Genomic DNA, 57,671 nt, shown 5'->3' on the forward strand with positions numbered 1-57,671 from the left:
TGTAGCCGAGATTCTGCTGAACCAGCTGCGGTAGGTATTGCGTCGTGGCGAGCAGCAGCGCGCCCGTTGCCATCATCACCAGAAAGCAGGTGCCGAACTGGCGGCTGACCAGCATTCTGATGTCGACCGCGGGATTCTTGTGCTTCAGTTCCCAGGGGATCATCAGCAGGAAAGCCAGCGCACAGATCACGGCCGCCGCGACGATGAAGCTGGAGCCGAACCAATCGTCTTCCAGACCTCGGTCGAGCATCAGCTCCAGCATTCCGAGAAAGGTGGCGACGAGCCCGAATCCGATCCAATCGAAGCCGGGTTCCTGGCTACGCTTCTGGGCACGCTCCTGGGCGGCGTCTGCCGGTTCCTTGATCAGCATGGCAACGGCGGCAAGCGTCAGAATGCCGACGGGACCGTTGATCAGGAAGCACCAGTGCCAGGAGAAATTATCCGAAAGCCAGCCGCCCAATGTCGGTCCCACGACAGGGGCAACGACGACCGCCACGCCGAACAGGGCAAAGCCCTGCCCGCGCTTTTCAGGCGGAAAGCTGTCGGCGAGAATGGATTGCGCCACCGGCACCATGCCGCCGCCGCCGATGCCCTGCAGGATCCGGGCAAGCAGCAGGAATTGCAGATTGGGCGCAAAGCCGCACATGACGGAGCTGATGGTAAAAAGCGCGAGGCAGCTGAGAAAGAAAGTCCTGCGTCCGAGAATACGCACGAGATAGCTCGTGGCCGTCACAATCACGGCGTTGGAAACGAGGTAGGTGGTGACGACCCAGGACGCTTCGTCCTGGCTGACACCAAGGCCGCCGGAAATATAGTTCAAGGCGACGTTGGCGATGGTTGTGTCGAGCACTTCCATGAAGCTGGCAAGCGCGACGACGATCGCAATGATCCAGGGGTTTGCCACCGATCTGGCGGCAGCGTTCGTGCTCACAACACGTTCCTCAAGCTTTCCCACAGGGAGGGGCTGGCATCGGTCCGCACTGTCGGGACGACGGACATGCCCGGCCCCAACGCGACATCGCTTGGCACATCATCAAGCTCGATCTTCACCGGCACACGCTGGACGATCTTCACATAGTTGCCAGTCGCGTTTTCTGCCGGCAGCAGCGAAAACGCCGTTCCCGATCCCGGCTGCACGCTTGCGACATGGCCATAGATCGCGCGGCCGCCATAGGCGTCGATGGTCAGTGTTACCGGCTGGCCCGGACGCATGTGATCGAGCTGGGTTTCTTTGAAGTTGGCGGTTACCCAGAGCTTGTCCGGCACGAACATGGCCAGATTCGTGCCCGCCTGCACATATTCGCCGTCGCCGGCCGACAGTTGCACTACCCGACCCGGCTGCGCCGCCGTCATCGTCGTGTAGGAGAAATTGAGCTTGGCCTGGTCGAGCTGTGCCTGATCTTGCTTGAGAGTGGCCTGAACGTTGGCGATCTGGAAGTCATAGGCGTCAAGCTGACGCTGCGCAGCGGTCAGCGAGGCTTGATCGGTGTTCAGGGCAGCCTGTTGCTGGTGCAATTGCGAGGTATATTGCTGCGCCTCCTGAAGAGTGCCGGAGCCGCTTTTCACCAGTCCCTGATAGCGGTCGTTTTGCTGCTGGGCGAAGACGAGATTGGCTTGGGCCTGCGCGACCTGGGCCTTGGTTTCTTCCACATTCGCTTCCTGAACCCGCTTCTGCGCCTCGGTGTTCTGGATATTGGCATTTGCGGCAGTGACCTGGGCCTGCGTCTGCTCCAGAGCTGTTTGATAGTCGCGATCGTCGATACGGGCGATCACCTCGCCGCCCATGATGTGCTGGTTGTCGGTGACGGGGACGGAAGAAATGTAACCGGCTACTCGCGAGGTGATGGCATATTGCCGCGCAGCGATGAAGGCATCATCGGTGCTTTCATAATGCGAAGCGTTGTCCCAGTAGATAAAGGTTACCACCGCTGCTGCAGCGAGCGCGCTTCCGCCGATCAGGAGCATCCGCAGGCGTCCGGAGGGGCCGCCCGCCACATCCTTCTGGCCAGCATCGTCCAGCGCTTCGGCGCTTTCTTCGAGGATTCGCGTTTGATCGCCGGGTTGTGGCGCTTCTGCTCTTTCCTGTGGGGCCGAGAGGCCACTTTGCTCATGATTTATCTTGGCGCCGGCCATCTTCGGCTCCAGCACAATCAATTTTCCGAGAGTCTCATCCTGAGGCGTGCTCATCTTCTACCTCTTCTGTCACAAGGATTTAAATTGAAACGAAACGTTCAATTTAAATATTGACGTAGAACTGATCAGGGTGTTAGTCAAGGGCTGCAGAGGGTGCTAAACCGCGTCCAAGCCAATCAAAAAGCAGTGAGGTCCGTCATGCCGCGAGAAATGGCAAAACCCCAAATTACACCGGCAAAGACAAATGCAACGCGACGTGGTCGTCCGCCGCGGGAGAGAGCAGGCGAGGTCGAGGACAGAATTCTGCAGGCTGCCCTTCAGGTCTTCATCACGCGCGGCTATGAGGGCGCAAGCATTGACGAGATTGCCGAAGTCGCGAGAGCCGGCAAGCCGAGCATCTATGCGCGCTTCACCAACAAGGAGACCCTGTTCAGAGAAGTCGTCATCCGCTGGGCGCAGAGATCAGGCGAGATGGTGGCTTCCGCGACATCCGGCAGCATTCTTGAACGCTTCCAATCCGCAGGTGTCTTAATCGTCCAGCGCGCCATCAGGACGGAGACTATCGGGCTTATACGCAGCGTGATCGGCGAGGCGACACGTCATCCGGATCTCGCAACGACGATCCACTATGCCATGCGGGCGCATGGAACGGCTACCGCGATGAAGCTTGTGGCAGAATTGGCGGAGGCCGAAGAGCTCAGGTCACTGGCTGCCTTCGCGCCGGCTAACCTTGAAGCCACGACTCGATACTTCATCGATCTGGTGCTGCTGCCGATGATGATATCTTCATTGTTTCACGCCGATCTGACACCGGTAAAGGAGCAGATGGAGAACCATGCGCGCGAGGCAGCTGCTTTTTTCCTGCGCGGCTGCGGCTATAGCACCGTCTGACTGTCGCGATCTTCGCGGACATGGTCACAGCGACCCGAATCCTCAGTATGCGGCGAGCAGGTTCGACCCGAAATCCGGTTCGACGCCCAGCAGCGGCGCGGCGCGGCCGATGATATCGTGGACCATGGGTGCTGCCGTTTCGGCAGCAAGATTGAGGTTGTGCACGCCCGTCAGCGGCTGGTCGATGAAGGCCAGCACCACGTATTTCGGGTTATTCATTGGGAACGCCGCCAGGAACGAATTGAAACTGAGCTTGTGCGAATAAACGCCGTGAATGACCTTGTTTGCGGTGCCGGTCTTCCCGCCGACATGATAGCCGGGGACGTCGGCGGCTCTGCCGGTACCCTGCTCGCCATTGAGACGGAAGAGGTAGCGGATCGTGTCGCTGGTGCTCTTCTTGACGATCATCGTTTCGGTCTTTTCCGCCTCTTCCTGTGTGCGCGGAAGGAAGGAAGGCTCGATCAGCTTGCCGCCGTCAATGAGAGCTGCGCCGGCGACGGCGGTCTGCATCGGCGTAGTGGCGACGCCGTGGCCGAAGGCTATGGTTATGGAGTTGAGCTTCTTCCAGACTTTTGGCTGGCTGGGCGCTTTCACCTCGGGCAGTTCCGTCTGCATCTTCGTCAATAGCCCGAAGCGGGTCAGATAGGACTTCTGGATAGTCATGCCCACCTTGTCCATCATCTTGGCTGTGCCGATGTTGGACGAATAGCGGAAGATTTCCGGGATAGACAGAACACGCCGCGGCACGTCGCGGTCATCATGGATGGTGAAGCCGCCATAATGCAGGGGAGCGCTGGCGTCGAAAGTGTCCGTCAGCTTGACCATGCCCGTGTCGATGGCCATCGCGATCGAGAAGGTCTTGAACACCGAGCCCATTTCGTCGGTGCCGTTCGACATGCGATTCAGCCAGCCTTTGACATCCCCCTGCGGATCGTTCGGGTCGAAATCCGGGGCCGAGGCCATGGCCAGCACTTCGCCGGTGTGGATGTCGAGGATGACGGCGCCGGCCGCCTGACTCTGGTAGCGGCCGATCGCGTCCGACACCACGTCGTGAACGACGCTCTGTACACGCAGGTCGATCGACAGTCGCACCGGCTCCAGCTGGTCGCGGCTCGTCAGGCCCGTGGAAGCGAGATCCGACAGGCCCTGCATGTCGAGATATTTCTCCATCCCGGCGACGCCGTGATTGTCGATATCGACATAGCCGAGAATATGCGCGGCGGTGCGCCCTCCCGGATAGAAGCGCTTGACCTCAGGCCGAAACCCGATCGCCGGGATGCCGAGCGCCAGGATCTCGCTCTGTTCCTTCGGCGTCAGCTGCCGACGCAGCCAGGCAAAATGCGAGCGGCGGTCGGAAAGCTTTTTATAGAGTGACTTGCGGTCGATATCGGGAAAGATCGAGGCGATTTTCTCCACAGCCTCGTCCGGATCGACCACGCGGTTGGGCTCGGCAAACATCGAGACGGTACGGATATCGGTCGCAAGCAATTCGCCGTTTCTGTCGACGATATCCGGCCGCGCGGCGCTGATATGATCCGGCGGAATCGCCGACGTGTCGGTCCTCGGCTCCATATCGAAATAGGTAAGCCTAGCGAAGATCGCCACATAGCAGACCACCAGCCCACCTGCGAGCATCATGATGCGGGCTTTGGCGAGCTTGGCTTTACCGGTGGCACGCACCGGCGGTCGCTCGCGTCCCCCTGGACCGAAGGTGATTCTGATGAGGCGACCGCTATTTGCGCTGAGGGCGTGGATGATCGACATGAACGATTATTCGCAAAAACTGGGAAGGCGGATTTGCCTCTCGATTAACAATCTTTAAACGCAAGATGGTTAACAGGAGTCTAATTATAAGTTCTTCTTACTAACGTTGTGCTTGAAGGCGCGCCTCGCGCTTTGCGCGCATAGCAGCTGCAGGCGAGGTGGCCTTGCCGGAATATGCCTGCGTCAGGATTCCTTGGATGCGGCTCGGAGCGTGAGCTGCTCGGCACCCTGAGATCGAGCCAGAGCCTCAAGCTCCTCATAAAGCGATTCCGCAAAGCTGCGCAGCACGGTCAGCTCGAAATCGTTCATACCGATGCGCGTGAGCTGCACAGAGATATGACCGAAAAGCGTCATGGCACTGCCTCCTTCCGGGAAGCTCGATGGATGCAGGTCGACCGCCGTGCCTTTGTTGAGCATCCGGGCAGCGTTCAGGCCGGAAACGAGGATACGGATACGGCCGTGGCTTTGGTCGCAGATGAAGGCGCGGCCTGTCAGGGCGTCGGCAAGCGCCTGTCTTTGGGATTCAGCGAGCTGCTCATTGCCGGCGATGAACCATTGCCGGTATCCCGCTGGGCGTACGGAACTTTGCCTAAGGCCGGCCGCCAGAAGATGGGTGACAATCTCTTCGCTCGTGGTCGCGCCCATCACATGCAGAAGGTGACCTTCGGGCTGGGCCTCCAGCCGGATGGTTCCGCCCTGCAAAACGGCCTTGCCGGCAAGCACCGGCTTCGATGTCGGCAAATCAGGCATGGAGTTTCTCGTTCTGAGGGTCGATGAAGACGGGACTGCAGATCACCGCATCCGTGAATTCGTTTCTAAGGCCGTTCCAGACGATGATCTTCTCACCGATGCGCTCCGGGCCGCTCTTGATGAGGGCGAGCCCGATCGTATGGCCAAGGCTCGGCGAAAAGGCGCTCGATGTCACGTAGCCCTGGTCGTTTTCGAGCGTCGCGGCCGCGCCTTCCGCCAGGATATGGGCGCCGGTGCGGAAACTGGTTGCCGGGTTGACCGGTTTGACGCCGACGAGGCGAGGCCGGTCAGCTGCCTGCAGGCCTTCGCGTTGAAGCATCGCTTTGCCGATGAAATCGGGCTTCGTTGCCGAAACCATGCGGGCAAAGCCAAGATCATCAGGCGTTACCGTGCCGTTGATCTCGGCATGGGTGACGTGGCCCTTCTCGATGCGGAGCACGCCAAGCGCCTCGGCTCCATAGGCACAGATCTCGTGGCTTTGGCCCGTCAGCATGATGGCGTCGGCAACCGATTCGCCGTAGGCTGCGGGCACGCCGAGCTCATAGGCGAGTTCGCCGGAGAAGGATATGCGGAAGAGGCGACCCTGGAGCTTACCGCCGAACAGGGAGACCGCGCGTGCGCTCATGAACGGGAAAGCCGCGTCGGAAATGTCGTCATCGACAATTTCGGAGAGGATCGCCCGGGATTTCGGGCCGGCCACCGCCATCTGTGCCCATTGATCGGTCGACGATGCAAAATAGACGTCCAGCTCGGGCCACAGCGTCTGGGCGCAGAATTCTAGATGCGTCAGCACGCCGGCCGCGAGCGCCGTCGTCGTGGTCATGAAGAAATGGTCTTCGCTCAAGCGGCTGGTCGTGCCGTCGTCATAGATCATGCCGTCTTCGCGCAGCATGATGCCGTAGCGCGCCTTGCCGACGGAAAGCTTGGCAAAGCCGTTGCAATAGATGCGGTCGAGGAAGGTTGACGCATCCTTGCCGAAGATCTCGATCTTGCCGAGCGTCGAGACGTCGCAGATCCCGGCATTCCTGCGGATGTTCAAAACTTCGCGATCCACGCTTTCGCGCCAGGTCTTTTCGCCGTCCCGCGGAAACCAGGAGGAGCGGTACCAGAGGCCGGTCTCGACGAAGACCGCGCCGTTTTTCTTCGCCCATGCATGCAAGGGGGATTTGCGTGCCGGCTGGAAATGCTTAGCCCGCGAAGTACCTGTCAGCGCGCCGAAGGAAACAGGCGTATAGAAGGGCCGGAACGTCGTGGTCCCGACCTCGGCCGGCGAGACGCCGCGAGCCTCGGCGAGAATGCCGATGGCGTTGATATTGGAAAGCTTGCCCTGGTCCGTCGCCATGCCGTTCGTCGTATAGCGCTTGGCAAGCTCGACATCGCCATAGCCCTCACGCACGGCGAGACCAAGGTCTTTCAAGTGAACGTCATTCTGATAGTCGACGAAAGCCTTGCCCTTGCCGCCTTTGACGTACCATAGCGGCGTGGCAGTGGGTGATGTTTCCTCTGCTGAAACAAAGGCGGGGTCAACCTTGCCAAAGCCGATTGCCTCCAATGCCTCGGCGGCCTTGCGTGCTCCGTCGCTAAGGCAAATCTCGGTGGAGGCAAGGCCTGCCGCGGAGCCGGCAATCAGCAAGCCATCCTGTCTTTCCGGCACGAGGAAGGCTCCGTGTTTTTCCGACCAGACCGGCCTTGCGCCGCGATGGCAGGCGAGATGGATGATCGGGCTCCAGCCGCCGGACATGGCCAGAGCATCGGCATCAATCTCCTGCGTACCCGATCCGCTCGCAATGCTGACCCCACGCACCTGCTTTCTGCCAAGCGCGTCGATGATGCATGCGCCGGTCAGCACCCGAGCCTTGCCGTTCCAATCTTCGCCGCCATTACCGCGCGTATCGACGACGGCGGCCACCTCCATACCTGCCGCCTCAAGATCAGCAGCGGTCCGGTAGCCGGAACTGTTGGTCGTGAAGATAACGGTACGCTTGCCGGGAGCGACCGCTTGCCTGTTCAGATAGCTGCGCATGGCGCCAGCCATCATCACGCCTGGAATATCGTTGCCGCCGAAGACGAGCGGCCGCTCCTCGGCACCGGTCGCAAGGATCGCCTGCTTGGCGATGATGCGCCAGAGGCGTTCGACCGGCTGACGCGGGTCGGGCGTTGCCACATGCTTCTGGACACGCTCGACCGCGCCGAAGACATTGTCGTCGTACCAGCCGATAACCGTCGTGCGCGGCAGGCATTGCACGTTGGGCAGGCCGTTAAGTTCGACCAGCATCTCCTTGAGCGATGAGCTGGGTTCCGAAAGTAAACTGCCGCCGAGCTCGAAGCCTTCATCTGCGAGGATGACGCGCGCACCGGCGCGCCCCGCTGTCAGTGCTGCGGCAAGACCCGTAGGTCCGGCGCCGATGATGAGCAGATCGCAATGCGCCCAACACTTTTCATAGGAATCGGGGTCGGCCTCATAGGACGCCTTGCCGAGACCGGCGGCCTTGCGGATCAACGGCTCGTAGATCTTCTCCCAGAAGGCGGCGGGCCACATGAAGGTCTTGTAGTAGAAGCCGGCGCTGAGGAAGGGGGAGAGCAGGCCGTTGACGGCGCCGACATCGAAGCCGAGCGAGGGCCAGCGGTTCTGGCTGCGGGCGATCAGCCGGTCGTGAAGCTCGATCATCGTGGCGCGGGTATTGGCTTCCGTTCGACCGCCTGTGCCGGTCGTCACGAGTGCGTTGGGTTCGGCGGCTCCCGCCGTCAGGATGCCGCGCGGCCTATGGTATTTAAAGCTGCGCCCGACGAGCTGGATGCCGTTGGCAAGCAAAGCAGATGCAAGCGTGTCGCCGGGATGGCCAGTGAGGTCCTTGCCGTCGAAGCTGAAGGCAATGGTTTTGGCGCGATCGATCCGGCCGCCGGAGGAAAGACGATAGCTGCTCATGCGCCACCTCCAAGCTTGGCAAGCGCCGCGTCGCTGACGCCATGGACCTTGTGGGTAACCGTGTCGCGCTCGACAATCAGCCAGCGGCGGCAGCCGGAGGAATGATGCCAATATTCCTTATGCAGTCCTTTCGGATTGCCGCGAAGATAGACGTAGTCGAACCAGTCTTCCGAACTGGCATCGGCTGCCGGGCGGGTGAGGTTCGCATCCCCTTTGATGGTGAACTCTTCCTTGGGACGAGTTCCGCAATGAGGGCAGGAAATTAGGCTTGCCATCGTATCATGTCCTCAATGCAGGTTCGGTTGGGCGCCGACGCCCTTTTCATCGATCTGGTAGCCGCGCCGAAAGCGATCGAGGCGCAGCTGCGTCGCTGTTTCATGCGGCTCGTTGCGGGCGATCAGATGGGCATAGCAGTAGCCTGATGCCGGCGTTGCCTTGAAGCCGCCGTAGCACCAGCCGGCGTTCAGATAGAGATTGTCGAGATGGGTGCGGTCGATGATCGGCGAGCCGTCCATGCTCATGTCCATGACGCCGCCCCATGTGCGCAGGTAGCGCACCCGCGTCAGCGCCGGGATCATCGCCACGCCGGCTTCGGCGACATGTTCGACGGTCGCGAGATTGCCGCGCTGGGCATAGGAATTGTAGCCGTCGATATCGCCGCCGAAGACGAGGCCGCCCTTGTCGGATTGCGAGACATAGAAATGGCCGGCGCCGAAGGTGACGACGCAGTCGATGAACGGCTTCAGGCCCTCGGAGACGAAAGCCTGCAGTACATGACTTTCGATCGGCAGGCGCAGCCCCGCCATGTCGGCGACCACGGTGGAATTGCCGGCTGCAGCCAGCGCCAGCTTGCCGCAGCCGATGAAGCCCTTGGTGGTTTCGACACCGGTCACGCGGCCGTTTTCGGTGCGGATACCGGTGACTTCGCAGCCGGTGATGATATCGACGCCGCGGCTGTCGGCGCCGCGGGCATAGCCCCAGGCAACCGCATCGTGGCGCACCGTGCCGCCGCGCGCCTGCAGCAGGCCACCCATGATCGGGAAACGGGCGTTTTCAAAGTCGAGGAAGGGCAGCTTCTTGCGGACAGCCTCGCGGTCGAGCAGCTCGGCATCGACGCCGTGCAGGCGCATGGCATTGCCGCGCCGAGTGTAGGCGTCGCGCTGTGCATCCGAGTGGAAGAGGTTGAGCACGCCGCGCTGCGAGACCATGGCGTTGAAATTGAAGTCCTGCTCCAGCCCTTCCCAGAGCTTCATCGACAGCTCGTAAAAGGGATTGTTGCCGGGCAGCAGGTAGTTGGAACGGATGATCGTCGTGTTGCGGCCGATATTGCCAGAGCCTAGGTAGCCCTTTTCCAGAACAGCGACATTGGTGATGCCGAAGGTCTTGGAGAGATAATAGGCTGTTGCCAGCCCATGGCCGCCGCCACCGACGATGATGACATCATAATGTGGCTTCGGTTGCGGCTGCCGCCAGGCTGGCGCCCAGCCGGTATTGCCGCGTAGGCCGTTGAGGAAGACAGAGAAAGCCGAATAGCGCATGGTCAGGTCCGCTTTGAACTGCGCTCATGATGACAGAGTGAAAAATGTCGACTTGCCTGATTGGGACCTATTTCGATAGAAAAGGGACATGGCTCAAGTCGACATCAGAAATACCCAAAACATCGGTTTCATCCTGATCCCGGGATTCGCCCTGATGTCTTTTGCATCCGCGAGTGAACCATTGCGCGCCGCCAATCTTCTGGCCGGGCGCGAAATCTACCGATTATCGACTTTCTCGCCGGACGGTGCGCCGGCGGTATCATCGGGTGGCGTTCCGGTGCCGGCCGAACCTCTCCCCGGTCGTGGGTCTGATCTCGGCACGGTCTTCGTTTGCGCCGGCGGCTCGCCCCGGGACTGGCACTACCCTTCGGTTCTTGCCTGCCTGCGTCAGCTCGCACGCGAAGGCGTTCGTATCGGCGGCATTTCCGGCGGTCCCTATCTGCTGGCGGCCGCCGGGCTTCTGGCCGAGCGCGATTTCACCATTCATTGGGAGCATGCGCCGGCACTGCTTGAAGCTTTCCCCACGCTTACGCCACGCCAGGCGCGCTTCGTCATCGACGGCAACCGCATCACCTGCGGCGGTGGCATTGCGCCGCTCGATATGATGCATGTGCTGATATCCGAACGCATGGGCGCTGATTTTGCCCGGCGCGTCAGTGACTGGTATCTGCACACCGAAGTTGGCGAGCCCGCAGCGCCGCAGCGCGGTTCGCTTGCCGAGCGTTACGGCGTTCATCATCCGGGCTTGCTGAGCGTGCTCGAAAAGATGGAAGAGACGATCGAAATGCCGCTCGACCGTGCTGCCATGGCCCGGATTGCCGGGGTCACGCCGCGTCATCTCGACCGGCTGTTTGCCGCTCATCTCGGATCGACATTCCTTGAGCAATATCGGCGGATAAGGCTGCAGCATGCCAGACGGCTCCTGGAACAGAGCCCGCTTTCGATTTCCGAAATCGCCGTCGCCACCGGCTTTTCCAGCGGCGCGCATTTCTCGCGGGCCTATCGCTCTCTCTATGGGATCGCGCCCGGCGATACGCGCCGCACCTGATTTTCGTCGCAGTTGAGAAAATTTCACTGGGAGGATAGACTTCTTCCCAGCAAGCCCTGCCGGCAAAAAGGATATAGAATGAAAACCAAGGCAGATAAAATAGCGGCCGACGACCCATCCCATGGCGGACGCTCGGCTTTCCTGCAGAATCCGCATGCGGTGCGCGAGCCCAAGGAAAACAATCTCGAAATGGCGATCGGCCACGAGGTTCGCGCCTATCGCAAGAAGCTCGGCATCACCGTGACGGATCTTGCCGCCGCGACCGGTATCTCGCTCGGGATGCTGTCGAAGATCGAGAACGGCAATATCTCGCCGTCGCTGACGACGCTGCAATCGCTGTCGCGCGCGCTCGGGGTGCCGCTGACCGCCTTCTTCCGCCGCTATGAAGAGCCGCGCAACGCCGTCTTCGTCAAGGCTGGCCAGGGCGTCGAACTCGAGCGGCGTGGCACGCGGGCGGGACATCAATATAATCTGCTCGGCCATATCGACAACAATTCGAGCGGCGTCATCGTCGAGCCCTATCTCATCACGTTGACTGCCGATTCCGACGTCTTCCCGACGTTCCAGCATGAGGGGATGGAGTTCCTCTACATGCTGGAAGGCGAGGTGATGTACCGCCACGGCGACCAGCTTTATCCCATGCAGCCCGGCGACAGTCTCTTCTTCGATGCCGACGCGCCGCATGGCCCGGAGGTGCTGGTAAAACTGCCGGCAAAATACCTGTCGATCATCAGTTACCCACAGCGGGGCAAGACCGACTGACTTGCCTTAAAAGAAAAATTTATTCTTTTGAGTTGAAAAACCGCAAGGGACCTGATAGCCATTTTTGCAGATGCGAAAACGGAGGCTTTGGGCATGTGCGGAATTGTCGGTCTTTTCTTGAAGGATAAGGCGCTGGAGCCGAAACTCGGCGCGCTTCTATCTTCCATGCTGATCACGATGACCGATCGCGGACCTGATAGCGCGGGCATTGCGATCTACGGCAACGATAATGGCGCCACGGCGAAGATAACCGTTCAGTCGGCCGATCCGATAAAGGATTTCGACGGGCTGGAATATGAGCTGAGGCGCGCCCTCGACGTGCCCGTTTCGGTGACGGTCAAGAGCACGCATGCGGTCATCACGCTTGCCAAGGACAAGCTCGACGAAGGCAGGGCGGCCCTGACGGCATCGCGTCCGAACATCCGCGTCATGAGCAGCGGCGATACCGTCGAAATCTACAAGGAAGTCGGCCTGCCGAAGGACGTGGTCTCGCGCTTCGGTGTCACCGCCATGTCCGGCACGCACGGCATCGGCCATACCCGCATGGCGACCGAGTCGGCCGTCACCACGCTTGGTGCCCATCCCTTCTCGACAGGGTCGGACCAGTGCCTGGTTCACAATGGTTCGCTGTCGAACCACAACAACCTGCGACGCGAGCTGAAGCGCGAGGGCATGACGTTCGAGACGGAAAACGACACGGAAGTCGCCGCCGCCTACCTCACCGCCGAAATGGCGAAAGGCAAAGATCTCGGCGCGGCACTGGAAAGCGCGGTCGACGATCTCGACGGCTTCTTCACCTTCGTCGTCGGCACAAAGTCGGGTTTCGGCGTCGTTCGCGATCCCATCGCCTGCAAGCCGGCGGTCATGGCCGAAACCGATCAATATGTCGCCTTCGGCTCCGAATATCGCGCGCTGGTCAATCTGCCGGGCATTGAGAATGCCCGCATCTGGGAGCCGGAGCCGGCGACCGTCTATTTCTGGGATCACGAAAAGGCCGCCTGATCAGAAGCGCCGCAATCGAGAGAGATCTATATGCCAGTTTTCGACCTATCCGTCACGCCGCTGCGCGAACTCAATAGCGCCCTCCATGGCCTTCCCGAGGGCACCAACGACCTGGCCTTCGAAGTCGTCAATCCGCGCGGCCATCATGCCGTGGCCGCCGGTATCGATGCGCCCGTCACCGTCGATATCAAAGGGTCTGTCGGCTATTACTGCGCCGGCATGAACGATGGCGGCAACGTCACCGTACACGGTTCGGCAGGTCCGGGCGTTGCCGAAAACATGATGTCCGGCAGCGTCGTCATCGAAGGCGATGCCAGCCAGTATGCCGGCGCCACCGGCCGCGGCGGGCTGCTCGTCATCAAGGGCAATGCCGCCTCGCGTTGCGGCATCTCGATGAAGGGCATCGACATCGTCGTCTACGGCAATATCGGCCATATGTCGGCCTTCATGGGCCAGTCCGGTCATCTGGTCGTGCTGGGTGACGCCGGCGATGCACTGGGCGACAGCCTCTACGAGGCCAAGCTTTTCGTGCGTGGTTCGGTCCAAAGCCTCGGTTCGGACTGCATCGAAAAGGAAATGCGCCCGGAGCATCTGGAAAAGCTCTCCGAACTTCTTGAGAAGGCCGGCGTGCGCGGCGTCAAGCCTGAGGAGTTCAAGCGCTACGGATCGGCCCGCAAACTCTATAATTTCAACATCGACAATGCCGACGCCTATTGAGACGAAGGGGACCTCATGAGCTATCACAACCCACCTACGCCACCCCGCAAGTCGGCGACCTTCGACGATCATACGCTGGCGGAAATCCGCCGCGCTGCGGCGACAGGCATCTACGATATCCGTGGCGCCGGCACGAAGCGCAAGGTGCCGCATTTCGACGATCTGCTCTTTCTCGGCGCTTCGATCTCGCGCTATCCACTCGAAGGCTATCGCGAAAAGTGTGATACGACCGTCGTTCTCGGCAGCCGTTTCGCCAAGAAGCCCATCACGCTGAAGACCCCGATCACCATTGCCGGCATGAGCTTCGGTGCGCTTTCGGGCAATGCCAAGGAGGCGCTCGGGCGGGGCGCGACGATTGCCGGCACGTCGACCACGACCGGTGACGGCGGCATGACGGACGAAGAACGCGGCCACTCGCAGACGCTGGTCTACCAATATCTCCCGTCGCGTTACGGCATGAACCCGAAAGACTTGCGTCGCGCTGATGCGATCGAAGTCGTCGTCGGGCAGGGTGCGAAGCCAGGTGGCGGCGGTATGCTGCTTGGCCAGAAGATTTCCGATCGCGTCGCCAACATGCGCAATCTTCCCAAGGGCATCGACCAGCGCTCGGCCTGCCGCCATCCGGACTGGACCGGTCCGGACGATCTCGAAATCAAGATCATGGAGTTGCGCGAGATCACTGATTGGGAAAAGCCGATCTACGTCAAGGTCGGTGGCGCGCGCCCCTATTATGACACGGCGCTCGCCGTCAAAGCCGGTGCCGACGTCGTCGTGCTTGACGGCATGCAGGGCGGCACGGCCGCGACCCAGGACGTCTTCATCGAGAATGTCGGTATGCCGACGCTTGCCTGTATCCGCCCTGCCGTCCAGGCGCTGCAGGATCTCGGCATGCATCGCAAGGTGCAGTTGATCATCTCCGGCGGTATCCGGTCCGGTGCCGATGTGGCGAAGGCTTTGGCGCTCGGCGCGGATGCGGTTGCTATCGGTACGGCGGCGCTGGTCGCGCTCGGCGACAACGATCCGAAATGGGAAGAGGAATACCAGAAGCTCGGCACGACGGCCGGCGCCTATGACGACTGGCATGAGGGCAAGGACCCGGCCGGTATCACGACGCAGGACCCGGAGCTTGCAAGCCGGCTCGACCCGATTGCGGCTGGCCGGCGCCTTGCCAATTATCTGAAAGTCATGACGCTGGAAGCGCAGACGATCGCACGCGCTTGTGGCAAGAATCACCTGCACAACCTGGAACCGGAAGATCTCTGTGCTCTGACGATGGAAGCTGCCGCCATGGCGCAGATCCCGCTCGCCGGCACCAACTGGTATCCGGGCAAGGGAGGCTTTTGACATTCCGGCCGGGCCGAAAGGCCCGGCCGTACCACGCATCATCGAAGTGTCTCGAAGAAATCCAAAGGGGAACGAGAATGACACTGGATCTTGCTGCCTTTGCCAAAGACAAAGGCATCAAATATTTCATGATCAGCTACACGGATCTTTTTTCCGGCCAGCGTGCCAAGCTGGTGCCTGCTCAGGCGATTGCCGGCATGCAGGAAGACGGTGCCGGCTTTGCCGGTTTCGCCACATGGCTCGACATGACGCCTGCCCATCCCGACCTTTTTGCCGTACCCGATGCCTCCTCCGTCATCCAGCTCCCATGGAAGAAGGATGTTGCCTGGGTCGCGGCCGATTGCATGATGGAGGGCGAACTGGTCGCCCAGGCGCCGCGAAACGTGCTGAAGAAGCTTGTGAAAGAAGCAGAAGCAGCCGGCAAGCGCGTCAAAACCGGCGTCGAGGCCGAATTCTTCCTGATCACGGCCGATGGCGCCAAGATTTCCGACGAATATGATACGGCGGAAAAGCCCTGCTACGACCAGCAGGCCGTCATGCGGCGCTATGACGTCATTTCCGAGATCTGCGATTATATGCTGGAACTCGGCTGGGGCGCCTATCAGAACGATCACGAGGACGCCAACGGCCAGTTCGAGATGAACTGGGAATTCGACGATGCCCTGAAGACGGCAGACAAGCATTCCTTCTTCAAATTCATGGTCAAGTCGATTGCCGAGAAGCACGGGCTTCGCGCCACCTTCATGCCTAAGCCCTTCAAGGGGCTCACCGGCAATGGCTGCCATTGCCATATCTCCGTGTGGAGCAATGACGGCAGGACCAACGTCTTTGCCGACAGGGAGGCTGAATTCGGCCTGTCGGCCGAGGGCAAGCATTTCCTTGGCGGCATCATGAAGCACGCTTCGTCGCTGGCGGCGATCACCAACCCGACGGTCAATTCCTACAAGCGCATCAATGCCCCGCGCACGACATCGGGCGCCACCTGGTCTCCTAATACCGTGACATGGACCGGCAACAACCGCACCCATATGGTGCGCGTGCCTGGCCCCGGCCGCTTCGAACTGCGCCTGCCCGATGGCGCCGTCAATCCCTATCTGCTGCAGGCGGTCATCATCGCTGCCGGCCTCGATGGCCTTCGCAACAGGGCCGATCCGGGACCGCATCACAACATCGACATGTATGCGGAGGGTCACCTGGTGAAGAATGCGCCGCGCCTGCCGCTCAATCTGCTCGATGCTTTGCGGGCCTATGACGAGGACGAGGGGCTGAAGCAGGCGATCGGTTCGGAATTTTCCGAAGCCTATCTGAAGCTCAAGCACCAGGAATGGAACGCCTACTGCTCGCATTTCACGCAGTGGGAGCGCGATAGTACGCTCGATATCTGAGTGCGTAGCAAAAAGACGCCTGAATGGGCTGCTGTGCCGGGGCGCAATCCCTCGACACAGCAGCGGAATTTCAGCCGTGGACGGCGGAGGAAGATCAGCATGACGAGCTATGTATTAACAGTGGCGTGCAAGTCGACGCGGGGGATTGTCGCGGCGATCTCGAACTATCTGGCGGGTGAGGGCTGCAATATCGTCGATTCCAGCCAGTTCGACGATCTCGATACCGGCATGTTCTTCATGCGCGTCTCCTTCATCTCCGAGGAAGGCGTCGGCGAGGCAGCGCTCGCCGAAGGCTTCAAGCCGATCGCCGAGAAGTTCGCCATGGTGTCAGAAATCCACGATGCCAGGAAGCGCATGAAGGTGCTGCTCATGGTCTCGCGCTTCGGCCATTGCCTCAACGACCTGCTCTATCGCTGGAAGATCGGCGCCCTGCCGATCGACATCGTCGGCGTCGTCTCCAACCATTTCGATTATCAGAAGGTGGTGGTCAACCACGACATCCCCTTCCACCATATTCCGGTGACCAAGGCTAACAAGCCGGAGGCGGAAGCCAGGATCATGGATGTGGTCGAGCAGACCGGCACGGAGCTGATCGTGCTCGCCCGCTACATGCAGATCCTGTCGGATTCGATGTGCCAGAAGATGTCGGGCCGCATCATCAACATCCACCATTCCTTCCTGCCGTCCTTCAAGGGGGCGAACCCCTACAAGCAGGCCTATGAGCGCGGGGTGAAGCTGATCGGGGCGACGGCGCATTATGTGACGGCCGATCTCGACGAGGGTCCGATCATCGAGCAGGACACGGCGCGCATCACGCATGCGCAGTCGGCCGAGGACTATGTCTCAATCGGCCGCGATGTGGAGAGCCAGGTTCTCGCCCGCGCCATCCATGCGCATATCCACTTCCGCACCTTCCTCAACGGCAACCGCACCGTCGTCTTCCCGGCAAGTCCGGGGTCCTATGCCTCCGAGCGCATGGGGTGAGTGATGACGCTCGCAACAGTGATCGACGGGAAACAAGCGGCGGCATCGGTGATCGAGGCCGTGAAGGCTGCAGCGGTTGGGCTTGAAGACGAGGCCGGCGTGAAGACCGGACTTGCGGTCGTCATCGTCGGCGACGATCCGGCCAGCCACACCTATGTCGGCGCCAAGGGCCGCATGGCCAGGGAATGCGGCTTCAACTCCATCCAGCACACGCTGCCGGCCGAGACGACGCAGGAAGAATTGGCAAAGCTCGTGGCTTCGCTAAATGACGATCCGTCCATCCACGGCATTCTCGTGCAGCTGCCGTTGCCGAAGCATCTTAATTCCGATGCGATCATCCAGTCGATCAAGCCGGAGAAGGATGTCGACGGGTTGCATGTCGTCAATGCCGGCAAGCTGGCAACCGGCGATCTCGAAACCGGGCTGATCTCGTGCACGCCGGCCGGCGCCATGCTTTTGGTGCGCTCCATCCATGGCGACGACCTGTCGGGTCTGAACGCCGTGGTCATCGGCCGCTCCAATCTGTTCGGCAAGCCGATGGCGCAATTGCTGCTTTCTGCCAATGCGACGGTCACGACGGCGCATTCGCGCACGAAGGATCTCGCCGCGGTGGCAAGGGGTGCCGATATTCTGGTGGCGGCCGTCGGCCGGCCTGAGATGGTCAAGGCGGATTGGGTGAAGCCGGGTGCGACCGTCATCGATGTCGGCATCAACCGCATCGACGCACCGGAGCGGGGCGAGGGCAAGAGCCGGCTGGTGGGCGATGTCGCCTATGGCGAAGTCTCCGAAGTCGCCGCCGCCATCACGCCGGTTCCGGGCGGTGTCGGTCCGATGACGATCGCCATGCTGATGGCCAATACCGTCATCGCTGCCCATCGCTCAGCCGGCAAAAGGCCACCGAGGTTTTGAACGAAATGCCGCCTGAAGAGTCAAGAAAAACACCTCGGATCGGCTTGCCAAGGCGTGAAAGACGATTATAGTCAGGAAATAAATATTCCATAGAAGAAAAAGAGGGAACGAAATGGCATTATCATGGCGTTTCTCCGCCTTGGCGGACCGGCACCGTGCTCTCGGATCGAAACTCGAGGACTGGAGCGGCATGGGAACCGCCTGGACCTACGAGAAGGACATGTCGCAGGAGCATGTCGCGATCCGCACCAAGGCCGGGCTGATGGACGTTTCCGGCCTCAAGAAGGTGCATCTGGTCGGGCCGCACGCCATTGCCGTCCTCGACTATATCACCACCCGCGACATGTCGAAGATCTATCCCGGCCGCTCGGTCTATGCTGCGATGCTCAACGAGCGCGGCTACTTCACCGACGACTGCATCGTCTACCGAACCGGTCCGAACTCATGGATGCTGGTGCATGGCTCGGGCTCCGGCCACGAGGAGGTGCTCAAGCAGGCGGCCGGCCGCAACTGCGCTGTTCTCTTTGACGACGACCTGCACGATCTGTCGCTGCAAGGTCCGGTCGCTGTCGATTATCTTGCCAAATACGTGCCTGGCATCCGCGATCTCAAATATTTTCATCACATGCAGACGACGCTGTTCGGCGCACCTGTCATGATCTCGCGCACCGGCTATACCGGCGAGCGCGGCTATGAGATCTTCGTACGTGGCCAGGATGCGCCGATGGTCTGGGACCGCATCGTCGCAGAGGGCGAGGAGATGGGGATCATTCCCTGCTGCTTCAGCGTTCTCGACATGCTGCGCGTCGAAAGCTACCTGCTGTTTTATCCCTACGATAACTCGCAGATGTATCCTTTCGCCGACCAGCCGCCCGGCGACAGCCTGTGGGAGCTTGGCCTCGATTTCACCGTCAGCCCCGGCAAGACCGGTTTCCGCGGAGCCGAGGAACATGCACGCCTCAAGGGCAAGGAACGCTTCAAGATCTTCGGCATGCTGATCGATGCCGATAGTCCGGCCGATCTCGGCGACGAGGTCTATGCCGACGGCAAAAAGGTCGGCGTCATCACCTGCCCTTGCTATTCGTCCTTGACGAAAAAATCGATGGCGATCGCCCGTCTCGACGTTGACAAGGCCGTTCAAGGCGCGAAGCTGGAGGTCCGCGGCAAGAGCCTCAAGGCGAGCGCGATTGCCCATACGCTGCCGTTCGACGATCCGGAAAAGAAGAAGAGGACGGCCATCGGCTAAGGAGGCGCTCATGCTTGTCGAAGGCATCAAGAGCCGACCGGTCTACAGGGGTCTCTCCATTCAGCCGCACGCCCGGCGGCATCTGTTTGCGCTGGAAGGCGAGGGGGCCAATGCCCTCCTCAACCAGAAGCCGGCGCTCGATGATGCGGTCCTGTCGCGCAGCGAAATCCTTTATGTCGCGCGTGGCTCGCAGGGCAAGGGTCACGACGAGAGCCTGCGCAGGCTCGGCGCCGACATGTTCTTCACGGCGCCGACGATTGCGACATTGCTTTTCCGCCTGAAAGGCTCGCTTGCAACGGCGCATATGGGCACGCGGCTTTATATCGCCGGCACGGAAGGCTTCATCGGCCAGGCAATGATGGTGGCGCTCGACTACGGCATGGATCATGCCTCGATTATCACGGAACATCGCGGATCGCTGTCCCGTCGCGTGCAATGCGTCCACTGCAAGGGCATCACCGACGATGTCACGCATAGTCCTTTCGCCTGCGGCCATTGCGGGCTTCCGCTATTGGTGCGCGACCACTACTCGCGCCGTCTTGGCGCCTTCCAGGGCGTCAACATCGATGCGGAAGAGCCGGGTACTGCGCCCGATCCAGAGGAGTTGTTCCTGTGAGCGGTGGTACGCAAATTCCGGTCCGCGTTGCGAAGGTGACTCCCATTGCTGAGCGCATCAAGCGTTTTCGCTTCGAGCGTCTCGACGGCAAGCCGATGCCGTATTTCTCCGGTGGCGCACATGTGATCGTCTCGATGAACGACGAAGGGCATATGAGGCGCAATGCCTATTCCTTGATGTCGCCGCCGCATGATTGTTCGGCTTATGAGATCAGCGTACTGCGCGTCGAGGATTCACGCGGCGGCTCCGCCTTCATGCATGAGAAGGTGAGGGAGGGCGACGAGCTCAAGGTCAGCTATCCCGTCAATCTCTTCCAGCCGGACTGGCGCGGGCGCAAGCATCTCCTGATTGCCGGCGGCATCGGCATCACCCCTTTCATCGCGATGATGCAGCAGTTCTCGCGCGAGGGCGCGAATTTCGAGTTGCATTATGCCGTGCGTTCGCTTGATCGCGGCGCCTATTGCCGCGAGCTTGTCGAGCAATATGGCCAGCAGCGGGTGAAGATCTATTGCGATGCCGATCGTAATTTCATGCCCGTCGCCCGCCTGCTTGAAAGCCAGCCGCTCGGCACGCATCTCTATGTCTGCGGCCCGGCCGGCATGATCGATGGCGTATTGAAAACGGGCATCGAGGCCGGCTGGCCGGAACAGAACCTGCATTCCGAGCGCTTTCTGTCGTCGCAGCCCGGCAAACCCTTCTCCGTCACGCTGACGCGGTCGGGCAAGACCGTTCATGTCGGCCATCACGAAAGCATGCTGGAGGCGATCGAGGCTGCCGGCATCGATGCGCCCTTCCTCTGTCGCGGCGGCGCCTGCGGGCAGTGCGAGACGGGTGTCGCGGCCTGCGATGGCAAGCTTCTGCACAACGACGTCTATCTGACCGACGAAGAAAAGGCTTCCGGCCGAAAGGTCATGATCTGCGTTTCCCGTTTCGAAGGAAGCGCATTGCATCTCGATCTTTAGGCTTCAGGCCGATACTCAGGAGAACGGACATGGCAATCGCCTTCAAGAATGAAACATTCCGGGACGATTTCAGCTATCGCAACAGTCCGGAAAATATCCGGCGCTTTCCGTTCCCCTTCGATCGCGACGAATACATGTATTCCGTCAACATGGAACCGCATGTGAAGGGGCAGCCGAATACGGTCTTCGAAAGTCTCATCGACGTCGATGAGCACTATGTCGCCGAGATGCACGACCGGGCTCTGGTGCTGAAGGAGGATCCCTTACGCTATCAGGCGCTGCCGCACATGATGACGGCGCAATGGGATACGCTGGAACTCTTGATGGAGGAGCAGGCAGCCGGCTATCCCGAGCATTTCACGCTCACCAAGAACGGTGACCAGTGGCGCTGGATCAACCGTCCCCTTGGCATCGACGACACCTTCACCTTCGGTGATGCGTCGACGCTGCCCTACGAACCCTTCGAATACATCACCCGCCAGGCACAGGGCGATTTCTGCATCGTCGACCAGCGCGACAGCAATCTCTGGATGGATGCCGGCATGGTCACGACCCAGGCCGACTGGTCGCTCGATTTCGACATCGGTATGAACTTCATGGAATGGCACGGGCCGGTGCCGCTCGCCCACCAGATCGGCGTCTTCGACCGTGCCTTGAAATTCCTCCTGAACCTGCAGCTGGGCAAGCCGACACGCCGGTTCAACTGGACGATGACGATCAATCCGCGCCTCGATACCAGCCCCGAAAACTATCCGAAATGGGGTCCGGATCGCGCTACGGTGACGCCTGAGAATGTCGGCGAAAAGGTGCATCTTCGCGTCGAGTTGCAGAGCCTGTGGCGCCTGCCGCGTTCCAACGCCATCCTGTTTGTCATCCGCTGCTACCTGATGAACATGGATGAACTCGTCACCGTACCGAAATGGGCGCGCCGCTTCCCGCGTGTGCTGAAAACCCTGCCGCCGGAACTCATCGACTACAAGGGCCTGACACGGTTCCGACAGACCACGATCGACTGGCTTTCGAAATATGACGACGGCGCCCCGACCAGTCCCGGCATTTTCCCGGATTGATGCCGGGCACCACGCCAAACGACCGCATGCCATAAGAATATCGATACAATCGAGAAGGGGAATGCCACATGACACGAGTTGCCGTTATCGGTGCCGGCCCTTCGGGCCTTGCCCAGTTGAGGGCCTTTCAATCGGCCGCAAAGAAGGGTGCTGATATCCCGGAAGTCGTCTGCTTCGAAAAGCAGGCGGATTGGGGCGGCCTTTGGAACTATACCTGGCGCACGGGCCTTGATGAATATGGCGAACCCGTCCATGGCAGCATGTATCGCTATCTCTGGTCGAACGGCCCGAAGGAATGCCTGGAATTCGCCGACTATTCCTTCGAGGAGCATTTCGGCAAGCCGATCGCCTCCTATCCGCCGCGCGCCGTGCTCTGGGACTATATCAAGGGCCGCGTCGAAAAGGCCGATGTGCGCAAATGGGTACGCTTCAGCACGCCGGTGCGCATGGTGCGCTTCGATGAAGGGACGAAGAAGTTCACGGTGACGGCGCATGATCGCACCCAGGACCGGATGTATGACGAGGTGTTCGATTATGTCGTCGTTGCCTCGGGTCACTTCTCGACGCCGAACGTGCCCTATTTCGAGGGGGTGAAGACCTTCAACGGCCGCGTGCTGCATGCGCATGATTTCCGCGATGCGCTGGAGTTCAAGGGCAAGGACGTGCTGCTCGTCGGCCGCAGCTATTCGGCCGAGGATATCGGCTCGCAATGCTGGAAATACGGGGCGAAATCCGTAACGACGAGCTATCGCTCGAAGCCGATGGGTTTCAAATGGCCTGCCAATTTCGAGGAGCGGCCGCTGCTGACGCGGCTTGAAAACAAGACGGCATATTTTGCTGACGGGTCGTCGAAGGAGGTCGACGCACTGATCCTGTGCACCGGTTATCAGCATCACTTTCCGTTCATGCCGGATGATCTGCGCCTGAAGACGGCCAATCGCCTCTGGGCCGACCACCTCTACAAGGGCGTGATTTTCGACGGGAACCCACAGCTCTTCTATATCGGCATGCAGGATCAGTTCTACACCTTCAACATGTTCGACGTGCAGGCCTGGTGGGCGCGCGATGTCATCATGGGCCGCATCAAGCTGCCGTCGGAAGCAGAGCTGCAGGCGAACTTCGACAAGTGGCGCGCCCGCGAGGAGACACTCGAGGATGCCGAGCAGATGATCTGGTATCAGGGCGACTATGTGAAGGAGCTGCTCGCCGAGACGGACTATCCAAGCTTCGATATTGAAGGCACCAACCAGACCTTTATGGAATGGGAGCATCACAAGGCGGAAAACATCATGGGCTTCCGCGACCATGCCTACCGTTCGCTGATGACCGGCACCATGTCGCCGACACATCACACACCCTGGGTCGACGCGCTTGACGATTCGATGGAGGAATATCTGCGCAATTGATCTGCGGTCATTTCCCCACCTAACCGGCAAGGGAGGCGAAGCGCAGCCCTTGCCGGCTCTTTTGTGCGTTGAGACGAAACGAGTTCATCCGCAACCTTCTCTTCGGGCATGGCATCCATGGATTTCCAGACAAGCGTTCTCGGCCGCATGGCCGGTTTCCTTTATCGCTGCCGGGCAGACGAAAACTATACGATGCTCGAAATGACCGATGGCATTGAGCGCATCTTCGGCTATCCCGCCGACGAGATTATCGGTAACAGCACGCGAACCTTTACCTCGATCATGCACGAGGACGACATTCCGCTCATGGATGAGCTCGTCGGCAAGGCGCTGGAAGCCCGCACGGACTGGACGATGGAATATCGAATTCGCCACCGCGACGGACACCTTATCTGGGTGACGGAGACCGGCGGCGGTGTCTGGGACGAGGCCGGCGAGCTGCTCTATCTCGAGGGCAGCATCCTGAACGTCGAATCCCTTTATCAGCGCCTTGACGAACAGACCGCGGGCATGCGGGTCACGGCATCCAAGACGAACGAGATCCTGCAGTCGCTGCGCTATTTGAAGCTACTTGCCGTCAATGCCGGCATCGAGGCGGCGAGAGCCGGAACGGCCGGATCGGGCTTTGCCGTATTGGCGGCGGAGATGCGCACGCTCGCGAACTCCTCGGAAGAGGCCGCACGCGCGATTTCGAGCGCGCAGCGAAAAGCGGATTAGGAACGCGGCCGCGTCTTCTGCGGATCGTAGTGGGAAAGCGGTACGATGACGGCCGGAAGTCGCTTCTGCTGACCGTCGAGCTTGCCGATCTCGACCCTGGTGCCAACAGCGGCATGCGTGACGTCGACGCGGGCAAGCGCGATGGTCTTGCCGAGTATCGGCGACCGTGTGGCGCTGGTAATCACGCCGATCTGCGCGCGGCCGATATGGATGCAGTCGCCATGCCCAACGGTTTCGTTCGCCTCGATATCGAGGCCAACCATCAGGTGTCGCGGATTTTCCTTGCGCCGCACCAAGGCGTCACGGCCGATGAAGTCATCCTGCTTGGACTTCAATGGCACAGTGAAGCCGATGCCGGCCTCGAAAGGATCGGTCTGATCGTCGAATTCATGATGGGCAAAGACCAGGCCTGCCTCGATGCGGACCATGTCCAGCGCCTCCAGGCCCATCGGCTTCAGCCCATAGGGCTCGCCGGCTTTCCAGACGGCGTCGAAGACGGTCGCCGCATCCTTCGGATGGCAGAAGATTTCATAACCGAGCTCGCCCGTATAGCCAGTGCGAGAGACGACGACCGGCGCCCCCTCGAAGTGGCCGATACGGCCGACGGCGAAGCGGAACCATTCGAGCTCGCCGATCGTGGGCTGGCGCGGCGCCGTCCAGATGATCTCCTTGAGGATATCGCGGCTCTTCGGGCCTTGCAGGGCAATATTGTGCATCTGGTCGGTGGAAGAGCGGACCCAGGCCTTGAAGCCCTTCTTCTCGGCCTGCTCGCGCAGCCAGATGCCGCTATAGTCGTCACCGCCGATCCAGCGGAAGTTCTTGTCGCCGAGACGAAACAGCGTGCCGTCGTCGATCATGCCGCCATGTTCGTAGCACATGGCGGAATAGACGACCTGGCCGGTCGATAGCTTGCGCACGTCGCGCGTCAGGCAATATTGCAGCAATTCCTCCGCATCCGGCCCCGTCACCTCGAACTTGCGCAGCGGCGAAAGGTCGATGACCACGGCGCGTTCGCGACAGGCCCAATATTCCTCGACCGGTCCTTCCGAGGAGAAGCGGTTCGGCAGCCAGAAGCCGCGATATTCGGTGTAATCGCGCGTTAGGGCGGAGAGGTGTGGGTGGAACGCGGTTTCCCGCGTCAATTCGGGGTCGGCGTCAGGGGTCATGCGATAAGCCACCGCTCGTGTAAATTTCTCTTTGCCGGAAAAGGTGCGCACATGGATATCGGTCGGGTCCCAGCCATTGGCCGCATCGATGTCATCGGGGCAAGAGGAGGAAACGCAGACCAGATCCGTCAGCGCGCGCATCAGGACGTAATCGCCGGGCCTGGACCAGGGCTCGTCGAGATAAAGCTGGTTATTGTGATCGACATTGGTGTTGTAGAAGTAGTTGAGCGCTTCCCAGCCCTTGCGGCCGGCAATACCATAAGGTGCGAGCGCCGCGTTGAAATTGTCGGTGCAGTTGACGTGGCCGGGATAGCCCATGTCGTCGTAATAGCGCGAATTGCAGGCCGTTGCGAAGGCGTCGTGGCGGCCAACCGTGTCCTGCACGATTTCCACCAGCGGCTCGAAATCGCGGTCGAACGCCTTGGACGGCAGGCCGGGAGCGGGATAGCTGCGGCCGAGCAGGGTGCGGGTCACCGTGGAATCGAGCGCAAGATCGAGGCCCTTGTCGACCTTACGGGCGGAAAAGGCCTGAAAATCGGTGCATTGCCGGCCATAGACATCGATAATCTGAATATATTCGCCGGCGCGAACGAAATAGGCTGAAGCGGTTGCCGCCTTGATGCGAATGTCCTCGATCGGATCTGCGAGCGGTTCGGGCAGCGCAGACACGTAGTCGCGCAGGATGGTCGTGCGGCGTATCCTGACCTCGATCGGTGTTGCCGTGTCCTGCGCCTCGGGCGACATGGCCGTTCCAGGTGCACAAGCGACAAGCAGGCCCTTGGTCGCGATGGTGAATTCCGCCATGTTGCCCGCTGGCGACGATGTTCCGAAGAGGCGAAGTGCTGCCGCGGACGCTAGATCGGCCCCGCGACGTTCCAGCGCCGTCCTGACGCGAGCAGCGCTTTCATTGCTTGAGGAAAGAATGGTTTTCAGACCTGTCGCTTCGCCGGTGAATGCAGAACCCAGGCCAGCGGATTGAAAGCGGCCCTTTTCGTCGATGAAGGTGAGCTCACAGACCTGGCCACCCTCGCTGTCTGTCAGCGTAATGCGATCGCCGGGCTCGACGCGTACGACCAGCGAGCCGCCGCCCTTGCAGCGATAACGCTCGGTATCTTGCGGCAGGGCTGGAATGCCCGGATAGCGCACAATGCTCGCCGAAATCGGCCGTATTCCGGCTATTGGCGGGTGGAGATCTCGCATCAAGCCCTCTCGGGAATTGCAGTGCGTTTGAACACTGGAATCATGCTGACAAAATGCCGTCCGAAAGTAAAGGGATATTGACTAAAAAGAAAATATCTTCACTATGTATAAAGGGCATGCATCTGGAACCCGCGCACAGACTCGGCTCATGAAAACCTCCAGCAAGCCCCGCAATGCCATGGGAGGCACGTTCAGGGAGACGTACAAAGATACGTCCGGAACAAAGATGGGGAATATCACTAATGACGGATATCGTGGACGCCGGCGCTTCTGCCGGCACCGAAGGTAAGCTTATACGCGCGCTTGACTGGAAGGGCGCGTTCTGGGTGGCAGCCGGCGTACCGCCACTTGTTCTTTTCTCCATCGGCGGCATCGCCGGTACGACGGGCAAGCTTGCCTTTGTCGTCTGGATCATCTCGATGATCATGGGGTTCCTGCAATCCTTCACCTATGCGGAAATCGCCGGCATGTTCGGCAACAAGTCCGGAGGCGCCTCGGTCTATGGCGCGACGGCATGGCTGCGCTATTCGAAATTCATCGCGCCGCTCTCCGTCTGGTGCAACTGGTTTGCCTGGTCGCCGGTGCTGTCGCTCGGCTGCGCCATTGCGGCGGGCTATATTCTCAATGCCTTCTTTCCCATTCCGGCGGCGGATTCGCAGGCCGTGCTGAGCTGGATCAGCGCGCATGCCACGTCCGTTACCGCCGATAGCCCGCGGGTGGCAGAATATATTGCCGCCCATGCCGGCACCACGCCGGCGGATGCGGTAAAGGCGCTTTTAAGTGCCGATGGTGTCGCCGCCCTGACGCCGGCTATCCGCAACTGGTCGCTTTTCACCTTCAACATTCCCTTCCTCGCGACCGCCAACATCAATGCCACCTTCTTCATCGGCGGCATCCTGATGCTGATCATCTTTGCGATCCAGCATCGCGGCATTTCCGAGACGGCGAGCGTGCAGAAGTGGCTTGCTATCATCGTGCTGGTGCCGCTGCTCATCATCGGCGTCTATCCGATCGTCAGCGGCCAGATCGTTTCCTCCAACGTTACCGGCCTCGTGCCGCCTACAGCGGCTTACGCCGGCACGGACGGAACCTGGAGCAATGGTGGCTGGACGCTCTTTCTGGGTGGCCTCTATATTGCCGCCTGGTCGACATACGGCTTTGAAACCGCCGTCTGCTATACGCGCGAACTGAAGAACCCGAAGACGGACACGTTCAAGGCAATCTTCTATTCCGGCCTTGCCTGCTGCATCTTCTTCTTTCTCGTGCCTTTCGCCTTCCAGGGCGTGCTCGGCCATGCCGGCATGCTGGCTCCGGGCATTGTTGATGGCACCGGCGTCGCCGAAGCGCTCGGCGGCCTGATCGGCGCCGGTCGTATCGTCACGCAGCTGCTCGTCATCCTGATGATCCTGGCGCTGTTCCTGGCGATCATGACCGCGATGGCCGGTTCCTCGCGCACCCTCTATCAGGGGTCCAAGGATGGCTGGCTGCCGAAATATCTCGATCATGTGAACGAGAACGGTGCGCCCACGAGAGCGATGTGGACCGACTTCGCCTTCAACCTTTCTCTTCTGGCAATCGCATCCGACACCAGCGGCTATTTCTTCGTGCTCGCCGTCTCCAACGTCGGATACATCATCTTCAACTTCCTCAACCTCAATTCCGGCTGGATCCACCGCATGGACTCCGGTCATGTCGAGCGCCCGTGGAAGGCACCGTCCTGGCTCATCGGCCTCAACACGATCCTTGCTTTCGTTAACGCGCTTTTCCTCGGCGCGGGGGCGAAGGTTTGGGGCTATGCCAATGCCCTCTGGATCGGCTTTGCCTTCGCGGCCCTTATCCTGCCGGTCTTTGCCTACAGGCATTATGTGCGTGACGGCGGCAAATTCCCGGCCGGCGCCATGGACGATCTGGGCCTGGTCGGCCAGGACCTGGGCGTCAGGAAGGCGGGTATTCTACCCTATCTGGCGCTCGTTGGCGGGCTTGCCATCGTGCTGATCGCCAATTGGGCCTTCCAGCTGCCGGCGTAGCGGCGCCTGGTCAAAAGCCATTTACATGCATGCAAGTCCGGCCTGGCGACAGGCCGGACTTTGCTATGGGATCAGCAGATTACTCACCCCGTCGGCGCGATCATTCCGGCGCGACGATCAAAGTGTCGTCGATTTCGGCCTCTACGGGTCGGCTGCGCTGCCGCGCCAGCCGCAGAAGCGTGGCCGCCAGCAGAATGGCCATCAGCCCGAGTTCGACGGTGATCGCCGTTACCCCGGCCGAGAGATAGGCGCCGGAATATTGCAGCACCTGGGCGAATACGGCCCCAAGGATCGCAGGCCCAAGACCCAATGACACCTGCTGCATGGTCGCAAGCATGGCGCTGCCGGCGCCGGCATGTTCATGCGGTACGTCCGCAAGGCCGAGCCGGTAGAAGCTGTTGACGATGAGAGCCTGTCCGAAACCGATCAGGACGGTGGACGGAATAAGGTTGATGACGCCGGGTTGCGGCCAGACCGTTTCGAGCGTCACGATAAGCAGCGCAAGCCCGGTCATCTGGATCACGCAACCCATTGCCAGCATGAGCTCCCGGCGTATGTTTGCAAGGCGACGCGTGACGAAGGCGGCAGAGATGAAATAGGAGCCGCCGAGCGCGATCAAGGCATTGCCCGATTGCAGCGGTGTCAGCCCGGCACCTGCCTGCAGCGTCAGGGCGAAGACGAACATGAAGCCGCTCCAGCAGGTGAAGAACAATATGGCGATCAGTCCTCCGAACCGCATGCTGGAGATGCGGGTGAGCGAGGGAGGCAGGATCGGGAAGGCACCGCGCGCCTCCTTGGCGCGCTCGATGCGCCAGAGGAGCGCCACCAGCGGTAGGATCGGCACGAAGCCGAGCAGGCAAAGCCAATTCCAGTGGAGCGACGGGCCGAGCGCAGTCGGTAGCAGGACCGAGAGCGTCAGCAGCGCCAGCGTGATCATGCCTGACCAGTCGACCGGAACCCTGCCTTGGCCACGCGTTTCGGGAACATGGCGCCACATGCTGAGCAGGATCAGAATGCAGATCGGCAGGTTGATGAGAAAGATGCTGCGCCAGCCGGAACCGGCAATATTAGCCGAGATCAGGAAGCCGCCGAGAACCTGGCCGACGATGAAGGCGATGCCGCCGATCGCGCTATAGAGCGAGACGGCGCGGGCGTGATCGCGTCCGGTCAGGCTGACATGGATGGTCGCCAGCACCTGCGGCACCATGAGCGCTGCCGCAATTCCCTGCAGCGCGCGAGCGACGATGAGGAAGGCGACCGAAGTCGCCAGCCCGCAAAGCAGCGAGGCAAGGCAGAACATCAGAACGGCCAGGCCGAACATGCGCCTGCGGCCGAAATTGTCGCCGAGGCGGGCGCCCATGGCCAGGCAGACGGCAAAGGCGACGCCATAGGCGGCAACGAAAAGTTCAAGCTCGGTCTCGCCGGCATGCAGGGAGGCGGAGATGGCGGCAAGGCCGACATTGATGATGGAAAAATCGAGCTGCAGCAGCAATTGCCCGGCAAGCAGGATCAGCAGGCCGAATTGGCCAAGCCGGATTGGTGCGGATGTCATGGGGACCTCAAACGATTTCCAGAACTGAGTCCACAGCGTTCTACACCTATGTTAAACTGGTACAAGATACCTGCTTAGACTGGTATAAAAAGTGTCAGGCTGGAGAATGGAAATGCACGGTACGCTCGATATAGGCTCCAATCAGACGCTTTCGCGGGCACAGGAGCTCGGCGAGATGTTGCGACGGCGGCGGGAAACCCTTGATCCGCAGCGACTGGGTCTTGGCCGCGCGGGGCGCATTCGTACACCCGGATTGCGGCGGGAGGAAGTGGCGTCACGTGCCGATATCGGCATTACCTGGTACACCAAGCTGGAGCAGGGCCGGCCGATCCGCGTGTCGCCGCGCGTGCTTCTCTCTGTCGCACATGCTTTGGAATTCAACGAAGTCGAGACGGAGCACCTGTTCAGATTGGCCAATCTGCCGGTCCCGCCGCGGCTCGAAAATCCACGGGTCTGTGAGCCGCTCACCAAGGCAAGCCAGAGCATCCTCGATCAGCTCTGTCCTTACCCGGCTTTTATCCAGACGAAGCGCTACAATATACGCGGCTTCAACGAGGCCTATCGCCGCCTCGTCGGCGTCGATCTCGATGCGATCCCGCTTGAAGATCGGAATTGCATCTATCTGTCCCTCGTCAATCCTGCGTGGCGAGCGAGCCAGGTCAATCCCGATGAGGTATTGGCCGGCATGGCTGCCCTGTTCCGTGCATCCATGGCAGAGCATCTCGACGACCCGGCCTGGGAACGGCAATTGGAACGCTATATGAGCGTTTCGGATCAGTTTCGTATCGTCTGGGACCGCTATCAGCTCAAAGGCATAGAGAATGTCGTGAAGCGTTTCCGCCTGGCCGACGGCACGATCCTGGCGCTGCAATCCAACAATTGGTGGGCAAGTCCCAGCAATGACGACCGCATGATCGTCTACACACCCGTCGACGAAGCCGGGGCGGAGAAGCTGAGCGCGATGATGAAGCGCAGGCGGGCTTGCTGAGCGGTAAAGCTGGCAGAACCCCAAGGGATCGATCACCACGAGCGCACTTGCGGCAGCTTCCGCCTGTTCGTCGGGTATTCAGCGTTCCGGCGGTGTCAAAAATGGACGTAGGCTTTAGACGACAGTCTGCCTAACGTGCTGGTGGTAGGCATAAGCAATGGCCGGTTTTGCTGGCGGCTCGCCGTCAGGGATCGCCACCACGTAGAGTTGAAGTAACAGACTGCAATAGTATCTGAGTAGCTTCACTTGCAAGAGCGAGTCCATCTGTGATGTCGCAGTAGCAGTGGTCCTCGAAGGAGGCATGATGGAACGCTTTCGCTACCTCATGGGAGGCAGCCTATCGCTGGAGCAAGCCGCGACACTCCAGAAGGTGCTCGACAATGTCGCCAGCCAGCCCTGGTTCGATAACAATGAGCATTGCCGCAACGCGCTAGCCGGGCGCCTGACTTTTCTCATAAAAATTGGAATAGAAAACACCGCGCATCTCCAAACCATCGGTGTTTGCTGGGCGGTCAATGACTTCAACCGCGATGTGCTGAAAACGAACCGAAGGAAGCCGGCAGAGATAACGGAGATAAGGAAGGCCGAGCAGCTTCGGCTTGAGGATTACCGGTAATGTTCGCATCTCGGCAAAGTCCAATGTCCCGCCGTGGAACGCGATCCGCCTCGGGCTCAAAGAGCGCCGTGACCCTTCAGATTCGCTTCTCGCGCTTTAGCTCTTTGATTTTGCACCTGTCGTTGCCGCAAAACCGCATCACGCTTTTGCATCCGAGCCGATGAGCTCGCTCATTCGCTTGATCAGATCGTCCAGGATTGAGATGCGGTGACCGCCGGAAGGACGAATGGCGAAGTAGGCGACCTCAATCTGCGGTTCGAACGGGACCGCGACAATATCGGTTCCGGCGGACTGCAGGCTTGTATGATCGACGATGCCAACGCCCATGCCGGCGGCTGCAAAATAGCAGCAATTGAGCATCGATGTCTCCATCGTGCTGGTCGGCGGATGATCCTGCGTGGAGAAGGCGCGGTCGAGCGCCAGTCTGAGCGGTGAGTTGCGGCCGGGGATCAGCACGCGCTCCTCCATGAGATCGGCGGGCCGGATGACGCTTCGGGACGCAAGCCTATGTCCCGGCGCCATGGCGGCGACGGCATGGGAACTATGCAGGAGAACGGCATTCTTGTCCGCCATGCGGGGCGAGCCGAAGACGAAGCCAAGATCGTAGCGGTTCTTATCGACCATATCCCAAATATGCCGGCTGTTTTCGACATCGATGACAAGCGGAATGTCGCGCCGGTTGCCAACGACATCGAGGATGGCTTGGTGAAGATATGGCCGGACGAGCGACGTCACGCTCGCAATTCTGAGAACGATGTTTTTATGCCGACGAATGTCGTCGGCGGCCTGGGCGATCTGGTCGAGGCCAAGATACAGCCGTTCGACTTCCCGGAAGAGCTGCGTCGCCTCGGCCGTCGGCACGAGGCGGGCTCCCACCCGCTCGAATAGTGTGATCTCGACGATTTCCTCCAGATCGCGGATGAGGCGGCTAACGGCGGGCTGCGTGACGTTCAAGGCATCGGCTGCAGCCGTGATGCCCCCTGTCATCATGACGCTTCTGAAGGCTTCCACCTGTCTTGGTTTCAATCGCATCCCAATGCCCTTTCCATAACATTAGGGCATGGATCGAACACAAAATGCAATTTTTCTTTTCCCATCAGGTTCGTTAGTTGCAGAGAAAATCTGCTTGGAGAGTGCGGATTTCAAAAAAGCCGGAGGAATACCATCATGAAATTTCTAAAGGTCGCGGCCGTCTTGGCGGCATCCGTCCTTGCCATGCCGCTCACAAGCCAGGCGAGGGATCTGACCGTTGGCCTTGCCGCCTCGACGACATCCATGGATCCGCAGTTTTACGTCGTCGGACCGAACAGCGCGATGGCACGCAATATTTTCGATGGTCTCGTCAACCAGGATGAGAAGCAGCGGCTGCAGCCGGCACTGGCGCTGTCCTGGAAAACCATCGACGACACGACCTGGGAATTCAAGCTTCGTCCGAATGTGAAATTCCACGACGGAAGCGATTTTACCGCCGATGATGTCGTTGCCAGCATCAAGCGCGTGCCGCTCGCTTCCAAGAATAGTCCGAGCTCCTTTGCGGCCTATGTCAAGGCGATCACCGAGGTCACCGCGGTCGATCCGCTGACGGTTCGCATCAAGACCGATGGCCCGACGCCCCTGCTGCTGAACAATCTCAGCCGTATCGCGATCCTGCCGGCCAAGATGCAGAACACCACGACCGAAGAGATGAATTCCGGCAAGGGCGTGATTGGTACCGGCCCGTTCAAATTCGTCTCCTGGACGCCCGACGATAACGTGGTGCTCGCGCGCAATGATGCCTATTGGGGCGAAAAGGCCGCCTGGGACAAGGTGACCTTCAAAATATTCAAGAACAGCAGCGCCCGCGTTGCGGCAATGCTTGCGGGCGATGTCGACATGATCGAAAGCATCCCGACAGCAGACACTCGGCGGCTGCAGGCCTCCGATCAGCTGAAGGTCGTCAATGTTGCCGGAAACCGGATCATGTATCTCCACATGGATCAGGCGCGCGAGGTATCGCCCTTCGCCAAAGGGCCTGATGGCAAGAACCCGCTCTTGAAGCCGGAGGTGCGCCGTGCGCTTTCGCTCTCGATCAACCGCGAAGCGCTCGTCGACCGCATCATGGACGGACAGGGCGTGCCAGCAGGTCAGCTCGTTCCGGAAGGCTATTTCGGCTATGACCCGTCCATCAAGGTCGATGCCTACGATCCGAACAAGGCGAAGGAACTGCTTGCCAAGGCCGGCTATCCGAACGGCTTCTCGCTGACCTTCCATGCGTCGAACGACCGCTACCCGAACGACTCCAAGGTTGCCCAGGCGATCGGTCAGTTCTTCAGCCGCATCGGCATCAAGACCGAAGTTGCGACCCTGCCTGGCAGCGTTTACTTCACCCGCGCCTCCAATCTGGAGTTCAGCTTCATCATGGGCGGTGCGGCGGTCGAGACGGGCGAGGCATCCGGCGTGCTGGGTCCGATCCTGGAAACCTTCGGGGACAAGGCCGGGCAGGGCAATCGTGGTCGTTATTCAAATCCGGAATTCGACAAGATGCTGAGCGCCGCGCGCTCGACGCTCGATGACGGCAAGCGCGAGGAGCTGCTTCGTAAGGCGACGGAGATCGCGATGAACGACCTTGGCGTCATCCCGATCTTCTACCTCGCCAATACCTGGGCGGTGAAGAAGGATCTCTCCTATCCGGGCCGGTCGGACGGCTACACGCTTCCCTATTATGTGAAGCCGAACTGAGCCGGCAAAAGGACGATCGAACATGTCTTTCCGCGGCGTATTTCCCTATCTCGTCTCCCCGATCGATCATTCCGGTCAGGTGATGAAGGGCGTGTTGACCGACCTCGTGGATCACCTGATCGCTTCAGGGGTTCACGGCCTGACGCCGCTCGGAAGCACCGGCGAATTCGCCTATCTGAACTGGGATCAGCGTCGCAGCGTTGTCGATACGGTCATTGCCGCCAGCCGCGGACGCGTCCCCGTCGTGGCGGGCGTTGCATCGACATCGACCAGCGATGCCGTCGCCCAGACCGAACATATGGTCGAGGCAGGAGCCGACGGTATCCTTGCTGTGCTGGAATCCTATTTTCCGGTCGGCGATGAGGGTGTCGAGGCCTACTTCACGGCCATTGCGAAGGCCGCGAAGGGACGGCCGGTGGTGCTCTACACCAACCCGCAATTCCAGCGTTCCGATTTGAGCCTGCCAGTCATCGAGCGGTTGAGCCGTGTCGATAACATCCGTTACATCAAGGATGCCTCGACCAATACGGGGCGTCTTCTTTCGATCATTGAGCGCACGGAAGGCCGGATGGAGGTATTCGCCGCCTCGGCCCATATCCCGGTCTGCGTCATGATGATCGGTGGTGTCGGCTGGATGGCAGGCCCGGCTTGCGTCGTGCCGAAGCAGAGCATCGCGCTCTATGAGGCCGCAAATGCCGGCGATTGGGCAAGAGCGATGGAGCTGCAGCGGCCACTCTGGCGGGTCAACGAGATCTTCGCAAAATATTCGATCGCCGCCTGCATCAAGACGGCACTGGAGCTGCAGGGCTTTGCGGTCGGCGCCCCCATGCATCCGCAGCTCCCCCTTGGCGAGACCGCACGAACCGAGATCGCAGGAGTTCTTCGTGAACTCGGCGCGCTTTGAGACCGCATTTTCCATTCATTGAAGGCATGTCCCATGAAGCCGATTTCGATCATTGTCGATTGTGACCCCGGAATTGACGATACGATCGCCCTTCTGACCGCATTCGTATCGCCGGAGCTTAACATCCTCGGCATCACGCCGGTCTGCGGTAACCAGCCTCTGGAGCGCACCGTGCGCAACGCCCTTCAGGTTTGCGAGCTCGGTCGGCGTTCCGATATCCCAGTCTTTGCCGGCTGTTTTCGTCCGATGCTGCGCGAGCCGATCTACGGCCAGTTTCACGGCAAGACCGGGCTTGGCAACACGATCTTGCCGGAGCCTGAAAAGATGGCCGAGAGCAAATCGGCGGTCGATTTCCTCATCGACACCCTGAGCGAAGCGGCACGAACGGGCGAGCGCGTCACGCTTTGCTGCCTCGGGCCAATGACCAATATCGCCGTCGCCCTCAGGATGAAGCCGCAGATCGCCGAAGGTATCGAACGGATCGTCATGATGGGGGGCGCCTATCGCGAACCCGGCAATCGGACGATGACCTCCGAATTCAACATGCTGGCGGACCCGCATGCGGCGCATGTGGTCTTCTCAAGCGGAATCCCGCTCGTTGCTCTCGCGCTCGATGCGACGCATCAGGTGATGCTGAAGCCCGAGCATGTCGCCGAGTTCTCGCGTGTCAGCGGCCGTATCTCGCAGACGCTTGCCGAGCTGATGGCCTTCTGGGATCGCAATGACGTGCGCCGCTACGGTTCGCGCGGAGGACCGCTGCATGATCCTCTGGTGATCGCCTATATCCTTGTCCCGCATCTTTTCGTGACCGAGAAGGCCCGCGTCTTCGTCGAGCATGAAAGCGAGCTCTGCATGGGCCAGACGATCGCCGACTGGTACGGCAAGAGCGGCCTCGAGCCGAATGCCGACATCGTGACCAAGGTCGATGCCGAGGGTGTGATCGCCTTCTTCCTCGACCGGCTGTCGCGCTATGCCGAAAAGGCTGTCGCATGACGCGCGAGAAGATCATCATCGATGCCGATCCCGGCGTGGACGATGCCGCCGCCATCCTGATGGCGCTTGCATCGCCGGAAGTCGATGTGCGCGGCCTCTCGATCGTCGCCGGCAATGTTGCCCTTCGCGATACGGTGCTCAACGCCTGCAAGATCGTCGGCCTCAGCGGTCGCCATGACGTGCCGGTTCATGCAGGCGCGGCCGGACCGCTTGTGCGGGACCAGGTCTATGGCAAATATGCCCGCATCGGTGCGTTTGACGATGCCTTGGTCAAACCTGGCGACATCGGCCCATCCGAAGAACATGCCGTGCATTTCATCGTGCGCTCGGCGCGCGAAGCGGCAAAGGTCGGCGAAAAGATCACCATCTGCGCCATCGGGCCGATGACCAATATTGCCCTGGCGCTCATCCAGCATCCGGACGTGGCAGCGGGCATAAGGCAGATCGTTTCGATGGGCGGCGCTTTCTCGGCGCTGGGGCACCGCACGCCCTGGGCCGAGTTCAACATCTATGCTGATCCGCATGCCGCCGAGATTGTCTATCGCTCCGGCGTGCCGATCGTCGTGATGCCGCTCGACATGACGTTCCAGGCACTGTTTACTTTAGAGCATTTCGAGCGGTTCCGGGCCGGCGGCGAGGCAGGCAAGGCGCTTTTCAATCTGTTTTCCACCTTCGACCGCAGCGATGTCGGGCGGTTTGGCAGGCCGGGTGGCCCGATCCACGACGCCACAACGATCGCCTGGCTCATCCGCCCGGATTTGTTCACCAGCCGCAAGGCTTTCGTCGGCGTGCAGGTGACGGGCCTTACCATGGGATACACCTTTGCCGACTTTTACGGGAAATTGGATCGGTCGGCGAATGCCACCGTTGTCACTGAAGTCGACGAGGCCGGGTTCATCGCACTGCTGATCGAGCGCATCGCCCGCTACGGGCAAAGCGGGCTCGGGGCTACAGCGCAGGGAGGTTGAATTTCATGGGCGGATATTTGCTGAGCCGGTCGATCCAGACCGTTCTTACGCTGCTCGTCATGTCAGTTCTGGTTTTTGCCGGGCTCTATCTCGTCGGCAATCCGGTCGATGTGCTGTTGAGCCCGACGGCAACGCCGGCGGAGCGTCTTCAAGTCATCCAGTCCTTCGGTCTCGATAAGCCGGTCTGGGAGCAATACTGGCTGTTTCTCACCCGTGCGCTTTCGGGCGATCTCGGCAATTCCTTCGTCTATAATCAACCGGCGCTGACGCTGATCCTGCACCGCATGCCGGCGACCCTGGAACTCGCCTTCGTTGCCCTGGTCATGGCGCTCGTGATCGGCATCCCGCTTGGCGTCTATGCCGGTCTCAAGCCGAAGGGCCTGATCTCGAAATCGATCATGACCTTCTCGATCCTCGGCTTCAGCCTACCGACCTTCTGGATCGGCCTTGTGATGATCATGCTGTTCAGCGTGCATTTTGGCTGGCTGCCGGCATCAGGCCGCGGGCAGACGGTGCCTGTCTTCGGAGTGCCGCTCAGCCTCTTCACCTTGGATGGGCTGTCTCATCTGGTGCTGCCGGCCTTCAATCTGGCACTCTTCAAGATTTCGCTCGTCATCCGCCTGACTCGTGCCGGCGTAATGGAGACGATGCAGCTCGATTTCGTCCGGTTCGCCCGTGCCAAGGGTCTCACGGAACGGCGGATCGTCACCGTGCATGTGCTGAAGAACACCTTGATCCCGCTGATCACCGTGATCGGCCTGGAGCTTGGATCGCTGATCGCCTTTGCTGTCGTGACCGAGACGATCTTTGCCTGGCCCGGCATGGGCAAGCTCATCATCGACGCGATCGGCGTGCTCGACCGCCCGGTCATCCTCGCCTATCTGATGATCACCGTCGTGATGTTCAGCATCATCAATCTGCTGGTCGACATCCTCTATTCGATCGTCGATCCCCGCGTTCGTCTCGAAGGAAATTCGTAATGGCCGAGAATAGCTCAAACGCTGGCTCGGTGCATGCGAGCAAGGGGAGTGCAGGCAAAGGCGCATCGCGATCACCCTTCCGCCAGACGATGTCGGCCCTTCTGCACGACAAGCTTGCGCTGGCGGGCCTCATCATCGTTTCCATCTTCGTGGTTACTGCATTATTCGCGCCGTTGCTCGCCCCGCAGAATCCCTATGATCTGTCCCAGCTCGACATTCTCGATGGGCGCCTGCCGCCTGGCTCGCATAGCACGAGCGGCATGCTCTATCTGATCGGCACGGACGATCAGGGCCGTGATCTGATGAGCGCGATCCTCTATGGTCTTCGCACCAGCCTGCTGGTGGGCATATCGAGTGCGGCCGTAGCACTTGTCATAGGCGCTTCCATCGGGCTCGTCAGCGCCTATGTCGGCGGCCGCCTCGATGCTTTCCTGATGCGGGTAGTCGATATCCAGCTAAGTTTCCCCGCCATTCTCATCGCGCTGATCTTTCTCGCCATCCTCGGCCAGGGTGTCGACAAGATCATCCTGGCGCTCATCGTCACGCAATGGGCCTATTATGCCCGCACGATCCGCGGCTCGGCGCTGGTGGAGCGCAAGCGCGCCTATGTGGATGCCGCCCGCTCGATGGCCCTGCCTGATCGCAGCATCCTCTTTCGTCATATCCTGCCGAACTGCCTGCCGCCCCTGATCGTCGTTGCCACGATGCGCGTGGCCTATGCCATCATGCTGGAGGCGACGCTCTCCTTCCTCGGTATCGGTCTGCCGGTCACGCAACCCTCCCTCGGTCTGCTGATCTCCAACGGCTTCGAATATCTGCTCTCCGGCGATTACTGGATCAGCTTCTTTCCGGGTCTTGCGCTTCTCATGCTCATCGTCGGGATCAATCTTATCGGCGATGCGCTGCGCGATATCCTCAATCCACGGCGGGAAGGCTGAGCCATGACCAAACCGATCCTTTCGATCTCCAAGCTCAACACGGCCTTCCGCGTCGGCGGCGAATGGCGCAATGTCATCAGCGATATCAGCTTCGATATCGGCCCGAAGGAAACCGTTGCCGTCGTCGGCGAATCCGGCTCCGGCAAGAGCGTCACGGCGATGTCGATCATGCGGCTTCTGTCGCCGGCCAATTCACGTATCACTGGCAGGATCGAATTTGAGGGACAGGATCTTCTGTCCCTGCCGCTCAACGCCATGCAGGCGATCCGCGGCAATCGGATCGGCATGATTTTTCAAGAACCGATGACCTCGCTCAATCCGGTTCTGAAGATCGGCCAGCAGATCACCGAGGTTCTGGTGCAACATCGCGGCATGTCGCAATCGCAGGCCGAAGCCGAGGCCGTGCGCCTGCTCGAGAAGGTGCGCATCCCCTCGGCAAAATCGCGTCTCAACGAATATCCGATGAATTTTTCCGGCGGCATGCGTCAGCGCGTGGTGATTGCGATCGCGCTTGCCTGCGATCCGAAGCTGCTAATCGCCGACGAACCGACGACGGCGCTCGACGTGACCATTCAGGCGCAGATCCTCGGCCTGATCAAGACGCTGCAGGAAGAGGAGGGTATGTCCGTCCTCTTCATCACCCATGACATGGGCGTCGTCGCCGAGATTTCCGATCGCACGGTCGTCATGTATCGTGGCGAGCAGGTCGAGACGGATGCGACGGCGGCGCTCTTTGCCGGTGCCAGGCATCCCTATACGCGGGCGCTTCTTTCGGCGGTGCCGCAGCTCGGCTCGATGACCGGGAAGGACCGGCCGCTGCGCTTTCCGCAGGTGGATATGGCGACTGGCGAAGTGCAGCCCGTCAAGCCGACCGAGGACACGGTAAAGCTGAACCAGCCGCCGATCCTGAGGGTCGATAACCTCATCACCCGTTTTCCGGTCAAGCGTGGCTTCCTGCGCAGGACCGTCGGCAGCATCCACGCCGTCGAAGGCGTCTCGCTCGAGCTCCGGCAGGGCGAAACTCTGTCGCTTGTCGGCGAATCCGGCTGCGGCAAGTCGACGACCGGCCGTTCGATCATCCGTCTTGCCCCGGCGATGTCAGGCGAAATCCGCATCGACGGCAAGGATGTCCTGAAGGCCGGCAAGGGCGATCTCGCCGATATCAGGCGCGAAGCGCAGATGATCTTCCAGGACCCGTTCGAAAGCCTCAATCCGCGCATGCGTGTCGGTCAGGCGATCGCCGAGCCGATCATTGCCCACGGGCTGGCAAGTGCCTCGCAGGCAAAGGATCGCGTCGGCGACCTTCTCGAACGGGTCGGCCTTTCCGCCTCTATGGCGGATCGCTTCCCGCATGAATTTTCAGGCGGGCAGCGCCAGCGCGTGTGCATCGCCCGGGCACTCGCGCTCGAGCCGAAGCTTCTCATTGCCGATGAATCGGTTTCCGCGCTCGACGTTTCCGTCAAGGCGCAGGTCATTAATCTCATGCTGGATCTGCAGGAGAAATACGGGCTTGGCTATCTCTTCATCAGCCACGACATGGCGGTCGTGGAGCGCATCAGCCACCGCGTTGCGGTGATGTATCTCGGTGAGATCGTCGAAATCGGACCTCGCCGGGCTGTTTTCGACAATCCGCAACACGACTACACCAAGCGCCTGATGGCGGCAGTTCCGATTGCCGATCCCACGCGGCGCCAGGTGCGCCGCATCTCCAATGAGGAGATCGGGAGCCCGTTCCGCACAACCGGCTACCAGCCGCCGAAGCGTACATACGAACAGGCCGGCGATGGCCATTTTTTCCAGGTGGCTTGAGAGAGACGTCGCGCCATGACGGCGATGGCGCGGCTTACGGCTCGGTTTTCAGATTGGCAGTCGTTGTATACGGGGAAATATAATGATAGCGGTTGGAATCCTTCCGGGAGAATTCCATGTTTCAGCTCCGCCATCTGCCTATTTTCGTTAAAATCATCATCATTTTCAGTAGTTTATTAGTTTCCGCTCCCGCCTGGGCCGACCGTGTCGTCACCGATCAGGTCGGCCGGCAGGTGCATATTCCCGATGCGGTCAACCGGGTCGTCATACTGCAGCACCAGACGCTGAACATCGCCGTTCAGCTTGATGCGATGGACAAGGTGGTCGGCGTTCTCGACGAGTGGAAGAAGCAGCTCGGCGCCAATTATGTGCGGCTTGCGCCGCAACTGCCGAATTTGCCGATGCCGGGCGGCCTGACCAAGGTGAATATCGAGGAGCTCTTGAAGCTGAAGCCGGACGTCGTGTTCGTGACCAACTATGCGCCGGCCGACATGGTGAAGCAGATCGAGGATGCCGGCCTTTCCGTCGTAGCAATCTCGTTGCTCGACGTGCCGCCGCAAGAGGCGGTCAAGCTCAACCCCTCGGTCAAGGACGAGCCGGCTGCGATCGACACGGGCTTTGCGACCGGCGTGCGCCTCATTGCCGATGTGCTCGGCCGCAAGGACCAGGGCGAGGCGATGATTGCGGCCACCAAGAAGACCCGCAAGCTCGTTGCTGATCGTCTCGCCGACACTCCGGCAGACAAGCGCGTGCCCGTCTATATGGCCAACCCGGATCTGACGACCTATGGCCGCGGCAAATATACCGGCCTGATGATGGAGCGCGCCGGCGCGCGCAACGTTGCAAGTTCGGTCAGCGGCTTCAAGCAGGTGACGATGGAGGACGTGCTGACATGGAACCCCGCCGTCATCTTCGTTCAGGAGCGCTATCCCGCCGTCGTGGATGAGATCAGGAAGGCTGCCTCCTGGCAGACGATCGACGCCGTCAAGAACGGGCGCATCTACCTGATGCCGGAATATGCCAAGGCATGGGGTTACCCGATGCCGGAAGCCATGGCGCTTGGCGAGCTCTGGATGGCGAAGGAGCTTTATCCGGAGCGGTTCAAGGATATCGATATGCAGAAGGAAGCGGACACCTATTACAAGGAATTCTACCGCACCGATTATCGCGCCGTGCAATGAGCGCGGCGGCTTCCAGCCGATACGGGCCTAGAGCGATGATCGCTACATTGGCGATCCTGCTTGTTATTATCGCTGTCGTCTCGCTCGGCGTCGGCCGCTACGACATTCCATTCCTGCGCGTCGTGGAAATCCTCTGGTCGCCGATCTCACCGCCGGCGGTGCCCGTCACAGCGACCGAGGCGAATGTCGTCTTCACGGTGCGCATGCCGCGTATCCTGCTGGCGCTGCTTGCCGGTGCCGGACTGGCGCTCTCGGGCGCGACGCTGCAGGGCGTGTTCCGTAATCCTTTGGTGGGGCCGCAGGTAATGGGCGTTTCCTCGGGAGCGGCTTTCGGCGGCACGCTTGCCATCCTCTTGAGCTTTTCACGTTATGGCCTGCTCGGCTCGGCTTTCGCATTCGGTTTGTCCGCCCTGGTCATCGTCTACGCGCTGAACGGTATTGTCGCGCGGCGCAATATCCTGGCGCTTGTCCTTGCAGGCGTCGTGGTGAGCGGCTTCTTCGGAGCGCTGGTGAGCCTCGTGCAATATCTCGCCGATACCGAAGACAAGCTTCCGGCCATGGTGTTCTGGCTGCTCGGCAGCTTTGCGACGGCCAATTGGGAAAAGTTCTGGCTGATTGCGGCACCTGTCCTGATCGGCAGCCTCCTTTTGCTGGGTCTGCGCTGGCGCATCAATCTGCTGTCGATCGGCGACGAGGATGCGCGTGCCCTCGGCGTCAATGTCGAGCCGCTGCGCTGGCTGATCCTTGTGCTGGTCTCCTGCATCGTCGCGGCGCAGGTTGCCGTCAGCGGCATCATCGGCTGGGTCGGTCTCGTCGTGCCGCATATGGCGCGTATGCTGGTCGGGCCGGATCACCGCGTAATGATGCCGGCATCTCTGCTGATCGGCGCGCTTTATTTGCTCATCATCGACACCATCGCGCGGACCGCGACCAGTTCCGAAATCCCGCTTGGCATTCTGACAGCGCTGATCGGCACGCCGGTCTTCGCTTTGGTGCTCCGGCAAACCCAGCGAGGCGTGCATGGGTTCTGATCCGATCAAGCTGCGGGTCGAAGGGGCGAGCCAATCCTATGATGACGAGCGCTGGCAGTTTCGCGATCTTCATCTTGATCTTCGCGCCGGCGAGATTACCGCTATTCTCGGGCCGAACGGTCGCGGCAAGTCTACCTTGCTGCGCGTGCTGGCTGGACTTTTGAAGCCGAGCGCCGGCAGCATCACGCTGAACCTGCAGACAGGCTTCGTGCCGCAGGAGTTTTCCGGCTCCTTTCCCTATTCCGTGCTCGATGTCGTGCTGATGGGGCGTGCCCGTCACATCGGGCTGTTCCAGACGCCGCGCAAGATCGATGTCGAAAAGGCCATGGAGGCGCTTGATCTCACCGGTATGGCCGACTACGCGCAACGCAACATCGAAGCGCTCTCCGGCGGTGAACGGCAACTGGTGCTGATCGCGCGGGCGCTGGCCGGCGAAAATGCGGTGCTGTTGCTCGATGAGCCCGCCTCCGCGCTTGATCTCAAGAACCAGGATGTTGTTTTGTCGCTGCTTGCAACCCTTGCAGATCGCCAGAGACTGGCGATTGCCTTCACCACGCATCAGCCGAACCATGCGGTCGCCATCGCCGACAAGGTGCTGCTCATGCTCGACCATGCAAGAACCATCTTCGGCGCCACCGATGATGTGATGACTGAGGATAATCTCGAAGCGCTATATGGCCTTCCGGTTCGCTCGGCGACGCTCGGCGATGGTGAACTTGCGGAGACCGCGTTCGTGCCGCTGTTCCGGCAAAGAGACCGAAAAGGAAATCGCCCGTGAGCAATGCAGTTCAAGTCTTGTCTGCCGGCAGCCTGCGTCATGCCTTTCCGGCGATCATCGGTGCCTTTGCTTATGAGTTCGGCATTGGTATTTCGCTGACGCTCGGGCCTGCGGGACTATTGCGCGAAACGATCGAGGCGGGCACCAGCTTCGATCTCTTTGCCTCTGCCAACATGGCGCATCCGCGGCGGCTTGTTTCGATGGGTCTTGCGGAAGATGCGGTCTGCTTTGCCCGCAATCGGCTCTGTGTGCTCGCGCGTGCCGAGCTTGGCCTGACAACGGAGAATTTTCTCGCGGTGCTGTCCTATCCCGCCGTGAGGATCGGCACGTCGACACCGGGCGATGATCCAGGCGGTGACTATGCTTTCGAGGTTTTCGACCGTATCGAAGCCCGGCATCCGGGAAAGGGCGAGGCGATCCAGTCCCGCTCCCGGCAATTGGTGGGCGGTCGCAATTCGCCGCCGACACCGCCAGGCAAGGGCGCTGGCTACCTGGTCACCGATGGCGTGGTCGATCTGATGATGAGCTATTCTTCGAACGCGCGTCTTCTGGCAGGTGATCCGGCTTTCAGCGTTGTTCCTGTTCCCGACGAGTTTCAACCGCTCATCGAGTACGGCATGGCGATTCGCATGGATGCGGATGTCGAAACCAGAGAGCTGCGCGACTTTTTATTGTCGCCGACCGGGCAGGAGATCTTGAACGAAGCCGGCTTTTCTCCGGTCCGCTGAGAATATCAGCTGTTCGGCGGCGCGCTCGAGCGCAGATAGACCTCGGCCTCGTCATGCAGCCATTCGCAAAAAAGTGCGGATTTCCGGTTCCGGCGGGCGCGACGGAGGGCAACATATTCGTGGCCGCTTTCCAGGAAGCCGTAGGGCGCCATCAGTCGGCCAAAGCGGATATCGTCGCTGACATAGGGCCAAGGGGCGACGCAAACGCCAAGGCCGGCGCTCGCAGCTTCGAGCATGAAGTAAAAATGCTCGTATTCGACACGAGGCCCGGTGGCGACCGATCTTTCGGAGCGGGCCAGCCAGTCGCCCCAGGCGCGCAGCCTCGTGCGCGTGTGAAGCTGAGGCAGGCCGTCGAACTCAGGCGTCGACGCCGCAAAGAGCGATGGCGCGAGCACCGCGCCCGTCTGTTCCGGAAACAGGGAAATCACATCGGCGCCGGGAGGCCATGGTGCGGTCCCAACGCGGATCGCCACATCGAAGCCGTCGCGGCTGAAATCGACGGGTTTTGACGAGGCCGACAAGCGCACTTCTATGTTGGGATATTTCGCCTGAAATCGGTAAAGGCGAGGGATGAGCCAGCGCATCGTAAAGGTGCCGGGGCAGGAGACGTCGAGCTGACCGTCTTCGGTGTCGGCCACGGCGCGCACTGACAGATCCATCTGGTCGAATGCAGTCGTGAGCCCCGTCAAAAGGGTCGCCCCGCCTTCGGTCAGTCTCAGGCGATTCTTCGGTCCTTCGAACAGAGGAACGCCGAGCACCTCCTCGAGATGCTGGATCTGCCGGCTGATGGCGCTGTGGGTCACATTGAGCTCATCGGCCGCAAGCGTCATGCGGCCGAGCCGGCCGGCCGCTTCGAAGGCGCGCAATGCGTTCAGCGAGGGAATTCGTCTAGCCATGTGCATTTTCCGAACATTAACTGTTCGAACATATCGTTTTTCTTTCGAGAAAATAACGTGTTTTTTGACGCCGAAAGAAGTGGACAGCGTATTCATCGAACAATGACGCGCCGATGCAACGGCATTTTCGCGTTCGGCGAAGCTATGTCTGACAAAACAACGGAGGTATGACGTGCAAGGCAGACATCAGGACGGCAGCGCAGGCGATGCGAACTACGGCGTGATCGGATCGGGCTATACCAACTACCGCCAGCCGGACCCTCATATCGCCGAATTCATCCGTACCGCCCTCGGCGATGCGAAAACCGTGTTGAATGTCGGCGCGGGTGCCGGCTCCTATGAGCCGGTCGATCGGCGGGTGACCGCCGTCGAGCCATCGGCCTCCATGCGCGCCCAGCGGCCGGCACATCTCCCGGTCGCGATCGACGGGACGGCCGAACATCTTCCTTTTGCCGATCGGAGTTTCGATGCGGCAATGGCGACGTTCACAGTCCATCAATGGTCGGACCTCAGCCAAGGACTTGCCGAGATGCGCCGTGTCACGCGCGGACCTGTATTGGTATTGAGCTGTGATCCGGACCTGCTCGAACGATCGTGGCTGAGCGTCTATGCGTCGGAGATGATTGCCGTCGAGGCGAGACGTTATCCGGCCATGCATACGATCGCGGCCGCCCTCGGCGGCAATGTGGAGATCAAGGCGGTGCCGATCCCGCTGAATTGTGTCGATGGCTTCGGCGAGGCCTATTATGGCAGGCCGGAACGAATGCTCGATCCCGGTGCGCGGCTTGCCAATTCGGCGTGGAGCTTTGTCGACGCCTCCGTCGGCGAGCGTTTTGCCGACGAGCTTGGCCGCGATCTCACCGACGGATCCTGGGATCGCCGTTATGGCGCCCTACGGACGCAGCCCTTCTTCGAGGGTTCGCTGCGTCTCATCATCGCAAAACCTTGAGGAGAATGCCGTGAGAGACGAATTGCGCATACTGAAGTCCCTGGCCGGGCCTTTTCCATCCTTCGAGGCGGACCTGACACCCGATAATCCGCAAGACCTGTTTTCCGACTGGCTGCGCGATGCCATCGAGGCTGATATCAAGGAGCCTCATGCCATGGTGCTTTCCACGATCGACGAGGATGGCGTGCCGGATGCCCGCGTTCTTATCCTGAAGAACCTCGACCAGCGTGGCTGGCACTTCGCAACGACGGGCAAGGGGCCGAAGGGCCGGCAGATTGCCGCCAATCCCTCCGTGGCGCTCACCTTCTATTGGCCGCAGCTCGGGCGGCAGGTGCGGCTGCGCGGCATGGCGTTTCAGGCCGAGGCGCATGAGCGGTATGCCGATTTCCGTGCGCGTGCATCAGGCGCCAAGGCCATCGCCCTGACCGAGCGTCAAAGCGAGGTTCTCGGCTCGTCCCAGGAGCTCGACGACGCATTGAAGGTGCAGCATCGGCGATTGCAGGACGAACCCGATCTTGTCGCAGCCGGCTGGGCGCTTTTCATCGTCATGCCGCACGAGGTCGAATTCTGGCAGGGAGACGCCGAGCGCCGTCACCATCGTTTGCGATATCGGCGTGAAAAGACAGGCTGGTTGAAGGAGCGACTCTGGCCGTGATGCCTCGTGCTTTGATGACTGGGCTTGCCTGATGGGGAAAGACGCACTAGCGTAATATTCGAAGAAATATAACGCTAGTGCTCACATGTCGGTTCTTCTCAATCACAAACGGCCCTTTGCGCTTCCGATCGTCGAACGACGCCCGGACGATCGACCGACTCTTTCGTCGGCATCTGTCAGGACCCAGCGGCTGAAAACCTGGGAACTCCCGTCGATGTTCCATTGTTCGATTGTCGGCACATGCCTGACGACGACGGAGCTGCGGCAGATGCTGGCGAAAGCAGGTGATATCGATACGAAGACGGCGACCGACCATGTCTTGCATAGCCGCGGTGTCCGGGCAGCCGGCCAGCGTGACATTGCCGCCAAGCTTCTGAACAAGGCGCTCGATCGTCGTCACGAACGCATTCTCAAGCAGTTTTCAAAGCTTTCGACCCCGGCGGAGATCAAGGCTCAGTGGGACAAGGCCGTCGATGACGGCGATATATCGGGAGCCTATTGGGCCGTCATGAGCCATCCTGCCAGCGATCGTCCGCTGATGAACGATATTTTTGGCGAAGTGCATATGCTGTCGCATCTCGTCGGCAGCTCCAGCCGTCTTGATCTGGCACGTTTGCGTAAGCTGCAACTGGATGTCGAGGCGAGAGACGAGAAGATCGACCGCCAGGAGGCCCGTCTCCAGGCGGCAGCTCAAGACAATGTCATCCTGCAAAAGCGCATAGAAGAACTGGAGCAAAGCCTGCGGCGCGCGCAGGCGGCTGTCGGCGATCCCGTTTCCGCAGGCGCGGGGCAACGTCAGGAGGCAAGGCTTTCGGAGAAGCTGCAGGCAGCCGGGGAGCGCGCCGAGGGATACGAGAAACGTCTTGCATCTTCCGAGGCGAAGCTTGTCGAAGCCCGGTTGCAAGTGTCCGTCCTTCTCGAAGAGAATCAAATATTGAAGCATGAGTTGGATCTGCTCGAGGCGGCCATTGCGCCGGACGCTCATCCTGCCGCTGCGACAGATACGGATGGGTATGAGACGCTGCTTTATGTCGGCGGCCGCCCGAGCCTGTTCGATCGCTTGCGGAAACTCGCCGAAAGCAGGAACATAGAGCTGCTGTTTCATGATGGTGGCGTCGAGGACAATCTTTCCCTGTTGCCGGCCCTGGTCGGGAGGGCATCATCGGCGGTTTTTCCGGTTGATTGCATCAGCCATTCGGCCTCCGACATGGTGAAGCGGCTTTGCCGCGACAGCGACAAGACGTATCTGCCGCTTCGCTCGGCAAGCCTGGCGAGTTTCGCCGCTGTGATTGCTGCGCCCCTGGCGGCTGAATGAAGACCGTTCACGTTTCGGTGTTCTCACCAGCATGTGTGTAACAAGACGGCCCTCTCTTCCGTAATCCATGGTGACGGGGCGCCCCGTCGCCGAAGCAATATCAGGCCGGATGTCCTGTGAGCTCGGCTTGTCCGCTGAAGGAGAACGGTGCGATGCTGAACAGACGACGAGTGCTTCTGGCAACGGTTCTTGGTGCCATCGGCCTGCGATTGGGCTACGGCTCTGCTGCAGCCAAAACCTCCATGAATTTCCCCGTTTCGCATACGGATCAGGAATGGCGGAAGATTTTGACGGCGGACCAATATGCCGTCCTCAGGGAAGAGGGAACCGAGCGTCCCTTCACCAGCCCGCTACTGAACGAGCACGGCAAGGGGAATTTCGCCTGCGCCGGCTGCAATCAGGATGCGTTTTCCTCGGCCACGAAATTCGACAGCGGCACCGGCTGGCCAAGCTTCTGGGCGCCGCTCGACACCGCCGTGGCAACGTCGCGCGATACCTCCTTCGGCATGGCGCGCGACGAAGTACATTGTACTCGCTGCGGCGGCCATCTCGGGCATGTCTTCAACGATGGGCCGAAGCCGACTGGGCTGCGCTACTGCATGAACGGCGTCGCCATGACATTCCATAGGGCTGCTGCCTGAACGATCAGAGACCGAACGATGCTTCTGTTTATTCTTGCCTATCTCGGCGGCGTTCTGACGATCGTCAGCCCCTGCATTCTGCCCGTCCTGCCATTCGTCTTTGCGCGGGCGGGCCAGCCTTTTCTGCGCAGCACGTTGCCGCTGCTGGTCGGCATGGCGGCGACCTTTGCCGCCGTCGCGACACTTGCCGCCTTCGGCGGCGGCTGGGCTGTGACAGCCAACGAATATGGACGTTATGCGGCCATGGCGCTGCTTGCGGTTTTCGGCATCATCCTTCTCTTTCCGTCGCTTTCGGATCGTTTGACGCGGCCTCTCGTCTCGCTTGGCGCACGGTTGTCGCAATCGGCCGATCACGCCAGCCGCAGCGGAGGATCGACGATTGCTGCATCGCTGCTGCTGGGCGTCGCGACGGGTCTGCTCTGGGCGCCCTGCGCTGGCCCCGTGCTTGGCCTCATCCTGACGGGAGCTGCGCTACAGGGCGCGAGTGTGGGTACGACATTGCTTCTGCTTGCCTACGCGCTGGGTGCTGCCACATCGCTTGCACTTGCGCTTCTGATCGGTGGCCGGGTCTATCAGGCGATGAAGCAATCGCTCGGGATCGGCGAGTGGCTGCGCCGCGGTGTCGGTGTCGCGGTTCTGATTGCCGTCGTTGCAATTGCCATGGGGCTCGATACCGGCCTGTTGACGCAGGCGTCGCTTGCAAGCACCGCATCGCTTGAACAGAATCTTGTCGACCGTTTCCATGCCCAGGATCCGAACAAACCCTCATCTGTCATCATGAAGAGCGATGGCGGCGCGATGATGAGTGCAAAGCCGGATGGAGCAGCTGGCGGCGGTTCCATGACGATGGCCATGGCGCAAAAGCCTGCTGCCGCACAGCTGCCGGTCGAAGGCTCCGTTCCCTCGCTCGACGGCGCAGTGCAATGGCTGAATTCGCAGCCGTTGACGGCGGCCGGCCTGAAGGGCAAGGTCGTGCTCGTCGACTTCTGGACCTATTCCTGCATCAATTGCCTGCGTGCCATTCCCTATGTCGAGGCATGGGCGCAGAAGTATAAAGATCAGGGCCTTGTCGTCATCGGCGTGCATGCACCCGAATTCGCCTTTGAGAAGAACGTCGACAATGTGAAGAAGGCGATCGCAGATCTCGGCATTACCTATCCCGTTGCGATCGACAACAATTATGCGATCTGGCGCGCCTTCGACAACGAATATTGGCCCGCACACTACTTCATCGACGCGCAGGGGCAGATACGCCACCATCACTTTGGCGAAGGCGATTACGATCAGTCCGAAAGGGTGATCCAGCAGCTTCTTGCTGAAGCCGGCAAGAGCAATGTCGCGGGCGATATCGTGAACGTAAAGGCGACAGGTGCGGAGGCCGCCTCCAACGAGGCCGATGTGCAATCGCCGGAAACCTATGTCGGCTATCTGCGTTCGCAGAATTTCGTCGATGATGCCGGTGCCGTAAACGACTCCGCTCACGACTACGTCGCGGGGATGCCGAAACTCAACGAGTGGGGTCTTGCCGGCAACTGGACCGTCGGCCCGCAGGAGGCGACTTCGAACAGCGCCGATAGCCGGCTCTATTATCGTTTTCATGCGCGCGATCTGCATCTGGTGCTAGGGCCATCGATGGATGGCAAGCCGGTGCGCTTCCAAGTTACCGTCGATGGCAAGCCGCCGGGCGACAGCCACGGGGTCGATACCGACGCGAACGGCAATGGCGTGGTGGCGGGGCAAAGGCTCTACCAGCTCGTCCGCGAAAGCGGCCCGATATCGGATCATACCTTCGAGATCAAATTCCTCGATCCCGGCGCCCAGGCCTATGCCTTCACTTTCGGCTAAGGAAACGGTCCAGCTTTCGTCGCTCGCCCCTTCGGTCGCTCAGGGCAAAGAGATTAGGCCGTGATCGATAGGAGGCAGGTCGGCCCCTTCAAATGCCGAGATCGAGCTGAGGCTGTGATCTCCTATCGTCGTCCTCTTCGTTCGTCAGAGACGAAAGCGTGACGCCAAGCAGCCGGATTGGCCTTGTAAACGGGTGGACCGTTGCCAGAAGCGCCGACGCTATATCGAGAACCGCGCCGACGTCGGAGACCGGAGAGGAGCTTGTCCGACTGCGTGTCGCCTGGGTGAAGTCCGAATATTTGATCTTCACGGTCACCGTCTTGGCGCTGATGCCGCCTGTTTCGCAGTAGCGCCAGACCTTTTCCGCAAGAGGCCGCAGTTCCGCCGTTGCCGCCTCGAGATCGTCGATATCCTCGGCGAACGTATCCTCTGCGCCAATGGATTTGCGTACCCGGTCGGGCTTCACCTGGCGCTCGTCGATGCCGCGGGCGATGCCGTAGAAATAAGGGCCAGCCTTTCCGAAATGCTCCTGCAGGAAGGCGAGGGACTTCGATTTCAGATCAAGCCCGGTTTCGATTCCGTATTTGCGCATGCGTTCGGCTGTCGCCGGCCCGACGCCATGGAATTTCTTGACGGGAAGTGTCTCGACGAAGGCCGACCCATGTTTCGGCGTGATCACTGCCTGGCCGTTGGGCTTGTTCAGGTCGCTTGCCATCTTGGCGAGGAACTTGTTGTAGGAAATGCCGGCCGAGGCATTGAGCCCGGTGACCTGCTTGATCCTCGTTCGGATCTCCAGCGCGATCTCGGTGGCGATTTCCATGCCCTTGAGGTTCTGGGTAACGTCGAGATAGGCTTCGTCAAGCGACAGCGGCTCAATCATCGAAGTATACTCGGCAAAAATCTCGCGGATCTGCTGCGACACCGTCCTGTAGACGTCGAAGCGCGGCGGCACGAAAATCAGGTCCGGGCATTTCCGTTTGGCCGTGACCGACGGCATAGCCGAGTGAACGCCGAAGGCGCGGGCCTCGTAGCTGGCGGCCGCCACCACGCCGCGCGCCGCAGACCCTCCGACCGCAAGCGGCTTGCCGCGCAGTTCGGGATTGTCTCGCTGTTCTACCGACGCATAAAACGCATCCATATCCACATGGATGATCTTTCTGACGGGGCTTGAGCTCGTATCGTTCATGGCGGTCTCGATCATTACACTGCAGCTTCAGCACGGGCCTTCAATTGCGGGACCTGAAACAAATGCAGAACATATCATCCTCGATGACGATATCAAACCGGCTCCGTTGCCCTGTTCGGCGAAGCCGGGAGAAATCGCTCCATGCCGGCCATGCCAGCTATGCCGCAGACGCCACCTTGAGATGCGGTCGAGGCTTCCTATCTTTTGTCGGTCCCCCAATACGGAGCCTCATGATGGGCCAAATCGCATTCGATCCACTTTCCGACCTGCATATGGAGATCCTTCCACCCGAGCGAGATGAGGAATCTCGAGCGAACGGCACTGCGTGCCTCTGCTGTCGAAAGGTGCGATCGGCAAGGAAGATGGATGAAGACGGCTGCGGCATATGTGACGAATGCCTGGCGCCATGACGAGCAGCGCACCGCAATTGCCGCCCGACGACCTGTCTGAGTTCGAACACGGGCTTGCGGCGCTGCCCGGCGGCTACATGGAGGGGCATTTTCAGGATCAGCCTTGGGGTGTGACCATCAAACGGTCGGCGGATGGGAAGCGGATCTGGCTCTATGGTGAAGAGCTTGGCGGGACCGACGTCGTCAGCTTCAATCTCTATGTGCTCTCCGGAGCAAGCCTCACCCTCAAGCCTTGCGAAATGTCCTCATCGAAGGTCGTGGATTTCGTGCTGGGTTTCAGGCTCGCTCCAACGCTGCGTCCGGCGTAAGCGCGGACGCTTTGCAGTGGCGGGTAACCCCCCGCGCTGCTTCAGCGCGTGGAAAGCGGCGGCGGCGGCGGTTGCGTCGTTGCGCCGGGACCGAGGGAGCGCTGGACCATCACGGTATCGGCCCAGCGGCCGTAACGATAGGCAACGGCCGGCAGAAGGCCGACGCGGACGAAGCCGAACCGTTCGTGCAAGGCGAGAGAGGCCGCGTTGTCGGCGTCGATATAGCCGATCATCTGCCGGAAGCCGGCTGCGGCACAGGCGTCGATCAGCCCGCGCATGAGCAGGCTCCCGACGCCCTGGCCGACATGGTCGTGATGCACATAGATCGAGTGCTTGACGGTGTGGCGATAGGCCGGACGTTTGCGGAACAGCACCACATAGGCGTAGCCCACGACCTTTTCGCCCTCGATCGCAACGACGTGCGGGAAGCGTTTATCCTTTAAATTCTTGCGCCGTTCGCGCAGATCGTCGGGTTGCGGCGTGTCGCTATCATCAACCCCGGCCTCGACGCCGCGGTGAATATGGCGGCGATAGATTGCCAACATGGCATCGACGTCGCTCTCCCGGGACGGGCGAACGACGATTGTTTTATCCTGCTTCATGACCAATCCGAATTTTCCAGCCTAGAGCTCTTCCGCTTTTCTTTGAGTCGCGGAAAAGCTCTAACTTATTGTTCCTTTACGCATTCCGGACGGAAAACCGCTCCGTACTTTTCCTGGAAATGCTCTATTCCGCGACGACGTAGGTATAGAGCCGGATCTTGCCGGATGCATCAATCTCGCGATAGAGCCCTTGAATCTCCACCTCGAAGCCGGGGAAGGTGTTGAAGCAGGTTTCAAACATCTTGAGATAATCGATCATCGGCTTTGCTTGCTCCGTCAGCCGCTCTCCCGGCACGATGGTCGCGATCCCCGGAGGATAGACGACGAAGGGTGTGGTTGCGATACGGCCGGCAATCTCGTCGATCGGCAGATAATCCACATCGTTGCGCACTAGGCAGCGCGCGGCATCATGCGGCGACATGGCGATCGGCGGCAGGTGATCGGCGGAGAACTGCTTGGTCTGCAGCGCGCTGACATCGGCCTGACGGAAGAACTTGTGCATTTCCATGCAGAGGTCGCGAAGCCGCACGCCGGCGTAGCGTCCCGGACGACGTCGATAGAATTCCGGAATTGCCTCCTCCAGGAGCGCGTTGTCGTCATGGAGCTTCTTGAAGGCGACCAGCCCGCTGATCAGGGTGCCGGCTTTGCTGGCCTCGACGCCAGGAGTGAGGAGGAACAGCAGTGAATTGAGGTCGTTCTTTTCCGCAACTATTCGGTTTTCGCGCAGATATTGCGCGACCACGGGTGCCGGAATGCCGTGCTCGGTGTACTTTCCGCTCGCCCGGTCGAAGCCGGGGGTGAGCAGGGTCAGCTTGTTCGGATCGGTCATGGCAAAACCAGGCTCCATTCCCGAAAAGCCATGCCATGCCGCGCCGGGCGTCAGGTGCCAGAAGGCCGGATTGGTGGCGAGCTGATCGGTGGCGATGCTCTCCCACGCAACGTCATGCACCGCGCCGGGGCTCGACACATCCGGGATCGCCACACGATCCGGCACGAAAGGCTCGAAGAACCAGCGGCGCTCGGGGCGATGCTCCTTCTCTTCGAATTCACGGCGCACGGCGCGGATCTTCTTGCGCAGCTCGATGCCGAGGCGGATCGTGTCGTCCCAGAGTACTTCGCCCGAGCGGCCCTTCATCATCTGCGCGCCGACGTCGAGCGAGGCAAACAGCGGATAGAAAGGCGAGGTCGAGGCGTGCTGCATGAAGCTTTCGTTGAAGCGCCGATGCTCCACGCGGCGCTTCTGGCCGGTGATGTGCCGGTCCTTCATGTGGATCTGCGAGGCCTGCGAGAAGCTTGCCAGCTGCTTATGGGTGGATTGCGTGGCGATAATGCCAGGCGCATCCGGACCGAGGTCCGAAAGACCCATGGCAAAGCGCCCGGCATAAAGCGGGTGAAACTTCATGAAGCCCGCCCACGCCTCGTCGAAGAGGATGTAGTCGCACAGATGTCCGATGCGCTTGAGGATCATTTCGGCATTGTGGATCGTGCCGTCATACGTGCACTGCTCGACTACGGCGACACGGAACGGACGAGGCTTCTTGTAGGCTTCCGGGTCTTTCACCAGCGGATGGGTGCGGATGCGCTCGCGCAGGGCGTCCTCATCCATGGTCGCGAAGTCCATGGGGCCGATCAGCCCATAGAGGTTGCGTGTGGTCGGCAGATAGATCGGAATGCCGCCCGAGATCATCAGAGCGCCGTGATGGGCGGCCTTGTGGTTGTTGCGGTCGAACAGCACGAGGTCGCCATCGGTAACGAGCGCCGAGAGCGCGACCTTGTTGGAGGTGGAGGTGCCGTTGAGAACGAAATAGGTCTTTTCGGCGCCAAAAATCTTGGCCGCTTCCTTCTGGGCGGCCAGCGCAGGTCCCTCGTGGGTCAGGAGGTCGCCGAGATCGAGCACGGAATTATCGAGGTCGTCGCGGAACACCGCTTCGCCGAGATGCTCCATGAAGACCCGGCCGATGGGGCTGCGGCTATAGAAGATGCCGCCATTGTGTCCGGGGCAAGTCCAGAGGTGGTTGCCTTCCTCGGCATAATCGACGAGCGCGCCAAAGAATGGCGTCTTCAGCGTCTCGGCATACTGCTTGAGCCGGCTAATGAGGCTTTTCGCGATGAAGGCCGGCGTCTCCTCGGAGAGGAAGACGTAGCCGTCGATGAAATCGAGCACCTCGACCGGAACATCCTCGAAGCGCTTGCGGCGGATCAGCAGGATGATCGGGAACTCGAGGCCGCGCCGGCGCATCAGATTGATGAGGGATGCCGTCTTGCCTTCCAGCCCCTTCTTGCCCCAATCGACCAACATGCAGCCGATGGCGGCATCCGTCTGTACGGCGATCTCGGCATCTTCGAGATTGCGCGCGCGCACCACCTCGAAACCGGAGCGTTCGATTTCCTCGACGATCTGATTGTAGCGGGCGCCTTCCAGATCCTCGCTGTCGAAGGCCGGCGTTGCGAACAGAAAGTTGAAACGTCTGAAATAATCCATGTCGATACCCGCTCCTGATTTGGCATGAGGTGTCGGCGTATTTCATGACATGGATGTGACAGAATAGAGGACGTCCGAAACACGGCCGACGGGCATCGCCAATCGGATCGCCGGTCCGCGGTTTCATGCTGGATGGGTAATGCTGAATCTATGGATCTGTGGCCGCTCAGTGAGCAGCCACGGTCCAGAAATAATAGGCAAGCGGGATGGCAAGAAGATACATGCCGATCGAGACCTGTTTTGCTTCTCCCGACAAGACCTTGACGATGATGTAAAACAGCAGTCCTCCAGCGATACCGGTTCCAAAACTGTTGGAGACCAGGGTCAAAAGGACCATCATTAGGGCGGAAAGACCGTCTGAGAAATTCTCCAGGTCGACGCGCTTCAGCGCGCTGAACATCGACATGCCGACGAGGATCAGAGCCGGTGCGGTGGCAGCGGCCGGGATCATCAGCGCGATCGGGGTAAAGAGCAGGGTAAGGGCAAAGAGGCCCGCCGTTGCAAGCGAAGCAAAACCGGTGCGACCGCCGGCTTCCGCGCCGGTGGCGCTCTCGACGAGCGCCGTGGCGGAGGGAATGCCGAGCAGGGGACTGATGGTGGCGGCGATCGAATCGACGAGGAACGGCTTGCCCAGATCCGCCATGTTGCCCTCTTCGTCGACCAGGCCGGCTTTGGCGCCGACGGCGAGCGTCGTGCCCAGGGTCGAGAAGAACTCGGATGCGAAGAAGGCAAAGAGATAGGGGAAATATTCTATCTTCAGCGCACCGAAGAAATCGAGCCGCAGGCCGATTTCGGAGATGCCGTGCGGCGCTCCGAAGAATGCGGCGGGCACCTTGGTGACGCCGAGCGGAATGCCGAGCAGCGTGCTGCCCAGAATGGCCCAGAGGATTGGTCCCGGCACCTTGCGCCCGCGCAGAAAGACGGCGAGGAAGATGCCGAAGACGGCAATGATCGCCTGTCCCGAGTTGAACGAGCCGAGCATGAGCGCGTGGCTCTTGGCGTTGACGTCGACGAGACCGGCATTCTTGAAGCCGAGAAGCGCGATGAACAATCCGATCGCGGCACCGAGGCCGAGCTTGATCTGGGCCGGAACCATGCGGGCGATGACCTGACGCACGCCGAGCACCGTCAGCAGCACGAAGATGACGCTCGACCAGAAGGAGATGGCAAGGCCGGTCTGCCAGGGAATGTGCTCCACCGCCGCCATCGTCGGTCCTACTAGTACCGAGCCGCCGATGCCCGGCCCAACCACGAAGGGCATATTGGCATAGAGCGCCATGAACAGGGTCGCGCCGATGATGACGAGAATGGTGGCAGTCGTTGCGGCGGCGCGGTCGATGCCACCGGCGGAAAGCAGGGAAGGGATCACGACAAGAAGATAGGCGGCCGCCAGGAAGGACGTCATGCCGGCGATGATTTCCGTCTTCGTATTGGTCCCGCGCTCGCCCATGCGGAAATAGGTCTTCCACCGCGGTTCAGACGTGTTACCCGGCTGCCCGACATTCGTATTTGAGGTCATTGCGTCTATCTCCTAAGTCGGCAAACGCGCCGTGCGGTGGGTGACCTCAGTTTCGGCTTGCAGCCAGAAGCGGTCGAATTTCCTGGGTCGTCCCATCAGTCAGTCCGAGGTCGGTA

At 60.5% G+C, this 57,671-nt stretch carries 51 protein-coding genes (2 of these 51 cut by a window edge); 35 read left to right on the forward strand and 16 right to left on the reverse strand.

Annotated elements, in window-relative coordinates; translation table 11 throughout:
• On the reverse strand, positions 1-931 hold the 5' portion of the coding sequence (locus ABOK31_RS31180) for a DHA2 family efflux MFS transporter permease subunit (RefSeq protein WP_349961500.1). 653 nt of this gene lie to the left of the window's left edge; 931 of the gene's 1,584 nt are visible here — the first part of the coding sequence; the start codon lies at positions 929-931; the stop codon falls past the left edge of the window.
• On the reverse strand, positions 928-2,187 hold the full coding sequence (locus ABOK31_RS31185; protein ID WP_349961502.1) for an HlyD family secretion protein: 1,260 nt from the start codon (positions 2,185-2,187) through the stop codon (positions 928-930). Before ABOK31_RS31185 ends, ABOK31_RS31180 begins: the two co-directional genes overlap by 4 nt.
• Before the next feature lie 156 nt (positions 2,188-2,343).
• Here ABOK31_RS31185 and ABOK31_RS31190 point away from each other — a divergent pair, with 156 nt between their 5' ends.
• Positions 2,344-3,024 carry a TetR/AcrR family transcriptional regulator gene (locus ABOK31_RS31190; protein WP_349961504.1) on the forward strand — a complete coding sequence of 227 codons (681 nt, stop codon included), beginning with the start codon at positions 2,344-2,346 and terminating at the stop codon, positions 3,022-3,024.
• Between the two features lie 42 nt (positions 3,025-3,066).
• Here ABOK31_RS31190 and ABOK31_RS31195 read toward each other — a convergent pair whose 3' ends face one another.
• The 5 genes from ABOK31_RS31195 to ABOK31_RS31215 all read right to left on the reverse strand — a co-directional run bounded on the left by ABOK31_RS31195 (position 3,067) and on the right by ABOK31_RS31215 (position 10,002).
• The gene (locus ABOK31_RS31195) at positions 3,067-4,788 is read right to left on the reverse strand and encodes a penicillin-binding protein 2 (protein WP_174172845.1); all 1,722 of its coding nucleotides are present in this window, start codon (positions 4,786-4,788) and stop codon (positions 3,067-3,069) included.
• Positions 4,789-4,971: 183 nt separating this feature from the next.
• Positions 4,972-5,538 carry a sarcosine oxidase subunit gamma family protein gene (locus tag ABOK31_RS31200; protein WP_349961506.1) on the reverse strand — a complete coding sequence of 189 codons (567 nt, stop codon included), beginning with the start codon at positions 5,536-5,538 and terminating at the stop codon, positions 4,972-4,974.
• Positions 5,531-8,464 (reverse strand): sarcosine oxidase subunit alpha family protein, encoded by a 2,934-nt coding sequence (locus ABOK31_RS31205; protein ID WP_349961508.1) that lies wholly within the window; start codon positions 8,462-8,464, stop codon positions 5,531-5,533. The genes ABOK31_RS31200 and ABOK31_RS31205 overlap by 8 nt, the downstream gene beginning before the upstream one ends.
• Positions 8,461-8,739, reverse strand: a complete 279-nt coding sequence (locus ABOK31_RS31210) for a sarcosine oxidase subunit delta (RefSeq protein WP_349961510.1) — start codon at positions 8,737-8,739, stop codon at positions 8,461-8,463. The genes ABOK31_RS31205 and ABOK31_RS31210 overlap by 4 nt, the downstream gene beginning before the upstream one ends.
• 12 nt (positions 8,740-8,751) lie before the next feature.
• Complete coding sequence (locus ABOK31_RS31215; protein ID WP_174172849.1) at positions 8,752-10,002, reverse strand: sarcosine oxidase subunit beta family protein; 1,251 nt, start codon at positions 10,000-10,002, stop codon at positions 8,752-8,754.
• 88 nt (positions 10,003-10,090) lie between these two features.
• Here ABOK31_RS31215 and ABOK31_RS31220 point away from each other — a divergent pair, with 88 nt between their 5' ends.
• From ABOK31_RS31220 to ABOK31_RS31285, 14 genes are all read left to right on the forward strand, one after another.
• Positions 10,091-11,050, forward strand: coding sequence for a GlxA family transcriptional regulator (locus ABOK31_RS31220; protein WP_349961512.1), 960 nt, complete (start codon positions 10,091-10,093; stop codon positions 11,048-11,050).
• A 78-nt stretch (positions 11,051-11,128) separates the two neighbouring features.
• The gene (locus tag ABOK31_RS31225; RefSeq protein WP_174172851.1) at positions 11,129-11,812 is read left to right on the forward strand and encodes a helix-turn-helix domain-containing protein; all 684 of its coding nucleotides are present in this window, start codon (positions 11,129-11,131) and stop codon (positions 11,810-11,812) included.
• 93 nt (positions 11,813-11,905) lie between these two features.
• The gene (locus tag ABOK31_RS31230; RefSeq protein WP_349961515.1) at positions 11,906-12,814 is read left to right on the forward strand and encodes a glutamine amidotransferase family protein; all 909 of its coding nucleotides are present in this window, start codon (positions 11,906-11,908) and stop codon (positions 12,812-12,814) included.
• A 30-nt stretch (positions 12,815-12,844) separates the two neighbouring features.
• Entirely contained in the window at positions 12,845-13,531 is a 687-nt protein-coding gene (locus tag ABOK31_RS31235) for a GXGXG domain-containing protein (RefSeq protein ID WP_174172853.1), read from the forward strand.
• A gap of 15 nt (positions 13,532-13,546) precedes the next feature.
• Entirely contained in the window at positions 13,547-14,875 is a 1,329-nt protein-coding gene (locus ABOK31_RS31240; RefSeq protein ID WP_092716799.1) for an FMN-binding glutamate synthase family protein, read from the forward strand.
• A 77-nt stretch (positions 14,876-14,952) separates the two neighbouring features.
• Positions 14,953-16,260: a type III glutamate--ammonia ligase gene (gene glnT / locus ABOK31_RS31245; protein WP_174172854.1), complete on the forward strand. Its 1,308-nt coding sequence runs from the start codon at positions 14,953-14,955 to the stop codon at positions 16,258-16,260.
• Positions 16,261-16,359: 99 nt separating this feature from the next.
• Positions 16,360-17,244 (forward strand): formyltetrahydrofolate deformylase, encoded by an 885-nt coding sequence (gene purU / locus ABOK31_RS31250; RefSeq protein ID WP_349961516.1) that lies wholly within the window; start codon positions 16,360-16,362, stop codon positions 17,242-17,244.
• 3 nt (positions 17,245-17,247) lie between these two features.
• Positions 17,248-18,153, forward strand: a complete 906-nt coding sequence (gene folD / locus ABOK31_RS31255) for a bifunctional methylenetetrahydrofolate dehydrogenase/methenyltetrahydrofolate cyclohydrolase FolD (RefSeq protein ID WP_349961517.1) — start codon at positions 17,248-17,250, stop codon at positions 18,151-18,153.
• Between the two features lie 112 nt (positions 18,154-18,265).
• On the forward strand, positions 18,266-19,399 hold the full coding sequence (locus ABOK31_RS31260) for an aminomethyltransferase family protein (protein WP_174177228.1): 1,134 nt from the start codon (positions 18,266-18,268) through the stop codon (positions 19,397-19,399).
• Between the two features lie 10 nt (positions 19,400-19,409).
• Positions 19,410-20,015, forward strand: coding sequence for a dimethylamine monooxygenase subunit DmmA family protein (locus ABOK31_RS31265; protein ID WP_174177230.1), 606 nt, complete (start codon positions 19,410-19,412; stop codon positions 20,013-20,015).
• Positions 20,012-20,977 carry a 2Fe-2S iron-sulfur cluster-binding protein gene (locus tag ABOK31_RS31270; protein ID WP_174177232.1) on the forward strand — a complete coding sequence of 322 codons (966 nt, stop codon included), beginning with the start codon at positions 20,012-20,014 and terminating at the stop codon, positions 20,975-20,977. Before ABOK31_RS31265 ends, ABOK31_RS31270 begins: the two co-directional genes overlap by 4 nt.
• Before the next feature lie 29 nt (positions 20,978-21,006).
• Positions 21,007-22,047, forward strand: coding sequence for a DUF3445 domain-containing protein (locus ABOK31_RS31275; RefSeq protein ID WP_174177234.1), 1,041 nt, complete (start codon positions 21,007-21,009; stop codon positions 22,045-22,047).
• Between the two features lie 68 nt (positions 22,048-22,115).
• The gene (locus tag ABOK31_RS31280) at positions 22,116-23,453 is read left to right on the forward strand and encodes an NAD(P)/FAD-dependent oxidoreductase (protein ID WP_349961520.1); all 1,338 of its coding nucleotides are present in this window, start codon (positions 22,116-22,118) and stop codon (positions 23,451-23,453) included.
• 117 nt (positions 23,454-23,570) lie between these two features.
• On the forward strand, positions 23,571-24,170 hold the full coding sequence (locus ABOK31_RS31285) for a PAS domain-containing protein (protein WP_174177238.1): 600 nt from the start codon (positions 23,571-23,573) through the stop codon (positions 24,168-24,170).
• Here ABOK31_RS31285 and ABOK31_RS31290 read toward each other — a convergent pair.
• Positions 24,167-26,536: a DUF1989 domain-containing protein gene (locus tag ABOK31_RS31290; RefSeq protein WP_349961522.1), complete on the reverse strand. Its 2,370-nt coding sequence runs from the start codon at positions 26,534-26,536 to the stop codon at positions 24,167-24,169. The two genes, ABOK31_RS31285 and ABOK31_RS31290, sit on opposite strands and share 4 nt — an antisense overlap.
• A gap of 242 nt (positions 26,537-26,778) precedes the next feature.
• Between ABOK31_RS31290 and ABOK31_RS31295 the strand changes: the two genes are divergently transcribed.
• Complete coding sequence (locus ABOK31_RS31295) at positions 26,779-28,563, forward strand: APC family permease (RefSeq protein ID WP_349961523.1); 1,785 nt, start codon at positions 26,779-26,781, stop codon at positions 28,561-28,563.
• Positions 28,564-28,663: 100 nt separating this feature from the next.
• Here ABOK31_RS31295 and ABOK31_RS31300 read toward each other — a convergent pair whose 3' ends face one another.
• Positions 28,664-30,115: an MFS transporter gene (locus ABOK31_RS31300; protein WP_349961525.1), complete on the reverse strand. Its 1,452-nt coding sequence runs from the start codon at positions 30,113-30,115 to the stop codon at positions 28,664-28,666.
• A gap of 112 nt (positions 30,116-30,227) precedes the next feature.
• On the opposite strand from ABOK31_RS31300, the gene ABOK31_RS31305 reads away from it, so the two are divergent.
• Both ABOK31_RS31305 and ABOK31_RS31310 read left to right on the forward strand, forming a co-directional pair.
• Positions 30,228-31,103 (forward strand): helix-turn-helix transcriptional regulator, encoded by an 876-nt coding sequence (locus ABOK31_RS31305; protein ID WP_174177246.1) that lies wholly within the window; start codon positions 30,228-30,230, stop codon positions 31,101-31,103.
• 304 nt (positions 31,104-31,407) lie between these two features.
• Positions 31,408-31,719: a hypothetical protein gene (locus ABOK31_RS31310; protein ID WP_174177248.1), complete on the forward strand. Its 312-nt coding sequence runs from the start codon at positions 31,408-31,410 to the stop codon at positions 31,717-31,719.
• Positions 31,720-31,857: 138 nt separating this feature from the next.
• Here ABOK31_RS31310 and ABOK31_RS31315 read toward each other — a convergent pair whose 3' ends face one another.
• The gene (locus tag ABOK31_RS31315; RefSeq protein WP_174177250.1) at positions 31,858-32,751 is read right to left on the reverse strand and encodes a LysR substrate-binding domain-containing protein; all 894 of its coding nucleotides are present in this window, start codon (positions 32,749-32,751) and stop codon (positions 31,858-31,860) included.
• A gap of 135 nt (positions 32,752-32,886) precedes the next feature.
• On the opposite strand from ABOK31_RS31315, the gene ABOK31_RS31320 reads away from it, so the two are divergent.
• From ABOK31_RS31320 to ABOK31_RS31370, 11 genes are all read left to right on the forward strand, one after another.
• Entirely contained in the window at positions 32,887-34,437 is a 1,551-nt protein-coding gene (locus tag ABOK31_RS31320) for an ABC transporter substrate-binding protein (RefSeq protein ID WP_349961527.1), read from the forward strand.
• 22 nt (positions 34,438-34,459) lie between these two features.
• Positions 34,460-35,341: a dihydrodipicolinate synthase family protein gene (locus ABOK31_RS31325; protein WP_349961528.1), complete on the forward strand. Its 882-nt coding sequence runs from the start codon at positions 34,460-34,462 to the stop codon at positions 35,339-35,341.
• A gap of 33 nt (positions 35,342-35,374) precedes the next feature.
• Positions 35,375-36,334 carry a nucleoside hydrolase gene (locus tag ABOK31_RS31330; protein ID WP_349961529.1) on the forward strand — a complete coding sequence of 320 codons (960 nt, stop codon included), beginning with the start codon at positions 35,375-35,377 and terminating at the stop codon, positions 36,332-36,334.
• Positions 36,331-37,302 carry a nucleoside hydrolase gene (locus ABOK31_RS31335; protein WP_174177257.1) on the forward strand — a complete coding sequence of 324 codons (972 nt, stop codon included), beginning with the start codon at positions 36,331-36,333 and terminating at the stop codon, positions 37,300-37,302. Before ABOK31_RS31330 ends, ABOK31_RS31335 begins: the two co-directional genes overlap by 4 nt.
• A gap of 5 nt (positions 37,303-37,307) precedes the next feature.
• On the forward strand, positions 37,308-38,282 hold the full coding sequence (locus ABOK31_RS31340) for an ABC transporter permease (RefSeq protein ID WP_174177259.1): 975 nt from the start codon (positions 37,308-37,310) through the stop codon (positions 38,280-38,282).
• Entirely contained in the window at positions 38,282-39,220 is a 939-nt protein-coding gene (locus ABOK31_RS31345; RefSeq protein WP_174177261.1) for an ABC transporter permease, read from the forward strand. The genes ABOK31_RS31340 and ABOK31_RS31345 overlap by 1 nt, the downstream gene beginning before the upstream one ends.
• A 3-nt stretch (positions 39,221-39,223) precedes the next feature.
• The gene (locus ABOK31_RS31350; RefSeq protein WP_349961531.1) at positions 39,224-41,029 is read left to right on the forward strand and encodes an ABC transporter ATP-binding protein; all 1,806 of its coding nucleotides are present in this window, start codon (positions 39,224-39,226) and stop codon (positions 41,027-41,029) included.
• 116 nt (positions 41,030-41,145) lie between these two features.
• Positions 41,146-42,210 (forward strand): ABC transporter substrate-binding protein, encoded by a 1,065-nt coding sequence (locus tag ABOK31_RS31355; protein WP_349961532.1) that lies wholly within the window; start codon positions 41,146-41,148, stop codon positions 42,208-42,210.
• A 35-nt stretch (positions 42,211-42,245) separates the two neighbouring features.
• On the forward strand, positions 42,246-43,241 hold the full coding sequence (locus ABOK31_RS31360) for an iron chelate uptake ABC transporter family permease subunit (RefSeq protein WP_234910292.1): 996 nt from the start codon (positions 42,246-42,248) through the stop codon (positions 43,239-43,241).
• On the forward strand, positions 43,231-44,019 hold the full coding sequence (locus ABOK31_RS31365) for an ABC transporter ATP-binding protein (protein ID WP_349961533.1): 789 nt from the start codon (positions 43,231-43,233) through the stop codon (positions 44,017-44,019). The genes ABOK31_RS31360 and ABOK31_RS31365 overlap by 11 nt, the downstream gene beginning before the upstream one ends.
• Positions 44,016-44,747, forward strand: coding sequence for a molybdate ABC transporter substrate-binding protein (locus ABOK31_RS31370; protein WP_349961535.1), 732 nt, complete (start codon positions 44,016-44,018; stop codon positions 44,745-44,747). Before ABOK31_RS31365 ends, ABOK31_RS31370 begins: the two co-directional genes overlap by 4 nt.
• A gap of 5 nt (positions 44,748-44,752) precedes the next feature.
• On the opposite strand, the gene ABOK31_RS31375 is transcribed toward ABOK31_RS31370, so the two are convergent.
• The gene (locus tag ABOK31_RS31375; protein ID WP_349961537.1) at positions 44,753-45,643 is read right to left on the reverse strand and encodes a LysR family transcriptional regulator; all 891 of its coding nucleotides are present in this window, start codon (positions 45,641-45,643) and stop codon (positions 44,753-44,755) included.
• A 172-nt stretch (positions 45,644-45,815) separates the two neighbouring features.
• On the opposite strand from ABOK31_RS31375, the gene ABOK31_RS31380 reads away from it, so the two are divergent.
• From ABOK31_RS31380 to ABOK31_RS31400, 5 genes are all read left to right on the forward strand, one after another.
• Positions 45,816-46,592, forward strand: a complete 777-nt coding sequence (locus ABOK31_RS31380) for a class I SAM-dependent methyltransferase (protein WP_349961539.1) — start codon at positions 45,816-45,818, stop codon at positions 46,590-46,592.
• Positions 46,593-46,602: 10 nt separating this feature from the next.
• A complete protein-coding gene (locus tag ABOK31_RS31385) occupies positions 46,603-47,247 on the forward strand; it encodes a pyridoxal 5'-phosphate synthase (protein WP_174177276.1) in 645 nt (214 codons plus the stop codon).
• 214 nt (positions 47,248-47,461) lie between these two features.
• The gene (locus tag ABOK31_RS31390; protein ID WP_349961541.1) at positions 47,462-48,562 is read left to right on the forward strand and encodes a DUF2325 domain-containing protein; all 1,101 of its coding nucleotides are present in this window, start codon (positions 47,462-47,464) and stop codon (positions 48,560-48,562) included.
• A 152-nt stretch (positions 48,563-48,714) separates the two neighbouring features.
• The gene (msrB, locus tag ABOK31_RS31395; RefSeq protein ID WP_349961543.1) at positions 48,715-49,203 is read left to right on the forward strand and encodes a peptide-methionine (R)-S-oxide reductase MsrB; all 489 of its coding nucleotides are present in this window, start codon (positions 48,715-48,717) and stop codon (positions 49,201-49,203) included.
• An 18-nt stretch (positions 49,204-49,221) separates the two neighbouring features.
• On the forward strand, positions 49,222-51,048 hold the full coding sequence (locus ABOK31_RS31400) for a cytochrome c biogenesis protein DipZ (protein ID WP_349961544.1): 1,827 nt from the start codon (positions 49,222-49,224) through the stop codon (positions 51,046-51,048).
• 88 nt (positions 51,049-51,136) lie between these two features.
• Here the strand turns inward: ABOK31_RS31400 and dinB are convergent, their stop codons facing one another.
• A complete protein-coding gene (gene dinB / locus ABOK31_RS31405; RefSeq protein WP_349961545.1) occupies positions 51,137-52,234 on the reverse strand; it encodes a DNA polymerase IV in 1,098 nt (365 codons plus the stop codon).
• 394 nt (positions 52,235-52,628) lie between these two features.
• On the opposite strand from dinB, the gene ABOK31_RS31410 reads away from it, so the two are divergent.
• Complete coding sequence (locus ABOK31_RS31410) at positions 52,629-52,952, forward strand: hypothetical protein (protein ID WP_174177293.1); 324 nt, start codon at positions 52,629-52,631, stop codon at positions 52,950-52,952.
• 41 nt (positions 52,953-52,993) lie between these two features.
• Here the strand turns inward: ABOK31_RS31410 and ABOK31_RS31415 are convergent, their stop codons facing one another.
• The 4 genes from ABOK31_RS31415 to ABOK31_RS31430 form a co-directional block, all read right to left on the reverse strand.
• Entirely contained in the window at positions 52,994-53,554 is a 561-nt protein-coding gene (locus tag ABOK31_RS31415; RefSeq protein WP_349961547.1) for an N-acetyltransferase family protein, read from the reverse strand.
• 124 nt (positions 53,555-53,678) lie between these two features.
• On the reverse strand, positions 53,679-56,036 hold the full coding sequence (locus tag ABOK31_RS31420) for an Orn/Lys/Arg decarboxylase N-terminal domain-containing protein (RefSeq protein ID WP_174177297.1): 2,358 nt from the start codon (positions 56,034-56,036) through the stop codon (positions 53,679-53,681).
• A 166-nt stretch (positions 56,037-56,202) separates the two neighbouring features.
• Complete coding sequence (locus tag ABOK31_RS31425) at positions 56,203-57,555, reverse strand: NCS2 family permease (RefSeq protein WP_350019306.1); 1,353 nt, start codon at positions 57,553-57,555, stop codon at positions 56,203-56,205.
• Between the two features lie 46 nt (positions 57,556-57,601).
• Positions 57,602-57,671 carry the 3' end of an adenine deaminase C-terminal domain-containing protein gene (locus tag ABOK31_RS31430; protein WP_349961548.1) on the reverse strand. 1,709 nt of this gene lie beyond the right edge of the window, so 70 of the gene's 1,779 nt are visible here — the last part of the coding sequence; its start codon lies beyond the right edge, outside the window — the gene reads right to left on this strand; its stop codon occupies positions 57,602-57,604.

It is taken from the genome of Rhizobium sp. ZPR4 (assembly GCF_040215725.1).
In the GTDB taxonomy this organism is placed as follows: Bacteria; Pseudomonadota; Alphaproteobacteria; order Rhizobiales; family Rhizobiaceae; genus Rhizobium; species Rhizobium rhizogenes_D.

Coding starts and splice junctions, on each gene's coding strand:
- ABOK31_RS31185 (WP_349961502.1), bottom strand. CDS start 2,187: ATGAGCACGCCTCAGGATGAGACTCTCGGAAAATTGATTGTGCTGGAG.
- ABOK31_RS31190 (WP_349961504.1), top strand. CDS start 2,344: ATGGCAAAACCCCAAATTACACCGGCAAAGACAAATGCAACGCGACGT.
- ABOK31_RS31195 (WP_174172845.1), bottom strand. CDS start 4,788: ATGTCGATCATCCACGCCCTCAGCGCAAATAGCGGTCGCCTCATCAGA.
- ABOK31_RS31200 (WP_349961506.1), bottom strand. CDS start 5,538: ATGCCTGATTTGCCGACATCGAAGCCGGTGCTTGCCGGCAAGGCCGTT.
- ABOK31_RS31205 (WP_349961508.1), bottom strand. CDS start 8,464: ATGAGCAGCTATCGTCTTTCCTCCGGCGGCCGGATCGATCGCGCCAAA.
- ABOK31_RS31210 (WP_349961510.1), bottom strand. CDS start 8,739: ATGGCAAGCCTAATTTCCTGCCCTCATTGCGGAACTCGTCCCAAGGAA.
- ABOK31_RS31215 (WP_174172849.1), bottom strand. CDS start 10,002: ATGCGCTATTCGGCTTTCTCTGTCTTCCTCAACGGCCTACGCGGCAAT.
- ABOK31_RS31220 (WP_349961512.1), top strand. CDS start 10,091: ATGGCTCAAGTCGACATCAGAAATACCCAAAACATCGGTTTCATCCTG.
- ABOK31_RS31225 (WP_174172851.1), top strand. CDS start 11,129: ATGAAAACCAAGGCAGATAAAATAGCGGCCGACGACCCATCCCATGGC.
- ABOK31_RS31230 (WP_349961515.1), top strand. CDS start 11,906: ATGTGCGGAATTGTCGGTCTTTTCTTGAAGGATAAGGCGCTGGAGCCG.
- ABOK31_RS31235 (WP_174172853.1), top strand. CDS start 12,845: ATGCCAGTTTTCGACCTATCCGTCACGCCGCTGCGCGAACTCAATAGC.
- ABOK31_RS31240 (WP_092716799.1), top strand. CDS start 13,547: ATGAGCTATCACAACCCACCTACGCCACCCCGCAAGTCGGCGACCTTC.
- glnT (WP_174172854.1), top strand. CDS start 14,953: ATGACACTGGATCTTGCTGCCTTTGCCAAAGACAAAGGCATCAAATAT.
- purU (WP_349961516.1), top strand. CDS start 16,360: ATGACGAGCTATGTATTAACAGTGGCGTGCAAGTCGACGCGGGGGATT.
- folD (WP_349961517.1), top strand. CDS start 17,248: ATGACGCTCGCAACAGTGATCGACGGGAAACAAGCGGCGGCATCGGTG.
- ABOK31_RS31260 (WP_174177228.1), top strand. CDS start 18,266: ATGGCATTATCATGGCGTTTCTCCGCCTTGGCGGACCGGCACCGTGCT.
- ABOK31_RS31265 (WP_174177230.1), top strand. CDS start 19,410: ATGCTTGTCGAAGGCATCAAGAGCCGACCGGTCTACAGGGGTCTCTCC.
- ABOK31_RS31275 (WP_174177234.1), top strand. CDS start 21,007: ATGGCAATCGCCTTCAAGAATGAAACATTCCGGGACGATTTCAGCTAT.
- ABOK31_RS31280 (WP_349961520.1), top strand. CDS start 22,116: ATGACACGAGTTGCCGTTATCGGTGCCGGCCCTTCGGGCCTTGCCCAG.
- ABOK31_RS31285 (WP_174177238.1), top strand. CDS start 23,571: ATGGATTTCCAGACAAGCGTTCTCGGCCGCATGGCCGGTTTCCTTTAT.
- ABOK31_RS31290 (WP_349961522.1), bottom strand. CDS start 26,536: ATGCGAGATCTCCACCCGCCAATAGCCGGAATACGGCCGATTTCGGCG.
- ABOK31_RS31295 (WP_349961523.1), top strand. CDS start 26,779: ATGACGGATATCGTGGACGCCGGCGCTTCTGCCGGCACCGAAGGTAAG.
- ABOK31_RS31300 (WP_349961525.1), bottom strand. CDS start 30,115: ATGACATCCGCACCAATCCGGCTTGGCCAATTCGGCCTGCTGATCCTG.
- ABOK31_RS31305 (WP_174177246.1), top strand. CDS start 30,228: ATGCACGGTACGCTCGATATAGGCTCCAATCAGACGCTTTCGCGGGCA.
- ABOK31_RS31310 (WP_174177248.1), top strand. CDS start 31,408: ATGGAACGCTTTCGCTACCTCATGGGAGGCAGCCTATCGCTGGAGCAA.
- ABOK31_RS31315 (WP_174177250.1), bottom strand. CDS start 32,751: ATGCGATTGAAACCAAGACAGGTGGAAGCCTTCAGAAGCGTCATGATG.
- ABOK31_RS31320 (WP_349961527.1), top strand. CDS start 32,887: ATGAAATTTCTAAAGGTCGCGGCCGTCTTGGCGGCATCCGTCCTTGCC.
- ABOK31_RS31325 (WP_349961528.1), top strand. CDS start 34,460: ATGTCTTTCCGCGGCGTATTTCCCTATCTCGTCTCCCCGATCGATCAT.
- ABOK31_RS31330 (WP_349961529.1), top strand. CDS start 35,375: ATGAAGCCGATTTCGATCATTGTCGATTGTGACCCCGGAATTGACGAT.
- ABOK31_RS31335 (WP_174177257.1), top strand. CDS start 36,331: ATGACGCGCGAGAAGATCATCATCGATGCCGATCCCGGCGTGGACGAT.
- ABOK31_RS31340 (WP_174177259.1), top strand. CDS start 37,308: ATGGGCGGATATTTGCTGAGCCGGTCGATCCAGACCGTTCTTACGCTG.
- ABOK31_RS31345 (WP_174177261.1), top strand. CDS start 38,282: ATGGCCGAGAATAGCTCAAACGCTGGCTCGGTGCATGCGAGCAAGGGG.
- ABOK31_RS31350 (WP_349961531.1), top strand. CDS start 39,224: ATGACCAAACCGATCCTTTCGATCTCCAAGCTCAACACGGCCTTCCGC.
- ABOK31_RS31355 (WP_349961532.1), top strand. CDS start 41,146: ATGTTTCAGCTCCGCCATCTGCCTATTTTCGTTAAAATCATCATCATT.
- ABOK31_RS31360 (WP_234910292.1), top strand. CDS start 42,246: ATGATCGCTACATTGGCGATCCTGCTTGTTATTATCGCTGTCGTCTCG.
- ABOK31_RS31365 (WP_349961533.1), top strand. CDS start 43,231: ATGGGTTCTGATCCGATCAAGCTGCGGGTCGAAGGGGCGAGCCAATCC.
- ABOK31_RS31375 (WP_349961537.1), bottom strand. CDS start 45,643: ATGGCTAGACGAATTCCCTCGCTGAACGCATTGCGCGCCTTCGAAGCG.
- ABOK31_RS31390 (WP_349961541.1), top strand. CDS start 47,462: ATGTTCCATTGTTCGATTGTCGGCACATGCCTGACGACGACGGAGCTG.
- msrB (WP_349961543.1), top strand. CDS start 48,715: ATGCTGAACAGACGACGAGTGCTTCTGGCAACGGTTCTTGGTGCCATC.
- ABOK31_RS31400 (WP_349961544.1), top strand. CDS start 49,222: ATGCTTCTGTTTATTCTTGCCTATCTCGGCGGCGTTCTGACGATCGTC.
- dinB (WP_349961545.1), bottom strand. CDS start 52,234: ATGAACGATACGAGCTCAAGCCCCGTCAGAAAGATCATCCATGTGGAT.
- ABOK31_RS31410 (WP_174177293.1), top strand. CDS start 52,629: ATGCCTGGCGCCATGACGAGCAGCGCACCGCAATTGCCGCCCGACGAC.
- ABOK31_RS31415 (WP_349961547.1), bottom strand. CDS start 53,554: ATGAAGCAGGATAAAACAATCGTCGTTCGCCCGTCCCGGGAGAGCGAC.
- ABOK31_RS31420 (WP_174177297.1), bottom strand. CDS start 56,036: ATGGATTATTTCAGACGTTTCAACTTTCTGTTCGCAACGCCGGCCTTC.
- ABOK31_RS31425 (WP_350019306.1), bottom strand. CDS start 57,555: ATGACCTCAAATACGAATGTCGGGCAGCCGGGTAACACGTCTGAACCG.